The following is a 42,241-nucleotide window of genomic DNA, read 5'->3' on the forward strand; positions in this document are numbered from 1 at the left end:
GCTTCGGTCGAAATGGATTGGGTATTTTCACTTATTAACTACATAATGGAATTTCTTCATTTTTCTCAACTTCATTTTAATTCAGGCGAAGTTTGGGATAGAGTTCTATTTCCATCTCGACTAAACGAGCGGTAGTGAGGGCATGGAGAGATCTCTAGTTTGTTTTTATTTATTTATTCTTACGTATATGTGGGATTTCTCCACTTCGATTTCACTTCGGTCGAAATGGGGTGGGGTTTGATTTCTTTTTCGACTAATTTATAGCAAAAAAAGATTCTAGCTTTTAACTAGAATCTTTTTCTTTTATTATGCTCCAAGCCCATCAGCTTTCCTACGATTTTTATCGTTTTGTTTAATACCGTAGTATGCAATAGCTGCTAACATGAGAGCTGTTCCTATTATTGCAAGGGCAATCTTAGGACCATTTCCACCTGTTGATGGGTAGGTTGGTTTTTTGTTTACTACATTTAAAGTAAGTGTATCGTCTGTTCTAGTGAATCTAGAAGATTCATCTGTTGATGAAATATTGACCCTGCCATCTTCTACAGTGACTTCCCACTTAGTTGCGCTCATAACGTATCCGTCAGGAGCTTTTGTTTCTTCAAGTAGGTATTGGCCATCTTCTAGGCCGGCAAATTCTACTAGGCCAGTTACTCCATCAATAGGTTTTGATGTGATAGATTCTCCCTGAACATCGCCTTTTTCATCAACTTTATAAAGCTCAAATACTGCGCCATCAAGTTTTTCGACTCCATCTTCTCCAACTTTTTGAACTCTAAATTTGCCAGTGATTGGGGTGTTTTTAATGGTAGTGATTGGTGCTTCATCTTTTCCGGCTACTATACCATTGTCATACTTTTTGATATCTCCGTCAATATCAACAAAGAATTCATTTACAAATTCACCTTTTGCATCTGCTATAGGTTCGTTGTCTGTTAGTTGGTCAGTAACTTTATAATCTTTTGGAAGTGTTTCGTAGATCTTGTAGTGACCTGTTCCTAGGTTTTTAAGTTTGAAATTACCATTTTCATCAGTTGTAAATATAAATTTATCCTTTGCATCTTCTGTTTTATCAGGGTTTTGAATTCTTACATATTCCTTATATTTTACATCAGTATTGTTCTTATCACCTTGTTGGTCCCACCAGACTTCAAACTCAACATCTTTTAGTGGGTCTTTTGTATTGCTATCTACTTTTTCAAATTCTATCTCATTGGATTTGTTTACTAGTTTTAGAATAGCTGGTGAGCTTGTAGTTTCAGGGGTTATTTCAGCAGTAACATCATTATCAAGCTTTGGATTTTCACTAATAGTTGTTGTGCTTTCATCATTTACAACTACCTTCCAAGTATTGATAGTTCTTACATAGCCGTCTGGGGATTTGAACTCTCTTAGTTCATATTCTCCTACTGGTAGGTTTTCGTAGTTGACTGTTGAGCCATCTGTAAGGGCATCTCCGGAGTTTGTTGTAAATGTTCCGTCTGTCTTTACATATTGGCCTGATTCCATATCTTTTAATATGAATCTTGCACCAGTTAAGGCTATTCTCGATCCATCGACCTTATTAACTTGGAACTTACCTTCTACAGCTTCTTTGTTGACTATTTCAAGAGTTTCAGTATTTCCTGTCATGTCCTGGATATATTTGTCGCCAACTAAGACGTTTTTAATGTCTAGGCTGCCTCTTTCTACTGTAAACTCTGCTACTATTTGTCCACCTATTTTGACTTCTTCGTCATTATCTGTCTTTATTTGTTGATAACCTTTTGGGGCATATGTTTCTACTAGTTGGTATCTGCCAGGTTCAGTTGCTGAAAGGGCTATGATACCATCATCAAGGGTTTCAATATTTTCTAAAACTGTTTGTCTATAAGGCTGAAGATCGCCTTTATCATCATAGCTATCCCAAACTCTATCAAGTTTAAACTTAGCACCTGCTAAAGGTTTATTGTCCTTTCCTACCTTCTTAAACTTAATCTCATTTACTTTGTTGTAGATTGGATAGGCTTCATTTGAATCAAAGTTTTCTATAATTTCTTCGCCATACTTTTGGTTGGTCTTAAGATCTTTAACTTTACCATTTTCAACAGTAAAGGTCGATACAATAAATCTTTCAGCATATGGATAGCCTTCTGGTGGAACTGTTTCATAAACTGTGTATGAGCCATCTTCTAGGTTGTCAAATCCAAACTTACCATCTCTATCTGAAGATGTTAGTGAGTCTTTAACTTCCTCATCACCTTTATAGAGTACAAATTCTGCACCATATAGAGGGTTTTTACTAGCTCCATCTTGTTTTACAAAGTCTATTGATGGCTTCTTTTGGTTGATTACAGTAAAGCTTGGTGCTTCTGTATTTTTATTTTTGTTTTCTTCAGTGATTACTTCTTTCTCATAAAGAGCTGGAAGATCAAAATGATGAAGTATGGCATCAGTGTTGTTTGGTGTATCTATGGTTTTCCAATTATATCCAATTTGTGATTGTTGATATTTATCAACTATTTTAGCTGTAACTTTGACTATATATGACCAGTTTCCATCAAACCTACCCTCTCTACCATTATGTGGAAATTTGATAAAGGCGTTATTGGCTTGGTTATTTACTATGGTATTTGTAGCATTTTCGCTAATAGTTGATGATCCCATTGTAATATTGCCAGCATCAGAATTTTTTGCTTGAGTTCTATCTAGAAAGAATATAACCCTATCATCTATGCTTCTGCTATTCATTAGATCGCCAATATAAATTTTCTCATTTACTCCACTTATTTGCTTACTATCTCTACCGGGATTGACGTCAAAAAGCTCTACTTTTTCTAAATTTGCATTTGTTGCATTTAGTTCTAGCTTGGTTGGTTTATTAGTAGCTGATGAACCATCTACAAAATTTGGTTTTAGCATCAGATAATATGTTATAAGACTGTTTTCTGGATCTGTAGCCTCAACATAATCACGAGCATTCATATAGTTTGGGTTATTTGCAAATTCGTAGTTATAAGATTCTGATTTTGCATTTTTTTCTACTTTTAATACATCATTTGTAATGATCTTTGAAGGTTCCGCTGAATCTGCTTCTTCCACTAGACTTTCATTTTTCCAACTGATATATCCATCCTTATCTACAATTAATTTTAATTTACCTTCTTTCTTCCTATAGCCATCTGGAGCTTCAACTTCTTCTAGGTAGTAGGTCTTGCCTGCTTTTAGATTATCAAATTTGATATAACCGTTGCTAACAGTAGTTTCAATTCTATCTGGTTCAAATTTATTTTGATTTTCATCTAGGAGTCTAAATTTAGCTCCCTCCAGGTAATTACCATTAGAGTCTTTTTTGTAAAGTTCAAAACGAGAATTGTTCTTTTCGTTTGGAATCTCTGCGTTTATTGTATTATCAGATTGCGCTGATGATGTTACTTTTGTTATTGCACTTGTAAATTTGTAGCCCTCTGGAGCCTTAACTTCCTTTACATAGTAAGTTGTATCTAACTGAATATTCTCACTATTGAAAGTAGCATAACCATGTTCGTTGGAAGTAGCTTTATCTATAGGTTTGCCTGTAGCACTCGCATTGTCATATAGTTCGAATTCTGCGCCTTCAAGACCAAGATTTGTGTCCTTATCGTATTTTCTGATAGTAAGGTTGGCAGATTTTGGCTTTTCCTTTTCGTTTGTGATGGTAAGTGGGCCAGAGTCCTCTATGACCTTAAAAGTTGGAGAAATACTAGCAGTTTGTTGATTACCCCCTCCATCTTTTAATATCATAACTTGGTTCACAGGGTAAATATCAGTGTTTTTATTGATTTTATCAATATCCCTTATTGAAAACGTCCTACTGAATGTTTTTTCTTTTCCAACTTCTAAGCCTGTTATATCAATAGTTCCTTGCCTGGTTAAATCCCCTGTAATATCTGAACTATTTGGTTGCAGGCTTATACCATAGATATCCTTTTTAGGTTTGATTTTCATTGTATAAAGGAATACACCTTCATTATTCGTTTCTTTTATAGATGCCTTTAGAGATACATAAGTGTTATCAAAAGTCTGTTCCTTTGACGTTTCTATCTTGTAACCTCCACCTTGGCTTTGAACTTTTGTTTCACCCTGATCATCTACCACAACAGTCCAGGTTTTCTTATTTTCTTGATATCCTGGTAGTTGTTTTGTTTCCTTTAAGGTGTAAGTGCCTGGATATAGGGTTTCGAACTTTATTTTTCCATTTTCATCAGTTGTTTTGCTGACTTTGTAGTCAAACTCCTTACCTTTTTCACCAACTTCGCCTTCTGATGTTAGGGTAAATTCTACACCTTGAAGTTTATCTTTTGTTTCTTTATCTTCCTTAGTGAATTCAAATTCACTTGTAGTAATCTTAGGTTCTTCTGGTTTTTCGGTGTTTGTAATTTTTAGATCTAATTGATCTTTATCTTTTATTTCGTAATAACCATATTGATTCTTTTTTATAGTAAAGGTAGCTTTTTCTCCAAGGTTTAGGTCGGTGTCGTAATTACCGTCTGGCGCCTTGGTTTCTATTACTCTATAGTCACCGTCTACTAGGTCGTTCCAAACAAGTTTACCTTCGCTATTTGATCTTGTCCTAGATCTTGCAAGTTCTCTAAAGATAGATGTATCTGGTTTTCTATATTCAAGGACAAATTCTGCTCCTTCTAGTGCTTCGTCTGTCTTAAGGTCTACCTTGGTAAATTCTATACCTATTGGTTTTCCCTCATTCTTTTCGTTTTTAATATCAATTTTGCTATTGCCATTAGGATAATAAATCTTTTTATCTTGGATGATGTTATTTTCATCTACCCTAAAGCTTGCTACGGTTCTTCCTTCGTTTTCGCTATATTCTGGATATTTAGATATATCTTTTTCTACTACTTGGTAATTGCCTGGTGTAAGTTCCTTCCATGAGAATTTACCATCTTTGCCGGATATTTGGTCTTGGCCAGAAAGCGCTCTGCCATTTAGACTTAGTTCAAAGACTACACCATCCATGGCAAGACCTTTTTCATTTACTTTTCTAAATACTATTTCGTTTTTTTTATTTTTATAATTGAAAGTATAATGAGCTTGTTCTTTTCCGACTACTATAGCATCAGAAATCTCTTCTTTAAATTGATAACCCTTTGGTCCTTGGACTTCTTTTATATAGTAGGTGCCATAGTCAAGGCCATCAAATACTGCCACACCATTTTCATCTGTTACTAGGGTTTTGATTGGATCTTTATTTTTATCAAGTAATTGGAAATAGGCTCCAGGAAGTTTCTTTCCATCTTGGTCTTGGTCAATTTTATTTACTGTGACGCTGCCTTTTTTGGCTTTTCTCTTGGTATCACCTGTGATGGTGTTTTGGTAGGACCTGGTCTTGTCGTGGCCATAGTAGAAAAATTGGATTTCTTTGTCTTTGTCTACCTTATCCCAGTCTTTGCCTTCTGCTATACGGTTTTTTAGCCCTTGGGCATAGCTGTATTCGGCACTTGAGAAATAATTAGGGTTGTAGCCTCCACCATTTCTAAAGGATTCTGCGTAGTTTTCTCCAGCTAACCAGTAGTAGAGGTTATATTGGATGATCTTGTAGTAGGACTGTTCGTCAAGCTGGTATTCTTCTGCTAGCTCTTGGCCGTACCAATACATTCTTAGTAGGTACTCATATAGGCTTTCATAGAATTTATTATCGGTAGTCCCCTTATAAAGTGGGGATGACTTGGCCTCGTTTGCTGTAGCAAGGGCTGCTATGGCCCTACCATTTTTCGCCCAATCTTTTTCAGCTGTAGACCATTCTCCCTTGGTAATGGTTCCGTTAAATTTGTACTGTCTAGTTGGTTCTGGTTTACCTGGGTTTAGACAGAATACAATAACTCCTGTATCCTTAAAATTTGGATCATTGAATCTAGGGTTTTTCCTTGAGTCTTTTGGGATAAAGGCCTTCATTGTGTTGGCTTGGTCGTTTGAAAGAGCTACTTCATAGCCTGAGCCGTCCTTGTGTTCTTGGACCTTGTGTAGGTAGGCCAGGCCACTTGTGTCCTTCTCTGCCCCTTCTTCTCTTTGAAGCAAGCTTGGCTTGTAAGCAATGGATGCAGACTTGCCAGAGTCTAGGCTTAGGGTTGTAAACTCTTCTTTATTTGTAGCTTTGTCAGTAAAGGTGTAATTTACAATAGTTCCTGGTTTGTTGCCTATTTTTTCTTGTAGTGTTTCTTTCGCTACATTACCTAAGTCTGTAACATCATAGCCACCATTGTCATTTGGTACTAGGATTTGTACACTTGGTCCTGTTAGTCCTTGACCGTCAGTTTTTGCTGAGTAGGCATCTATACCTACAGTGTTTTTGTTGACAAGTCTCTCTGCTGGGAAAGTTTCAGAAATGGTCCATGTGATTTGACCATCTTCTTTGATATTTCCAAACATTGATACTCTATTTTTCATAATATCTGTATCGTCAATATTGTCGTTGTAGTCTAGAGACCTAAAACCATTGTATGGGAAGAGGTCTTGCCAGCCCTTTGGCTCTAAATATACCATTCTGGTATCTATTAGATTTATGCCATTTCTATATGGGTTGGCAGCTGAAGTATCTTTCCATTTAATTAGGAAAGGATACTTTTGTGATAATTCTTCAAAGTCTTTATCAAAGTCCTTCACAAGTTCATTTACATAGTTTTTGTCTGGAGAAATCTTTACACCAATAGCATAGTTTTGACGTTTCTTTGGTTCCTTGGCCACTACATAAATATTGTAGCCTTTTTCTGTAAGCTTGTTTTTTGGAATAGAGAAACTATAAATGTAATGTTCACCCTTTTTCTCTGTCATTGAACCAGAGTAGCTTGTAGTTCCACCTTCGCCATCTTCTACTACAACCCTATATTCTTCAAGGCTTTGACCTGCTGGTGCGTAAATAGAGAAGTTCAAGTTATCATATTCGTACTTATCTTTTTTGAACTCCGTGATGTCGTTACCTGAATTGTCTGTGCCAGGGATATTTATCTTCCAACCTACATAATCATTTCTAATTTCTTGGTCTGACAAATCATCAGTAGAGTTACTTCTAACTATTTCAAAAAGCTTGTCTTCGTTAGTAGCTCTGGTTAGGGTTTCTGTATAGTATTCTAATTCAGTCTTGAAATCTTCATTGGCAAAACCAGAGTCTTCAACACTTGGATCACCAGCTGCAAAGATGTGTGGGTTGAGCCCATCTAGGAAAGCTGCTGCCACTATTTCATCAATAGTGAAATCGCCGATTACTTTCTCTACTTCAACTTGCTTTTCTTTAAGTAGTGATTCTAGTTGGTCTTCTTTTATGTCATATGATTTTACATAAGATTGTAGGAAGGCAATGAAGTCTTCTGTTGATAGATTTTCTTCTGCTAATTTTTCTGCTAGAGCTTTCTCTTTAGTTTTATCAGTCTTAATAGTAGTTGTATCTTCTTGGCTATCATTTGCTATTTCATCATTTTTGTATAAATCTCTTAGGATGTTGACGAAGTCTTCGTTTGTAATGTTGTTTTTTTCTCTAATGCTTGCTAGTGATGCTTCCAATTCTTCTTCTGTGATTTGGCCGGCATCCTTTTTGGCAAATTCTTCTTTGATTAGAGCTTTAATTTCTTCTGTAGTTAAAGCATTTTCACTTGCTTGATCAAAATTTGTAGCTTCTTTGATATCTACATTAGCTACTTTGTATTTGTCTTCATTTAGCCCTCTTAATAGGGCTGATATAATTTCTTCAGCTTGGGCAGAATCTATATTTTCTGCTTTTGCTATATTTTGGATAGAAGCTTTGAAATCATCCCAGTTGATTTCTTCTTTATTATAACTTTCTAATACTGGAACTATTTGCTTTGTTGCATTTTCTAGATTTGTTGAAAGTTTATTATTTTCTTTTAAATTTGAAATATATGCATCTTTATTCAGTGCTATCGCTGATGATTTTTCTTTAGTAGGTTCTGTTTTTGAATTCTTGGATAAATCTTGGTCACTTTCGTCTGTCATGCTATCAATGGAGGATGGTGACTTGGCATTTTCTTTAGAAGATTGGTCGGTTTTTAAAGAATCTTTATCAGCTGCTTTTTTATCTTCTTTTAAGCTAAGAGGGTCAGGGTCTTCTTCATCTGACTCGGTTGGATTTGATTCTGTTTTTTCTTCTTTATAAGTAGGGTTTTTAATTACGGTTTTATTAAAGTTAAAAGACTTTGGATTAGTATTTGCTTTTACTTTGCTTGTAAATTCTATTCTTGCTATGTAACCTTGTGGGATCTGTAGATTTATTTCTTCTGCAAATGGCACGGTTTGACTAAAGTCCTTGTTTAACTCATAGCCTTTTTTCCCTGCTTGATAATAGTCTATTTTGATTTTACTGTCTTTTGTATCTTGGGTATCGTCTAATTTTATATTATAAGTAAATTCTTTGTTATCTTTTGGATTGATATAATCGCTCCATTGGATTTGTGCAGGAGTTTTATTAAATATTCCTGTTTGTTCTTCTTTATATTGACCCTTGTATAAATGAGTAGAATCTTCTACTTCTTCTAATAATTCTTCTGCTATATTACCATCCTGATCAATCGTAATTTCATTTTCTTCAGATTTTTTTAACTCAAGAGAAAATCTATCTTGATATTGCTTAGAAGCACCCTCATTTAAGGAAAAATCAATACTCATGTTTGGCGAAGTCTTATCAATATCAGCCAAAGCTTTATCACTTAATTGTGCACTTATGTAATAAACCACAGAATCTTTTGTATCACTAGCAATGGCAAATGTAGATAAATCTTCTGTAGAATCATTTTCTTCAGGTTCTTCTTTGCTGTATTTGATTTCACTTTCTTTGTTATCGTCTATAGCAGTGACTTTTTCTACTTTTAAATCAACCAAATCAGTGTTTTGATTTATAGAAAAATTTGCTACTTGTTTACCATTTAAATCTGCGTTTTCTGTTTTAACTAATATCCTATAGTCAATTTTCCCTGTCGATTTGGATAAATTTGCAGATTTCTCGATAGTAAATTCTTTTGTTTTATCGATGCTTACCTCTGATTTTAACGTTTCTGATTTCTGTTCTTTTTCCTTTTTATCTGGCAAATTATTATTTGCAGATGTTGCAAGCCCCATAATACTCCTTGAAGCTTGATAGGTGTTGGATTTTCTATCTTTCATTGCTATAGCAAATATTTCAGTTGGAAAAACTAAAACGAAAGCTAACGCAATTGATAAAATCTTCACCAAGTTGCTTTTAAGATTGCCTTTCATTGAAACCCCTTTCTTATACTTATAAATTTTTTTCATTATTTATTAATTAATTTGATATATATCTAAGCGATATTAAAATAGAAAATAATTCTTCATCTCTTTAATTAACTATACTCTCTAAAAACCTTTTGTAATCAAATAAAGTAGCTAAATAATATATAAAGTATTTTAAAATTTATGAATATTATTTTATCTTTTTAATTTTAATAATTAAATTAAAATTTAGTCATTATGATTTTTACTATATAATAGTAAAAAAATACTACTAGTAAAGCATCTTAATTATACTATACCAGTAGTATTTATGTAAATATTATGAGCATAAGAAATAAAGGGTAAAATTTTGCTAAATTTTAACAAATTATGAAATTATCAGCTTTCTTCAAGACTTTGATATAATTTAACAATTAATTTCCCCAATATATATAAAATGAGTATTTAGTTGAATTTAAATATTAAAAATTAATATATGCAAGTCCAGTATGGAAACTAGCTGAACTTGCTTGTGTCTATTTAAGTTTTATTATTTACAAATTTTTATTTAGTTTTTGATCTTTTATAGGTTTTATCATTTTGATAAATACCATAATACATTAAAGCTAATAGCATCAATGCAGTACCGCCAATAGCAAAAGCAATCTTTGGACCAGAGCCACCTGTTGATGGATAGGTCGGTTTATGATTTATGACTTTTACTTGACTAATTTTTTCATCATCCTTAGAATTTGTGATTATAAATTTTTCATTATCTTCATTGTCTGATGATATTGTAGCTATTCCATTTTCTACAATCACCGTCCAAATTGTTGACTCTATTATATAACCTTTAGGAGCCTTGCTCTCTTTTAGATAATATATGCCTTGTGGCAGATTATCAAAAGTTATTTGACCGCCAGATGTTGTTTTCACTTGCTTTTCATCTTTTAAAGTCAAGATTTTTTCTAAATCAGAATCTTCATAAATTGTAAATTCTGCTCCATCAAGCTTATTATCCGAATCATCAACTTTTAAGACTTCAAATCTACCATTCTTTGACTCTTCTTTAGTATTTTTAATTGTAAATGTTAGAAGTCCGTCTTCTTCTATACCATTGATCCCTTCTATGCTTACCTGACCTTCTGGATCAACTTTAACATTCCATTCTAAATTTTCGTTTTTATAACCAGTAGGAACTTTTGTTTCTTTTAATGTATAATTCTCATTAGCCTTTAGATTATCAAATATAATAGGATTTTCTTCTTCTGATGTTGTCTTAACAATATCTTTAGTTAAATCTCCACCACCTAAGGTAAATTCTGCACCTTGAAGTAGTTCATTTGTTTGTGAATCTACTTTTTTAATAGCGAACTTTGCTTTAACAGTTTTGCTGTTAACTATGGTTGTAGGATCTCCAAGGCTAAAGTTCTTAGCTTGTATATTTCCATTTTCGTCTATTTCAAATATATATTCTTCTGATCTATTATAACCAATTGGAGCTTGTTCTTTTAGGGTATAGATTTGATTTGTAGGTAAGTTAGTAAATGTAATTACATTATCATCAGATACAGATTGGTATTTACTATCATGATAGCTATTACCATTTTGATCATATAGTGTAAAGTAGGCATTTTTATCATCAGATTCTGGTAAATTCTCTCTAATTTCTACACCATATTTCCCGTTATCCGAGAATACTTTTTTAAACTTAATTTCAGATCTAGGTGTTTTTTTAACCTCATATGTTATAATATTTTGAACATCTGTAACAAGTTTATCAGTTGTAGTATCAAATGAATGATAAACTTTTATTTCAACATCCTTATCTAAAGTTTCATAAGATATATATTTTTCTTTGTTAGTTATATCTTTTGTATCAGGTATTGAAAAGAATATATCATTTACTTCTTTTTTATATGTTTTATGTCCACCATAAGGATTATCATTATATACTCTATTCTCACTAGCCGAACCATCTTCTTCTAAAATTTTTCCCTTACTGCTATTTTTATCATATACAGATGGATCAATCTCCTTAGACTTTCGTGATATCCTATACATATTTTCTGTATAAACGTCTATTATTCTAGCAATTACAGCTTGAGTAACATGATCTTTATATGCCTTTTCCCAATTTTCTTGTTCTATTAAATAGATAGCTCTTTTAATATCATAGTACATTTGAACATTGTCTCTATTTTTATAAGCATTTGGAAGCCCTTTAGGGAAAGCATATCTTGCAAACAATTCTGGACTAGGATTGACTATAGCTTTTTGATAATATTTACCCCCTGTTTGGAAAGGATTAGGGATGCCTAGATTTATACAGTAAGCAGTCATTTTTTCATCATCAAATATCATTCTTCCATCAGTATATGTTAAATCTTTGTATATTTTATCTTCGTATTCAAAATTTAAACTGTTATTATCTGATGGAGTTTCAGGCATTTCATAATTAGTTGAAATATAATATGGATTTGATAAATTATCTATAGTACCATTATTTTTTGTACTCCACTTAAATGAAAATTCAGTATCAACATTAGGTTTTACATCCTTAGCTTTAACTTTAATTATATATGAATCTTTATTGCTATCAGTTGTATAAGTAGATCTAAGAGTAATATTTGACTTATTATCATCAAAATTAACACTATTTTTATCAGTTATATTTTCAAGCTCACCTAGCTTTGTTAAAATAGTAGATTTTTTAAGAGCATCCTTATATTTTTCTGTATCACCATATGGAATTTTATAAATACTAACATCGTCAATTTTCCCATTTTTAGCCATATTTATAGTTATATCAGAATCATTACTAATTTGACTAATAACTTCTGGCCTTAACCATATATAATAACTTAAATCAGCATTCTTATAATCGGCTATAGCTTTTTCATAAGTATTTACAAAATCATTTGACTTAACAAAAGAATATCTTATATTATCACCAATATCCTTAGAAATATGTGTGCCAATTGCTTGTGACTCTGTCCATTTATCAGTAATATATAAGGACTTTACAACTCCATTACTATCTTCAGAAGGATTATTATTACTTTCTGGATAAACTTTTAATCCAGGCAAATACTGTCTTGGCCCATTTTGTGGAATAATTTTAAACCCAACCGTAATAGGATTATTATCAGTAACCATAAAATCATACATTTGTTTTATAGGAACAGAAGTATCAGCTGATATATTTTTTTCAAAAGTATATCTTATTTTATACTCACTTAATTTTTTAGCTCTAGCTACTAAATTGTTATTTTCGTCATAGAGATCATTAATTTTATTTTTAGCAAGCCCAATATTATTAGTAGACTCTATATCAAAATATCTTCCAGATGGAATATTACCGCCAGGAATAGTTAAAGTATTCATATTAGAGATCAATAAGAATTTTTTGTTTTTAAATCCATCTGTAACAGCAAATACATCTCCAGTAGTTTTTCCCTTCTTGGATTTTTCTATAAGTTTTTTGATGGCATCAGCATTTTTAGTATATATTTTATCTGCATCTGCATCAGTGAGGCCATACTTTTCTTCCAAATCATACATATAATTTTGGAAGTTTTCTATTGTAAGATCTTTTTCTTTTAATTTTTTTTCTACTAATTTATCAACCTTAGTTTCTTTTACAGAATTTATATTAATATATAATCTCTTTGTTAAATCTTTTAAGTTTATATTAGAAACTTTATATGACTTTTCATCAAGACCTGATATTAAGCTTTTGATTATATCTTCAAATTCTGATTTTTCTAATCTTTGTGTTGATGTTACCTTTTTGATTTGCTCTACAAAATTTTCCCAATCTATTTCCCCATCATTATAATCTTGTAGGGAATCTGATATCTTATTGATACTATCTTCTAAACTTTCATCTAGTTTGTCTTCTTTTTTGTATATCGTTAATAAGCTATCTTTGTTAAGTTCTATAGCTGATGTAGATTTTTCATTTTTTGGATTCCTAGAAAAATCACGGTCAGTTTGACTTGATATGATATTAATGGAAGATTTTAACTTTGATCCTTTTTTAGAAAAATTATCATGAAAAGAATCTTCTTTTTTACTTTTTGGATTCCCAGAAAAATTATGGTCAGTTTGGCCTGTTATGATATTATTGGATGTATTTGACCTTGATTTATTTTTGGAAAAATTATTAGATATTTTATCTTGATTTTCTCTATTTTCTCCCGCTTCATAATTCGGATTTATGATTTGTGTATTGTTATAGTCAAAAGTTTTTGAATTTGTATTTTCTTTTACTATTGTGCTTACTTCCACTTTTGCTATTTGTCCTTGCGGAATTGTTAATTTAATACTTTTACTAAATGGTAATTCCTGGCTGAAATCTTTATTAAGTACAAATCCTTTATCCGTTGCTTGATAAAAATCTATTTTTATCTTGCTTTCATCTGTAGTTTGACTATCATCTAGGTTAAAGTCATATGTAAATGGTTTTGAATCTGATGAAAGAATATAATCTGACCAGGTGATAGTAGCTGGTTCGTAACCGAATACTTTTTTATTTTTATCTTTATATAATCCTTTTACTAAAGATATATTATTATCATCTTGCAATCTGAGTACTTGTTCATTTAAATTATCTACTGATTGAGCTTCTAGAGAATATCTACTTTCATAAATAGGATTATCATTTTCTGTAAAAACCATATCTAAGGCAAGGATTGGGGATTCCTTTTCTAGACTTTGTATCTTTTTTTGATCTAATTGTGCACTTAAGTAATAAACTACCCCTACTTCAGGATTTTCTGTTGTAATAGCTAAACTATCAATATTTTTATCTGAATCTAATAATCCATTAGGATCTGCTTTTTCATATTCTATTTCTGCTTCATTATTATTTTTATCTAGACCCGTCACCCTATCTAATTTCAATTCTTTGAAGTCTGTATTGCTAGCTGTAGCAAAACTTGCTATTAGTTTTTCTGTTTTGTCTATTGGAGTTGTTTTGCTTTTTACAGCTATTCTGTAATCTATTTTACCTGTGGCTTTAGATAAGTTCGCAGATTTTTCTATTCTATAGTCTATTGTTTCATCTACTGTAACTTCACTTTTGAATAGACTGGTCTCTGACGGACTGTCTGTTCTTTCTGATTCTTCATCTTCCATTACTGATGGTTCATGATTATAATTTTTTGGTGTTTGGCTCGATGCAAATACATTTACTGGAAAAGCCATAACAATAGCTAAGCTTAATGCCAATAGCTTAACCATAAATTCTTTAATATGATTTCTTTTCATAAATCTCCCCTTTGATTTATTCTTTTATTTTATTTATTATAATTCTAATTTATCATTGTTTTCAATTATACTACTAATTACATATGAATTGTAGAGATTTATCATACTTTTAGGTATATTAGCTCAAAAAACCAATATATTTTAATTTATTAATCTAAATATTTAATTTTTAAATATTAGGTATAATTTATTTTGCTTTAAAAGAATACTGTCAACATTTTATCACAATGCAGCAAAAATGTCTAGTGAAATACTAGGTATATATTAAAAAAATATTTTTATCTGATTAAATATAATAAAAAATAAGATAATATAATGAATTATAATATGATATTTTGTATTCAAAGATAATTAATTTATTGTGTACAATAAAAAACTCTAAAGTGGACACTTTAGAGTTTTGTTTAGGATTTTCTTGATATTATTTTTTTATTTAAAATGGTAATAGCTGCAATAGCTAATATAAGTATAATGAGCCAAAGCCGCATTCCTTCCACACCAGTCTTAACATTAGAGGAAGAATTTTTATTATTTCTATCTGTCTTATCAATTGGTTTATTTGGATCTTCTGGATATTCAGGCTCTTTCTTACCATCAGTATTGTCAGGATCTTTTGGTTTTATAATACTACCATCTTTTCTATGCCTATGTGGATCATGATTTTTAAATACAATGTTAGTTACCTTCCCCTTATCAGAAGTTTTTTTATCATAATTACTATCATCATAAGCATAAGTGCTTATCGTAAGTCCATTCTTATTTTCTTGAACAAGATAAACTAGCCTATAAACTGTTCTATCATACCTGACCCATCTATTATCTTCTTCTATATCTTCATTATTTTGATACACTAAATATTCATATTTGCCAACCTTATCAAATTCTGGGATAAAGTTAAATTTTAAGTCACCTATACCATAAAATTCATCTACGCCCTTATGAAGTGGTGCATTATTTATAGGATCAATTTTTATATCCGATCTATGAGGCGAATTATTCCATTTTTCATCTTCATAAAACCAATCCACCCCAATAGGTACTGCCTGATTAATAGCATATGAATCTATAAATGGAAATAAGACAATTATAGATGTTAATATTAATTTGTATACTTTTCTAAATGATTTCATTAATTATCTCCATTCAGGTCTTAGTACACCTAGTATTATCGTTCTACCATTGGTAGTCGCTTTCTCACAGGTAGATAAGGCTATGATTTTATCCTCTCTTATATCTATATCTCTTTCTTGGAGCTTATTTTTTCTTGCGTGGTCGATTAAATTTTGTCTTTGTACTAAAGATTGTGTAGTCTTAGGATTAAATATTATTTGATCATATGCATCAATTTTGCTTACCATAAAGATCTCTATACGATAAGTTTTATCTGGTAAAAAAAGTGTTCCATATTTATGCTTATCAAAATATTTCTTATCTTCAAATAGAACTACATCTCCAAACATCCCACCACGTTCCATATGATGACCATATAAAAGTGAATAAGGATCGGTAAAGTCTCTGTTATTCCTATAGTCAAGAAATATAGACCCACTTAAGGCAAACTTCTTGTATACATCCTTGTTGATATATTCCATATTGTCCTCACCTTGGACAATTGGATGATCGATATTTGTATCATCAATTGTAACCCAGGCAACGACATCTTCATTTATCTTCATCAAATCCCAAAGAGTAGGATTCTCTCCATTTTCAGAAATTTGTGGCTTGAATTTGAGAAGCTCATCTCCTGCAAATCCTCCACGAAATAACATATAAGAATTCCAAAGGGAGTATCCTGCAAAAAGTATAACTAGTATGAGTAGCAATGCTACTATTCGATCTAAAATTTTCTCGCCAATACGCGATATATTAGCTAATACTTGCAAATACTGATCTCCTTTCAAATTATATATGTAAATTCACCCCAAAGGGGTGATAGAGTTATATTATGCTAATTCTTCTTCTTTTTTGTTGTTTTTAAAGTAGATAAAGAATATTACTCCTGCTGCTGCAATTGCTAGTACAAATGGTGCAATGTTTTCAATAAGACCAGTTGGGATGTCACCTTTTCTTGTATTTGTCCAAGTAATCTCCCCGTTATCTGCAACTGTAAATGTAACACTAGCACCTTCTTTTGTAACATCTGCATTTTCTAATTTTCCATCATTATAAGATACTTTAGCTTTATAACCTTGTTTGTCTTGAGTATCTTTTTCAGTAATTGTAATTTTATCTCCACTAGCTAATCCAGTAATTTCAAATGATCCACCATTTCCAATTTGACCTGCTGATACTGCATTTTCGCCTGACTTAATTGGAGTATTTCCATTTAATCTTACGGATGTATTTTTCTTTCCTTCAGCTTGAGCTAAAGCAATTGTAAATTCAAATGTATCAGATAGATCAGCTTGGTTACCATCTATTTTTTTTGTTACTTTCAATGATTTTTGAGATAATTCGTTAGTAAATTTAAGTGGTGCTTTTTCTCCATTTAAAGAAACAATATAGTAAGCAATTTTTCTTCCTGTACCGTTATCACTTGTAACAAATACATCTACATCATATACTTTTTCATCATCTTTCATACCTGAAATACCAGAAGCTTTTTCACTAACTTTATATCTATAAACACCAGGTTGTGCTTTATCTACCGCTTCTTGATTTACTGTAAGTTGTTCACTACCAGTTGTTTCTCCAGCTTCTAACTCTATATTTCCATCACCTATACCAATTAGTGGATCTGCACTTGTACGAGATTGGTAGCCAGAATAAGCTGGTGCATCTGCTGCTTTTATTTCATATTTAAATGTACCACCACCAAAATATCCACCTGTTACTTCTTTTTCAATAGATGGTGCTTCTGTTAGCGCATTAGAACTACCCTCTGTATTTATTGAACCTGTTTGTGCTGCAAATGCATTACCAACAAATCCACCTAATGTTAATGTTGCTGCTAGTACAACGCCTGTTACTTTTTTAAAAATGTTATTTAAATTCATTTACTTTTCTCCTATTTTATATTATTAAAAATTACTTCTTCTATAAAGGGCAAATACTTTTCCCTTTATTTCTTTTCTAGTTACTGAACCAAAATATCTGCTATCTTTAGCTCCTCTTCTCATATCTCCTAGGGCAAATATTTCATCTTCTTTAAGTTTTATAGGAAACTTTATGTCTGTACTAGTTTCTTCATACTGACCTGTTGGATAAAATATCTGATCTTCTGCTTGATATGATCCGTTTATTATCAGCTGTCCTTCTTCGGAGATATCTACTACATCTCCACCACTTGCTACTATTCGTAGCGCATAGTCCGCATCATTTTTACCTACCACTACTACATCGCCGACATAATAATTATGGTCGAGCCTGTAGTACATCAACAAGTCACTTGGTACCATTTTTGGAAACATGTCGTCATTATAGACTACAAAAAATCCAAATATGAAAGTGAACAACAACCACAATACTAAGATGATTAATAATAATTTCTTAAAAAAACTTCTAATTGCATTTTTATTTGAGACATTAACTCGCTTTTGCCTGATAATTTTATTTATTTCAGTAAAATCTAAATTAGCTTGCGAGGTTTTACTATCCGCTTGAGTAAATTTGATTTTTTTACTCATTGCTATTCTCTCTTAATCGTCTTAGTTCTTTGTCTTTTTCATCAAGTATTGATTCATACTTAATTTTTTGATTATTAAAAGCTTGTAAGTAAAGGTCTGAAAGCTGCTGGATTTTCACCAATGCATCGCTTTCAGATACCCCTCCAAAAGTTTGCTTTTTAAACTTCAAATCTTTTAAAAATTTTTCAATATTTTCTAATTCATCCATCAATACCCCCTGCTAATTTAATTTTTTTATATAATCTATATGCAAAAGCCATGCTAGCTAGGGCAAGCATTAGTGCCATAGGGGCTATGTTATCGATTATTCCTGTAGGTGGCGGTAGAGGTTGACTTTCAAATATCACTTCTACATTCTCTTCTATACTATCAAGACTTAATGTATTACTATTATAAATATCACCCTTGTACTTATACTTCACGTATCGATTAGATTTTGATTCTATCTTTATATTTGTACTTCCATAAGGTATTTCGACATCAATAGTATTACCATTATCTACTTCGTATTCATCAGAATAGTTAGTATCTTCCAATGTGTAAGAGACAATGAATTTCTTATCCTCATCAGAGATATCATCGCCTGTGACATCATTTCTAATAGTCACTTTGTATTTGTCTCTCTCCCATATACCATAGAGAATATTTGGCATGTTTTCATCAGTTATCATTACTTCTTGATCAGGCTTGAAAATTTTTCCTTTAGTTGGATCTTCTGTTGTGTACCAGCCTAGGAAATGAAAACCTGTAGTGTTTGTAGCTCTTGGCTGTGGTAGCGTAATAGTATCGTTATTTCTCAAATCTTCAGGTGGTCTATTATCATTTATACCATTTGGTAAATCTGATGGTTTATTTCTAGTTTCATATACTATATCGTCTAATTGACTACCATTAGGAGAGATTTCTTTAAGGGTAAGTGTTGTAACCCTGTATTTGTTAAAGACTGGCTTAAACATAATGTTACCTATTACATTTACTATATCACCTGGTCGATAGATTTTATTTAGCATATTTGAATCTGTTACGCTAGTAAATTCTGAATTTTTATCTATAACCCAACCTTCAAAAACCTGGTCTTTTGGGACTTTTAATTTCATCCCAGTTGGATTGTTTGCATATGGAGGAAATTTGTAATCACCATCAATATATGGTGGTATTACTATGGCCTCTGCGTTGTTTACGTAGTCGTTTGGATCTGTGTAGATATAGTCGGTGCCGTCTTCTTGAGGAGCCTTGTACTTGACTCTATAGATTTGCGATAGAGGTCTAAATTCGTCTCCCACTGGGGCTAACCAAACAGGATATAAAAATAAATCGCTATAAACAGGATCACTGAAGTTATATTCTGTCAGTGTTCCGTTGATATATGCATACCACCTAAGCTCTGACCCTGGGGTTTGTTGGGCAACGGGAGGTTTGTCAGCGCTAAGCTTAGTCTTATCGACAGCATCTCCCCTTTTTACTTTTAGTTCAATAACACCTGCTTCGGGGTTATTTCTCTGCTTATAAGCTCTAACTGTATATATTGGTTCTTCCCATTTGGCGTATAGTTTTAAGTTATTGTCGGGCATGGTCATTGATTTTAGATCTAATGGATTGCCTGCACCGTTGGCATTTTCAAACCATCCAGCAAAAATTTGTCCTTCGCTATTTTTTGTTTGACCTATTATATAATTTTCTGGGGCATATTGGGCTAAGGAGGAATCATATAGAACGTTACTTCTTATGATATCAGGTCCATTACCATTAGTAGAAAAAGTTAGATCGTGTCTATTTCTCTGATAGTAAACCCACACCTCATTTTGTTCAGATGTCTTACCATCGGCGTGCTTTGTACTTGGTCTGGCGAAGTTGTTTCCTGGTCTTTCTACATATTTGTAGGTATAGCCTGGTATGGATTCACCACCAGTATAGCCTTGGAATGATGAGCTTAATTGAGATGTTTTGGCATCAAGCCTGATTAGCTGATTGGTCTCAACATCAATGATTCTAACATTCCACTCATTGCTTCCTTCACGCCATGCTAATAGATTGTAGTTGTTTTTTGGCATCCTTGGAGGACTGGTCACAATTTGACCAGCTATACCATTTTCCTTAAAAGTATAACCTGAAGGCAATTTTCTTAGAGCTTCCTCAAAATAAGGCTTGGTATCTGCTCCCCATTTTAATTCTACTTTTACAACGTCAATCTCATAGAAAACATATGACTCAAAAATTCTAAATGTGAATCTATCCCTATCATAGTAGAGATTAATCTCTGTGGAGTCATCGCCTCTTATGATTTTTCGCTCATCAGCTCTGGCGAAATGTATCTTTTCATTATTCATTATAGTAGAAGATAGCTTATAAGAGCTTGAATCAGCATTCGTATATGTTCCTGCATTAGCAGTTCTTGTTTCAGATTTATATAGGGAGTAGCCACTATCATCAGCATTTTCCATAAAATGGTTGATCGTATATTTAACTACCCTAGGAGTCCAGACAGCATAAAGGGTCATGTCTTTAGTGATAGGGGTGTTGGAATTGAATTGCCTTCCGTTTGGTGAAGACGACCAGTACTTAAAGTCATAGCCTGGCCTAACTGGTTTTGTCAAATCGCTTAAACTCAATTTGTCTCCACTATATACGACTTGCTTATTTACATGGGTTCCTCCTTGGGAATCAAAGGTAACTGTCAGAGCTTTTTTAAATACTGCATATAGGTCAAGTCTAACGAAATTGTCTGCGCCCTGTACACTTTGGATATAGTCCTTTGTGATTGGGGTGTTAAAGTCAAAAGCTTGGCTTCCTTCTGGCTCGAGAGCCCAGTGTGAGAATACAGTTCCACTTTCTCCTGGGATTACTGGTACATCTTCTGTTGTAACTTTATCACCTAGTGGTATTTCCTTAGTAGAGAGGACTTGATCCACATAGCTAATAGTTCCATCGCTATTTTCAACCTCTTTTCTATCTATGAAGTCGATATAGGCTACATCTGGATATTTTCCCTTAAGGTATATGATTTTAGGAGATGATTCTGTAACAGTGACCGGAGTTTCAAAATCGAATTTATCTCCAAAAGTATCTGTCTCTATATCATAATAATGCCAGCCTTCAAACTTACCCTTGTAGCTAAAGATAGGTAGTTCTGGTTCAATTAGCTTTTCACCATTTCTAACGGTTTGGATGTCCCATACTTCTCTGTCGCCATCTTTATTCCTATTTAAAAAAACAAATTTTATAGAATTAGCTTCAGGATCTGTCACCGCATAAATAGAAAAGCTTTCAGCCTTAAACGTTACAGTGTCATTTATCTTTTTATCTACCGTAACTTTTTCTTCATGGGCAAATTCATCTTCCTTATGGTAAACTTCTACTTCCTTAGCTTTTCTTATTTTTTGATTGGTGATTTGGACGTTAATATTATTTTGAGATGTAACTTTATATTCGTTATCATCCTCATCAAAGATTTTAATATCATAAGCAGCAAGTACTTCTTTGCCATCTATTTTTATTTCTACTGGATATGCTTTAACTTTGGTACTTGCTGGCAATTGGCCTGATACTTTTATTTTTGTATTATCATTTGTCTTATCTGTATAAGATTGATCTGTGTATATTTCAGCCAATAATTGTTGATAACTAAGTTTATTAGTATTTTCTACATTAGCATTATTTGTATCAGAAGGTTTTTCAGCATAGACTTTGTCTTTGTACTTATCATTTTTAGATGCTATGAATTCTTTTCTCAAGCTTTCTATTATTAGATCTGATTTTTCATCTTCTTTTTTATTAGATGTCGTTTCCTTTTTAGTAAAGTTTTCTAACAACTCTTTTGTTTTATCAACACTTTCTTTTTCCTCTAAAGAATTACCTTTATCTAAGCTTTCTACTTCCTTTACTATAGATGAGACCTGCTTATTTTTAGTCTCTGATTCTTCTTTAGGATCAAGCTTCTCTTCATTTACTTTAATTTCCTTAGTAATAGCAAATTCATTTACTTTACTTTCAAGTCTTATTAAATTAGCTTGTTTTATAAAGTCATCTCTTGCTTTAAATTTTTTTCCTTTTTTATTTTTGTCATAAAGGAAAATTGAATTAATATCTTTTAATTCGCTTGATTTTATCTCTATTTTATATACATCCGAGTCTTTCTTATCATACTTTGTATCATCACCATAAAATATTTCAAATCCAAAGGCTAATACATTTTCCTCTTTAGGATCGTTTATTGGATTTTTTAGCTTATATGCCTTAATATAAGAGCTTTCTGGCATAGGGCCTGTGATCTTTATATCAACATCTGCATCGCTAAGTGCTTTATAAGACCCATCTTCATATAAATTTGCACTTAAAGATTTATTTATTATCTTTTCATGTTCTTCTGTATTTATAACATCTTTTTTTTCTTCTACTTCTTGTGCTTCTTCTGTTTTCACTTCAGGTTCTTTTTCTTTAGAATCAGACATTGTCTCTTGCTCGCCATTATCTTTTGACTCCTTTATCTCGGGCTTAGCAAGTTCTGAGTTAGTGGAGTCTATCGGCAATTCTTCATTGTTTTCTTCGTTACTTTCTTCTTCTATGATGCTTGGAATATTATCTACTTGGTCACTAGCATAAGCTTTGCTAGCTGCAAGTGGAGTAATAGTTGAAGATATAAAAATAGAAAGAGCCATAATTGCAGACATTAACTTATATCTCAAATGTAGCAGTCCCCCTTTCTTAATTAAGTTATGATTTTTATTTTATTATTTGAATCATTATTAGATTAAAGTTTAACTAAATTTAACCACATTTTATACATATTTCAATCCTTATCATCAACTTTTTACATTGATTTTACTTAACAAAATATTGAGACATCCCCATTTAAAAGTTAAAACATTTACACTAGTATTCCACTAGGAATTACCAGATTTTTGTTCGTTCTTATATCATAATTACCCAAATTATTAAGTTATTCTTGTTATTATCAAAAAACATAGCAAATTCAATAAAGATTAGCAAAATTCTTTATATAGTCTTAATCTTCCAGTAAGCTATGATTAAGCAATATTTAAAAAGTATATTCACATATTTTCCCTCTCCTTTATATTTTTTACCATTTTATAAAAGTTTAATAAAATATGAGGTATTTTTTGCAAATATAGTAAATTCCAACTATATTTTTACTCGGTCAACAGGAAAATAATAAGAAAAATAAAAATCCACCCTCTTCGAATAAATCGGAGTGAAGAAAGTTATTTCATATACTTTATATCTTTCCGCTCACTTTATTTTATCGAAATGGGTGGTCGATCTTACTTAGTTGACTCTATATTCACTTTTAATCTTTTTATAAATCTTATAAGGGTCAGGATAAATAATATTATTCCTAATACTGCAAATACTAAAGTAGCAACTCTAGTCATTCTTACCATCTTATCTGTTTTTGCTAAGCTATTTTGTTCATTCTCACTTTGCGGCAATTCTTTACCTGGTATAGCAAATTCCTCTGCTATAGCACCTTCATCTCTATAGCAATTTACTAAAAGTCTATTTGGTCTTGGTGGCATAAAAGGACTACAGGTCATAAGAGTTATGATATCTGCATCTCCTCTTGGAGCTAACTTGTCCCAATCATAAGGATCAATTACTTCCTTATCATGAACTACATAGCGCATGGTTTGTTCTGCTCTTTCTACATACACATAGTCACCCTCTTTTAATTGATTTATATATAGGAAGTATGTATCAGTCCACCAGCCTCTATGACCTGCTATTACTGATCTTGTTCCAGCTCCGCCAACTGGTATAGATGACCCATCCACTTGTGCTACCCCTCTTGATATATGGTCTAGGGTCGCATCTAGATACAAAGGCAAGTACTTATCTAGTTTTGGAATAGAAAGATAGGCAAACGGAACATTTGTTTTGGTAAATTTTGCATATCTTGTTTGATAGTCCTCTGTTGTAAATGGATCTGATACTGTTATATCACTATCTCTTACAGTTTGATTGTATTCTTTTGCATTGGCATTTTCCTCTTCTACTTCTGCTTTATCTCTTTGATTTTGAAGTTTTTCGAATTTTTTTTGTGATTGCCTTGCAGAATAATCATTTATTGTTCTTCTTGTAAGTGGAATAGTTATAAAAAGCAATCCTACTAGGATAAGTAAGTATCCAATAGTACTACTTTTTGTAAGTTTTAATCGATTCTTCAATGGTGTTTACCTCATTTCTAAGAGAGCTTCTTCTTCTATGTTCTTTAATAACAAATATTATAAGCAGAGCCACCAATGGTAACATTATCAAAAATAATTGGAAAAAGTCGTATTTCTGACTCTTTGTATTGGCTACTCCATCGTCTATAGCTGCTTGATAAGGGATTCTATGGCCTCTTACTAGAAGCCTATGAGAATTAATCATATAAGGTGTACAAGTTAAAAGAGTTGCATAATCATGACCTTCTTCTACTAATACCGGCTGAAAATCAGATGGATCTACAACTTGTATCTTATCCACTTGATATGCAAGTGTATCCTCAATATTGTGTATATAAAATACATCACCTTCTACAAGTTGATCAAGATTTCTAAAGAGTTTAGCATTAGGAAGTCCTCTATGCCCCGTAATAACTGTATGAGTATTATTACCTCCAATTGGTAAGGATGTACCTTCAAGGTGGCCACATCCTTTTTCTAAAACTTCATCACTAGTTCCAGCATATATTGGTAAATCTTGACCAATCTTAGGTATCTCAACGTGACCTAACATTTCATTTATTTCAAGCATTCTAGCATATTCAGCTCGTCCTTCCTTTTCTTTTTGCGTGAAGGGATCAGCAAGCCTAGCTGGGTCTAATGTACGGTTATAAGCGCGAGCAAGATCCATACGTTTAGCAATTTCTTCCTTATTTGTACTATCACTTTCTTTCTTAAACTCGACAACCTCTCCCTCAGACTCTATCTCATAATACTTTTGACTTATTAATGGATAAGCAAAAATTATAAGTCCTGTGATAAAGATTAAAAAAAATGGTAAGTTTTTCTTAATTCTATCTTTTCTATTCATTCATATCTCCGCTTGAATCTTTATCTGAGGTATTTCTCATTTGCTCAAACATGTCTGTGCCAGTTGAATTTGATCTGCTAGTATTAGATCTGCCGTTCATAAACATATTTTTTAGATTTTCTTGTTCTTTACGTATTTCTTCAAGTCTAGCATAGTAATCTTTGTTTTCTCTTCTAAGCTTGATAAGTCTAATTATAAGTACCAAGATTAAGAAAAGAGCTACAAAAAATAGTATTCTAAATATCCAATTTGCTTTATTTGTTCTAATCAATTCTTCATCCACAGCAGGTACGTATGGTACTCTGTGCCCCCTTACTAAAAGTCTATGTGTGTTAATCATTAACGGTGTACAAGTTAAAAGTGTAACATAATCATGACCTGGAGATACTAATAAATCATTGAAGTTCGATGGTTCTACTACTTTTATTTGATCAACTTGGTAGGCCATGACTCCTTCGATATTGTGTACGTAAAACTTATCTCCAATTTCTAATTCTCTAAGATTGGTAAAAAGCGTAGCCTCAGGGAGACCTGAGTGAGCAGTAAGAACTGAATGTGTACTATTACCTCCTACCGGAAGAGATGTGCCCTCCAAATGGCCTACACCCTTTTGTAAAATATCTTCGCTAGTACCTGCATAGATAGGTAGGTCTTGGTTAATCCTCGGTATTTCAACATGTCCTATCATCTCAGCAACTTCTAACATACGAGCGTATTCCTTACGTCCCTCTTCTTGTTTTTTTCTGGTGTAAGGATCATCTGCTATATCACCTGTTAGTGACTCATTGTAGGCATGGGCTAGGTCAATACGCCTTTTAATTTCTTCTGTTGAAAGTTGATCTGTACCTGATTTAAAAGTATCTAATTGATTACCAGAATCAACACGATAATATATACGGTTAATTGCTGGGTACAGCATAACAGCCAAACCAATTAGAAATATAAATCTCCAAATCCACTTTGACGCTTTTGATTGAGGCTTTTTTTTCTTTTTGACCTTTTTTTTAGAATCTGACTTATTCAGATTTTCTTTTGTATTTTGTTTTTTCTTTTTAAAAGCCATATACCCTCTCTATTAGCTATCATTTTAAAAAGGGTCTCACAATAGAGACCCTTTTTATGTTAATTTGTAATTGTCCTTAGCTTAATTCTTGTAATAAGACTTAGGCTAAATTTCTTTGAGTCTTTTCTGATTTTCTTACTAGATGACTTCCGCCTATTATCATTATTAGTCCTAATACTACAAGTATTATTATTCTAATATCACCTGTTTTTACAAGTGGTCCTCTTGGAATACCTGGTTTATTTTTTGGTACATAATATCTTGTTGATGGAGGTGTTGATGATGGCGGTACAGAACTTCTTGTAGTTGGTGGTGTTGATGATGGTGTTTTTGGTGGGATGTTTGATCCTGGAGGTGTTGCATTTGGATTACGCTTATTTACTATAAACTTTGCTTCAGCTGTTTCTGACTTTTCTGAAATAGTAAATTTTACTGGATTTACATCTAACACATATCCTTCTGGAGCTGCTGTTTCTCTTAGATAGTAATCCCCATAAGGTAAATCTTTTACTTTAAACTCGCCATTTGAACCAGACTTAATAGTAAGCCTCTTGCCATCAACTTCATAAGGAGTTGCCTCTCCTTTTTTATCTACAGAATAAACAGCAAAAAGTGCCCCTTCAAGTCTCTTAGGTGTCTTGCTATTATCCACCTTTACGAAGTTCTGTGAGCCTTTTTTCTTATTTTTTGAATCTGGTGGAACTAGTTTAGGATTCTTTGGAAGATTTTCCATAGTAAATGTAGGTTTGACTCTGCTAAGTCTCTCAGATTCCTTACCCTGATTATCTCTTATATTGTAATCTTCTAGAGGTTCGTTCTCCTTAAAGTAATACTCACCTTCTGGTAGTCCCTCTACTACTATTTCACCATTACCATCTGTATATAATTGGAAAACTTGTTCTGACTCTGCTGCTGATTCATTAAATTCATACTTACCGGCATCACCAATTAATCCTACTCTTTGATCTTCGGTAGTTACTGTTTTATCAGCATCATTATCAATAACTTTTTTTCTATATAACTCAAAACCTACTCTATCTAAAGGATCCTTTGTTTGAGAATCGATCTTTTTAAGCTTGAGTTCATTTTTTTCTTTGTAGTTTTTAACTTCTAAAACTTTATCTTTTTCTGTCTTATAAAGAACATCATCTGAGCTTACATAACCATCTAGTGGCTCTACTTCTCTAAATACATAGCTATTTGCAGGAGCTAATTCTGGCAATTTATCTAATATGATGTTACCATCTTTATTTGTTTTAAATACATGATCAATATTTTTATCTGAAACGTAACTTCCATCTTCATTTATACCAACTGGAGTGTATGTATCCCCAGATTTTACATAAAGTCTAAAGCCAACTCCTTCTAGGTCATCACCTGTTTTACCATCTATTTTGTGAAGATGTAGCTTGGTCTCTTTTGGTCTATAGTTAGCAACCTCTACTTCCTTTCCGTTAAATTTATTATAGCTAACATCTGTATTAGCATCTCTTATTTCAAAACCTTCTAATGTTTCAATTTCTCTAAAGGTATATTCACCACTTTCAAGGTTATTGACTTCTATTCTACCATTAGCATCAGTTACTAATTCTTGGATTGCTCCCTGTTCATTCTCAGTAAAGTTATAAATGCCTTCTTTTGTTTTGGTAAAATTTAAAACTTTGCCGTCTTTATTGAGAAGATTAAACTTTACACCCTCTAGATCAATTGTCTTTTGATCATTTTCTTTATCATATCCTATTTTATGAAGTCTTAGTGATTGTGGTTTTCTTTCTGTTAGTTTTGGAATAATTTCATTGACATCAATATCTCCCTCATAAGTCATTTGAGCGAAAGTGTTTATACTATATTGATGATTTTTAATAGATTCTTCAGTTTCTTTGAAAAGATAAGCACCAGGTTCTAGACCGGTTAGATTTATAATATCATAAGATGAACCACTTGAATCTTGATTTAAGTTAGATTTAACGAGAGTTCCTTCCCCTAGTTCTTTTGTAATTTCATCCATAGATAAAGAATCATATTTTTTTGCTATTTCTAAAAGTTCCTCTTTTTTGAATTCTTTATCAGATAACTTAAAATATGCTAGCTCTCTTTGCTTACTAGTTTTATTATCCTCACCTTGTCTAGGAATTTTTATTGTTAAATTCCCATTATTTGTGATATCTTCTGTACTAGCAGCCATTGATATAGGCATTAGTAGAACTTGTAAAAGCATAAAAATGCTCAGAAATCCTGCTAGTATTCTTGGTTTTTTCTTGCCTAACATAGTTAACTCCTCTTAATTTTTTCTGTTTTATGTATTTAAAATAATTTTAAATAGACTTATTCAGCTATATTATATCTTAAAAGTAGGGAATATACAATTACCTACTGCTCACATTTAGATAATTTTATAATAAAAATTAAGATTTCTAAAATCTATTTCCATAAGCATAAGTACTTGACTTTTCGAAGTTTTACTAACCTTATTTAAACACAATGATAATTTATATTTGATTCTCCTATTAAATAAGTATTATAATTAAATACAAGAAAGGAGATTTTATGGTAAAATATGATCCAAAAAGCTCAGATCCAGCTGAGTTTATTAATAATGAAGAAATTTTAGAAACAATTGACTATGGTAGAGCTAACGCTCACAATAGAGCATTGATTATAGATATATTAGAAAAGGCAAAAAAGGCAAAAGGTCTATCACACAAAGAAGCTTTTGTACTACTATCATGTGCGGAAGATGATTTGAACAAAGAAATTTTAAAAACCGCAAAAGAGCTTAAGCTTAAATTCTATGCTAATCGTATAGTACTATTTGCTCCCCTATATCTCTCAAATTACTGTGTAAACGGGTGTACATATTGCCCTTACCACGGACAAAACAAGCACATACCTCGCAAAAAGCTTACACAAGATGAAATACGTGAACAAGTAATAGCTCTTCAAGATATGGGACATAAGAGACTTGCCCTAGAAACTGGCGAAGATCCTATCAACAACCCAATAGAATACATTTTAGAATCTATTGATACAATCTATAATATTCATCACAAAAATGGTTCTATAAGAAGAGTAAATGTAAATATTGCTGCAACTACAATAGAAAACTATAAAAAGCTTCACGATGCAGAAATAGGAACATACATACTCTTCCAGGAAACATACAATAAAGAAAAATATGAAAACTTGCATGCTTACGGACCAAAATCAGACTATAACTACCACACAACAGCTCACGATAGAGCTATGGAAGGTGGCATAGACGATCTAGGATTAGGAGTACTATATGGTCTAGACTCTTACGAATACGAATTTATAGGTCAATTGATGCACGCAGAGCACCTAGAGGCTAAGTATAATGTTGGACCACATACAATATCCGTTCCACGTATACAACCTGCTGATGATATAGATCCTAATGAGTTTGACAATTCCCTATCTGATGATATGTTTGAGAAATTAGTTGCTTGCATACGAATTGCAGCTCCTTATACAGGAATGATAGTCTCAACTCGTGAAAGTGAAAAGGTTAGAGGAAAACTACTTGAACTAGGTATCAGTCAAATATCCGGAGGTTCAAAAACTGCTGTTGGTGGCTATACAGAAAATGTAACAAAGGGTAGTGATCAATTTGAATTATCAGATAATAGAACATTAGATGAAGTAGTTGATTGGCTAATAGAGAAAAATCATATACCTTCATTCTGTACTGCTTGCTACAGAAAGGGTCGAACAGGTGAAGTATTTATGGGTATGGTTAAAAAACAAGGCATTGGTAATATTTGTCATCCTAATGCTTTAACAACTTTGGAAGAATATGCAATAGACTATGCTAGTCCAAAAACAAAATCTGATATAGAAAATCTTATAGATAAAGAAATAAATAATATCCCAAGCAAAGATGTTCAAGAAGAAACAAGGAAAAACCTTATTGCTGTAAAAAACGGCCAAAGAGATCTGTATATATGAGAGCATCACAAGGAGAAAGAGTTCATATAGCCATATTCGGTAACACAAATTCTGGTAAATCCACTCTTTTAAATTACCTAACGGGAGAAGATACCGCCATAGTATCGAAAACTCATGGTACAACAACAGATCCTATAAAAAAAGCCATGGAAATCCATGGCCTAGGACCTGTTCTTTTTATAGATACAGCTGGTATAAATGACAAAACAAATCTTTCAAATGAGCGTGTAGAAAAGTCTATAAAAGTTATAGATAAAGCCGATATATTTTTATATCTTCTAAGTACTGATGATGATCTAAGCTTTATAGAAAGTTTAAAAAAAGAAAATAAACCAATTATATATGTGGCTCCTAAACAAGACTTAGATGAGGGAGTTAAAATCTTAGAAAAATTTAAGGATCTTAAACCTATCCCAATAGATAGGAGAAGTAATGATAAATATAAATTATTTGATATAATCAGAGATATTTATCAAGAAAAAGAAGATAATAAAAAACCATCCATAACAGGAAACTTAGTAGATAAAGGCGATACTGTAGTGCTCGTTATGCCACAGGATAAGGCAGCCCCTAAAGATAGACTTATAAAGCCACAAGTTATGACTATAAGGGAACTTATAGATAAAAATGCAACTTGCATTTCAACAAGCTTAGAAAACTTTGAAAATTGTATAAAAAGTTTAAAAAATCCACCAGATTTGATAATAACCGATTCCAAAGTTTTTTTAGATGTTTATAAATTAAAGCCAGAAGAAAGTAGACTAACTAGCTTTTCAGTATTAATGAGTGGATTTAAGGGTGATGTAAGCTACTTTATGGAATCTGTAAAAGTTCTAGATCATGAGATTGACAATATCCTAATAGCAGAAGTCTGTACTCATCCACCTATAGAAGAAGACATAGGAACTGTAAAGATCCCCAAAATGTTAAAATCAAAATATCCAGATGTAAATATAGACTTTGCTAGAGGAGAAGATTTCCCAGATATAGAAAAATATGATCTAATAATAGAATGCGGCTCATGTATGTTTAATAGAGCAAGTGTCATTTCCAGGGTAAAAAAATGCAAAGAAAAAGCTATCCCAATGACAAATTATGGAATAACTATAGCGTATTTAAAGGGGATATTAGACAAAATAGACTACCAAGTTTAACTTGGAAGTCTATTTTTTTCAGTAATTACTTAAACAAAAGATTTCTTGACCTATTTTCTTAGATGTAAATTCAATAAATTGTATTCATTACAAACTAAAATACCAAATTTTTTTGTCTTGTTATAACATCTCCCTTATCCGTAACAATCTTATATCCAGATTTATCCACTCTAAGACTTAGACAAGCTTTACATTCTGCTGCTTCATCTCCTGTACAGATCTTATTGTCATATAGTTGATATTGTTTCCTATACATGCTTGGAGATAAATTTGGCATTAGAACATTTGCTCCTGCTTTAAGTCCCATTTCACGGCCTAAGGGATTAATTGTACCTAGAGCTGTTGTTGCTGGGATTAAAGCATAAGGAAATAGAATTCTAAGTACCGATACTAATCTCAAGGTTTTTGTAAATGATCCATCGTTAAAATCTTTAAATGGCGTATCCACACTTCTTAGGTAAGGACCAATTCCTATCATATCCGGCTCTAGCTCTTGTAGAAACCTAAGATCTGCTATAAGGTTTTCTGTAGTTTGGTAAGGACTATCTACCATAAATCCTCCACCTACTTGATAACCTATTTCCTTTAATTGCCATAAAGCCTCTCTCCTATGATCAAAGCTCATAAAAGAGGGATGAAGTTTGCTATAATGTTCTCTATCCGATGTTTCTTCACGAAGTAAGTATCTATCAGCACCGGCATCATAAAATCTTTTATATGAATCATAAGATTTCTCACCTAAGGAAAGAGTTATTGCAGTATCAGAATGATTTTCCTTTACCTTCTCAACTATTTCTACAATCATATCATCAGTATAATATGTATCCTCACCACTTTGCATAACATAGGTTCTAAATCCTAATTTATAACCAATATCTGCACAATCTATGATTTCTTGTGGTGATAGCCTATACCTTTCTACATTTTTATTAGACTTTCTTATTCCACAATAAAAGCAATCATTTTTGCAGAAATTAGAGAACTCTATTAGTCCTCTTATATAAACATCATCTCCATATATGTTTCGACGTATTGAATCCGCTTTATTTGCAAGAGCCTCGTTCATAGACTCATTTTCTATCCAATTTTTCAAAGTTTGGTCTGAATAGTATTCAGTATTCTTTAAGCTTTCCATGATTATATTATAACAATCAAGATGATTACTTGTCTAATATTTCCAAGTGAAGTAGTAATAATTATTTTTTAAAATTTATAAATTTTAAAAAAATAGAAAGATACTATATAGATTTCTCCGCTCACTATGCTCGGTTAAAATGGATAGATGTTAATGTTTGAATAAGATTAAGGATTTCTAAACTCTATTCGTCCGTTCGATATAAATAGATACTAAGAAATTATAAGCATAGAAAAACTGGACTTTTATGTCCAGTTTTCGATTGATTATTTATATTTTTTAACTTTAAAACCCCTTAAAATAAGCAGAAATTGATCCTTACTTTAAAAGATCATTCTATGGAGGATTTTCCCTTAGCTGGACTAGTCTGCTTAATACATTCCAGGCATGCCTGCTGGCATTTCTGGTTCTTCTTCTGGAATGTCTGCTACTGCTGCTTCTGTTGTAAGTATCATTCCTGATACACTGACTGCATTTTGTAGAGCGCTTCTTGTTACTTTTGTTGGTTCTACTATACCTGCGTCAAACATATTTACATATTGATCATTATAAGCATCGTAACCTTCGTCTTTGCCAGATTCTTTTACGTTTTGAACTATTACTGATCCGTCCATTCCTGCATTTTCTACTATTTGACGTAATGGTGCTTCTAGGGCCTTCTCTATGATTGTTGCACCTGTTTTTTCGTCCCCTTCAAGACTATCTTTTAGATCTGTTACTTTTTCGATAGCTCCTATAAGAACTACTCCACCACCTGCAACTATACCTTCTTCTACAGCTGCTCTTGTAGCTGATAGAGCATCTTCAATTCTGTATTTCTTCTCTTGCATTTCTGTTTCTGTTGCTGCACCTACGTTGATTACTGCAACTCCACCTGCAAGTTTTGCTACTCTTTCTTGAAGTTTTTCTATTTCATATGAGCTTTCTTCTGATTCAATTTGTTGACGGATTAGGCTTACTCTTTCTTCTAGAGCATTCTTATCACCTTTTCCTTCTACTAATGTTGTATTGTCTTTATCAACTTTAGCTTTTTTAGCTGATCCTAGCATAGAGATTTCTGTATCTTTAAGATCCATATTTAGGTCTTCTGATACTACTGTTGCTCCTGTAAGGATTGCTATATCTTCAAGCATTGCCTTACGTCTATCACCATAACCTGGTGCCTTTACTGCTACAACATTAAATGTTCCTCTTAACTTATTTAGGATAAGTGTTGTTAGTGCTTCTCCTTCTACATCATCAGCTATGATTAATAAAGGACGAGATTCTTGAACTATTTGTTCTAATAGCGGTAATAGATCTTGGATATTTGAAATTTTCTTATCTGTTAATAAGATATATGGATCATCTAATTCTGCAACCATTTTTTCATCATCTGTTGCCATATATGGTGATAGATATCCTTTATCAAATTGCATACCTTCTACTACATCTAGGTAAGTATCAGTTGTTCTAGATTCTTCAACTGTGATAACTCCATCATTGCCTACTTTTTCCATAGCATCAGCAATAAATTTACCAATTTCTGGATCTGCAGATGATATTGTGCCTACGTTTTCTATGGCTTGTTTATCTACTATATCTTTAGAGTTTTCCTTAATGTAGTCAACTGTAGTATCAGTTGCTTTTTTTAGTCCTTTGTTTAAAACAATTGGATTTGCTCCAGCTGCTAAATTTTTAAGTCCTTCTTTGATGATTGCTTGAGCTAACACTGTAGCTGTTGTTGTACCATCACCTGCTACGTCATTTGTCTTGGTAGCAACTTCTTTTACAAGTTGAGCTCCCATATTTTCAAATCTATCTTCAAGCTCGATTTCTTGAGCAATTGTTACTCCATCATTTGTAATTGTTGGTGCGCCATAGGATTTATCAAGAACTACATTACGTCCTTTTGGTCCAAGAGTAACTTTTACAGCATTTGCTAATTTATCAATGCCACGTTCTAAACCATCACGTGCTTCTTTACCATAATTAATTTCTTTAGCCATTATAGTTTATCCTTTCTAATAATATTATTATTTTACAACTGCTAATATATCTACATATTTAACAACTATATAATCTGTATCATCAAGCTTAACTTCTGTTCCTGCATATTGAGAATAAATTACCTTATCTCCTACAGAAAGAGAATCTTTTTTCTTTTCATCATTTAAAATATCTTCACTTATAGATACAACTTCTGCATATACTGGTTTTTCTTGTGCAGATTCTGGAAGAACTATTCCTGATTGTGTTGTTTTTTCAGCTTCAGCTTTTTTGATTACTACTCTATCTCCGATAGGTTTTAATTCCATTTATTTATCTCCTTAAGTATTGTTTTAGCACTCAAGTATGCTAATTGCTAATTACATTTATAGTGTACTACCATTGATAAAAAAATCAAATAATTTTATATAATTATTATTATGGATATAATATAAGTAATATAGAAGGAGAATGCTATGTATAAGAAACCAAGTGATAAAGAACTAAGAGAAAAACTCACAAACTTAGAATATGAAGTTACCCAACATGCAGCTACTGAAAGGCCTTTCTCTTCAAAATTAGATGATTTTTATGAAGAAGGAATATATGTGGATAAGGTCTCTGGAGAGCCTTTATTTTCCTCAATTGATAAATATGATGCAGGGTGTGGTTGGCCATCATTTACCAAAGCTATTGACGGAATAGAAATTAGTGAAAATGAAGACGTATCACATGGTATGGTGAGAACTGAAGTTAGAAGCAAGTATGCTAATTCTCATCTGGGTCATGTATTTAATGATGGCCCTAGTGATTTGGGTGGACTTAGATATTGTATAAATGGAGCTTCTTTAAGATTTATCCCTAAAAATAAGCTTGATGAAGAAGGATATGGAGAGTATTTGAGTTTATTTGAAGAATAAAAAATATTTTTTAAGCCTACAATAAAAAAGAACTTTTGTAAAATCATATAAGTTTACAAAAGTTCTTTTTTATTTTAATACTTACTAGCTCCCGAACTAGTTGCTACTACTATACTATCATTTTCGAATCTTATTCCTATTACATCCATCACTTCATTTTCTATTTCTTTTGTTCTTTTATCTATGAAAGTTATTTTCATCCTATTGTCATCTTTTTTATCTATACCTATAACAGTTGTCGGTTTGAAATAATTTGCCCCAAATTTATTCCAAAATTCTTCTTTAGAATAAATTCTATTTTTATCTGACGCATATAAATTCATTATTTCTTTTTCATTGTATAAGTCTTTTGATAAATATAGCTCGGGGGTTTCATAACCTACGCTTATTAACTCTGGATCTTCGCTTTTCTTACCTTCTTCTATGGATTTTCTGTGAAGTTCATAGTAGTTATTTTCGTTATTATAAACCGTATAATATATATTATTTGGGCTTACTATTCCATCTGTTAAAAGTCCTTTGACACTATCTATATCAGTTACCTCAAGTGTTTCTAGATTAATTAAGCCTATAGTTCTTTTTTCTTTTTCTTCGCCGTTTTGATTATAAAAGCTATGTATAAAATATATATCCCCACCATTATAGCCTATAGGGAAAATTTCTTCTCCACTTCCAAACTCATGTAGAGTCTTTATATCTTCTCCATTGATTTTTATAAGCTTATACTTATGATTTTTACTATCTCCCGTTACAAAGACATTGTTTGCATTATTTATATCATAAGCAAATTGATTTAACTCTGGGTTTATGATATCACTAGTATTGCCATTAGGATTAAATTTCACTAATTTTTTATCTATGGGATCGTAGTATATTTGAACCTTATTAGTATCTATAGGATCTCCTGTTAAAGTCGCATTTGGAGTATCACTAGAACAAGCTACAAGGAAAAATATAAAAAATCCCAATAATATCTTAAACTTTTTCATAAATATATTATACTATGAAAAACAAAAAAAGAACCACTTTTAAGCGGTTCTAATTTTTAGGTTATTAAAGTTCGATGTCGATTGACTCTAATTTGTTGTCAGTATTTAGATAATAAAGTTTATTTCCTGAAATTTTCATACCTCTAACCTGAGTGTCAAGAACAGTTTTTCCACTTGTCATATTTATAATCTTGACTGGACGAGATAAATTATCTTTGACTTCTTTACTCTCATAGTAGAAAATATTATTTCCTATGATTTCTTGAGAGCCTTGTTCTGCCCATAAAAATGGGAATTTTTGATCATTGACATAAATATTGTCATTATCTGCTTTATATATTTTCCAAACTGGATTTCCGTTTTCAAATCTTTTTTGACCAAACAAGTATTGGAGATCAAAGTTTTTTTCCAATAATTTCGCTTCTTGGTCAGTTCCTTTTGATAAGTCTAGTTTATATAAGTCAAAATTGTAGGCATTTTGATCACTATTATCACCAGGCTTGGTAAATTGTAATTCACCATCAATTACTACAGCACCCCCTGTTATACCATCTGATGTTGCATCAAAATCATGAACTTCACCTGTAGCTAAATCTACATAGCCAATGGCAGATTCTTCTGTATCTAATGTTGGTGTACCATTGATTTCTGCCTTTGAGTTTTGTTCATGATAACCATAAATTTTATCACCAATCATACCCAATGGACGGAAATCATCAACTGCAGGAAACTCAAATAAGGTTTCTATACTTTTATCATTCATTCTGACAATTGATACTGAATCATAAATATCATTTTTAGATTTTACAAAAACATTATTTGTATATTTTACATAATCATAATGATTTGAATCTGTGCCTGTTAAAGCTTTTCCATTTTCATCGACTAGTTCTCCATTTTCATTTACGCTTGTAAATGGACCGAATTGATTAAAAAACAAATCATCTTCACTTACTTCTTTATTCGTATTTTCCTCATCTTTTTCTTCTTCTACTTTGTTTTCTTCTTTTTTCTTATCTTCCTCATTTTGATCAGTAGAATCTTCTTTTTCTTTATTTTGAGCAGTCTCTTCCCTATTTTCTTGGTTATCTTCTGCTTTTTTTACATCTATTACTTGGGTATCATTAGTTTCTACTGACTCTGTTTTTTCTGTATCATCTTTAGCTGGTGGTGGGGTTGGGGAATTGTTATTGCCGCATCCTACCAAGCCAAATGTTAGTAGTAACACTGCTAAGTTCTTCTTTTTCATATTTTTCTCCTTAATTTGATCTAAGTGCATCTATAGCTGATAGTTTTGTAGCTCGTCTTGCTGGGAGGTATCCTGCCAATACTCCTACTAAAGCTGAAAAACCTACACCTACTAAGGCTAGCCATACAGGAATTATAATTATCTTACTTGTATCTATACCCATATCATTCATGCCAGCAAATGCGCCATTAATAATCTTTCCAGCTAATAAAGATATCAATAGTCCTAATATTCCTCCGAAAAAACCTATAAAACCAGATTCTATTAAGAACATGGTCTGGATATCAGATACACTTGCTCCTATTACTTTCATTACCCCAATTTCCTTTTGTCTCTCATAAATACTCATAAGCATTGTATTAATTATTCCAATTGCGGATACTATAAAGGCGATTGAACCAATACCTCCAAGTATTAGCATAATATTGCGAGTGGAATCTTCTACTTCTTTGCTAGCTTCAGCCATAGAATTTGTCTGATAGCCTAACTCTCTTATAGCTTTTTCTGTTACTGCTACATTTTTTGTGTCATCTACTATTACTTGCAAGTTATCAAATTTTATCTTATCATTGGGTTCTTCTATCGGGTTGCCTTTTTCATCAAAATTTTGATTTAAACTTGGTGATGCTAATTTTTTATCTTCTTCTTTTAACTTTTTATAGGTACTTTCAGATATATAAGAGCCCCATCCATCTAGAAATGAGGAATTACTTAGCTTACCTGCTAATTCTATAGGCACATCTATTGATTTTGGCTTATTCTTATCCTCTTTAGAAACTGTATTTTCTGGATTTTGAATGTTTTCTTCATTACCAAAGTTGACACCATCATCTTCACTTTCATCTTGCCAACCTAATCGTAAAAAATATTTATGTGCTTGGTAGTCAAAATCGTCTACAGGCTCCATAGACATTCCTTCACTCATAGGTGTAATTTTATTAGCAGATACATTTGAACTTAATAAGACCTTGTCATCATCACTTGGACTTGGAACGCTACCCCATTCTAAATCGTCTTGACTTATTAGAGATAGAATATCATCTGGAATTACATTTATAGAACCTTCCATACCATAATCTTCAGTATCAGCTATCTTAAAATCTACATATATATTCTTACTTGGCACAACAGCTTTGACGTGGTCTACTCTTTTTAATTCATTTATAATCCTATCATCAATATTAAGATTGTCTTTACCAGATCCATCCATAACATTAATAGTAGTAAGCCCTTGGAAAGATCCTATCATCTCTTTTTGACTATTAGAGATTCCTTGAGCAAAGGCTAACATTAAAATTATAGAAGTAGATCCTATCACTACTGACAAGATAGTAAGGATAGTCCTAGATTTACGACGCCAAAGATTCCTAAGTGCCATTATAAATCTATCATATATCCTCATCGTCTATGATTAACTCCTCATCTTTTTTATTTTTTTTTCGTTTTTTTATTAGTAGACCTATTAAAACAATGATTACAAGAAGACCAATCCAGAAAAATGGTGATTTTAGCACTCCTCCATTGTTTTCTGCTGGCATATTATTATCTGCGCCTCCATCTACTGGAATCATTTCTCCTGTTTCTGGGTCAACAGTAGTGCCTTCTTCTCCTCCAGCATCCATAGATGTTGCTTCTGCTTTAAATTCTTGAGTTTGATTATGAACATTGCCTGCGGAATCCTCATAGGTTAAGAGAATTCTTCCTTTAACTGGTCCTTCCTCTTCTGGTGTCACGTTGAAAGTGAAATTCTCTGTAGTTCCTGAGTTAAAATTACCTATAAATTTTCTGTCATTATCTATGCTAAATCCCATACCAACGACATCGCACATAAAGGTATTTAGATTATCTTTTCCTGTATTATAGATATTTACAGAAACTTGATTTGGACTTCCTACTATAAGATCATCGTGTTTAACTTCTCCTAACGTTACATTGGCCCTTTGAACAACAGGTATTCCTATGGATTCCTTTGTTTGGTATTGGTTTCCCATATAATCTTCATATTCTAAGGTAAGTCCTATAACATAGTTGCCTGCAACAGCATTTGGATTAACACTCATAGAAATATTTCTATCTGCAGTATTCCATGGATATAGAGCTGCTACATAAAATGAATTGGATGTGTTATTTGGAGTAAATACTGACCCATCACTTACCATAGCATTATTTTCTCCACTGGATTGAGGTTGAGATGCTAATTGCTGATCTATAGTAACTTTTAAATTATATATGGTATTTTTTGCATTGGTATTATAAAGACTAAATGATAAGTTAAAATCACCACCTGCCTCTACAGTTTGGGGACTAAGACTGTAATTTGAAAGTATAAGCTTAGGTTGATTTTTCATTTGCACTGCTTGTTGATCATTATCTTGAACTTGTTCGTTTGAAGCTTGGTCATTCTCTTTTTGACCATTAATTTGTTGGTAGTAAGTCATCTTCTAAAACCTCATCAATTGTTAAATTCTTATGTATTGTTTGTATCTTTCCATCTCTCATAAATAGAGTCCTGTCTGCAAATTCTGTCATCTCATCATCGTGAGTTACCATTATAAAAGTCTGATTATTTTCACGTGTAATATCTTTTATAAGTTGCATTACTTCAAAACTCGTCTTAGTATCAAGATTTCCTGTAGGTTCATCAGCAAAAATTATCTTTGGAGTACCTACAAAAGCCCTAGCTATTGAAACTCTCTGTTGCTGTCCACCTGATAACTCATTAGGTTTATTATTCATCCTATTAGCAAGACCAACTTCTTTTAAAATCTTATAGGCCTCTTCTTTTCTTTCATCTACGCCTATACCCTTAAATGTAAGTGGAAGGGATACATTCTCCCAGGCAGTAAGATAGGGTAATAGGTTATAGGATTGGAAGACAAAGCCTATGTTTAGGTTTCTAAATTTGGTTATTTTTGTTTCTTTTAGTTCATTTAAAGTGATATTGCCATATTTTATAGACCCACGAGTAGGGTACTCTAGTCCTGCCAGTAAATTTAATAGAGTGGACTTTCCAGATCCACTAGTTCCAAGCAGAGCAATAAATTCACCCTTTTCAATATCAAGATTGATACCATCTAAGGCTTTTATTATATTTCCTCCTACTTTATAATATTTTTTTAAATCACGAACTTCTATAAGCGCCATGAATACTCCTTATTTTAGCTATTACAATATACTTAAAAGCATAAGGTGTTACGTTATTCGCCATACACTTTTGAGAAAATTATATCATCTTTATATTAGCAAAGCAATAAAACTTATATAATATATATTTTTAAGGAAAATTAATAATTGTTTTAAAAAAAGCTCTAAAGGAGCTTCTAATTTACTTTATATATTTAATTTCATCTGTATTAAAGTTCCAAAATACTTCCTGGAATTCTCCCTCATAAATTTTAAATATCTTATCCATAGACCAACTCATCCCATTCATCTTTTTGAATTCATCATAGTTTATCCATGACAGATGACCTTCTCTGTTTTCTGGCACAAGATCTCCAGTAAAGGTACTCGTTTCATACAAAAGCCCTACATCTTTTTTGCCATTACTTATCCAAGTAATGAATCCGCAAAATTTAAGATTACTGATATCTAACCCTGTTTCTTCTTTAGCTTCTCTTATAGCTGCATCTATGAGTGTTTCATCTTCTTCTACCTTTCCACCTGGAAAAGTAAGACCTTCCCATCCTTCTTTCTTGACCTTATCTAGAACTACTACTTCATTTGTAGATTCATTTTTTATTTTTATCATGTTCATAAGTCTGGTTTTCATATTATTTCCTTTACTAGTTCTTATATCTTAAACTTATAAATATTTTATCTTTATTTAAAAATTTATCGACTTTTAGGCATTAAAACCTGCTAACAAAAGTCAAGGAGAAAAGCAAATTAATTTTACTTTTCTCCTTGTTATTTCGAGTTTAAATTTGAGCACAACAAATAAGCCGGTTACATCGGCTTGTTCAACTATTGCATTCTTGATTCTAAGCTACTTTTAATACCTTCTTTTCTTGTTTTGATGCCATAACTTTTGCATAGTATATTCTTAAGAATTTATTTAATCCTGCAAATTTACAAATCTTCTTAGCCTTTCCATCTTTTTCTTTTTTTATCATATACAGATATATATCGTTTTCAGTATCTTTTGCGCTCATCATGCATTTCATAGCTTGATAACCTACTTTTCTTAGTATTGCATTGCCCCTTTTTGTTATTTTTCTCTGGTCTGCTTTAAAGTTCCCTGACTCATATGGTGGTGAATCTATTCCTACAAATGATATTAAACTTTTTTTGTTTTTAAATTTTGATAAGTCTCCAAATTCTGCTGTAATTTGTACTGCTAATTTATCTGATATTCCTGAGAATTTCTTTGCTTCTTGATATTCTTCTAAGGGCTCGGCAATTTCTATCATTTGTGATAAAATAGTATGTAGAATTTGATTTATATGTTTTATCAATTCTATTCCTTCTTGTATATTCATCTTTATATATGAGCTATTAGAAGGTTGAGTTGAGATACTTTCCTCTGCGAGCTTGTATATGGATTTAGCTTTATAAGCATTAGGATGGTATCTCTTTTCTTTTGCCCAGTTTTTAAAATCTTCTATGAATTTTTCTTCTGGTTTTTCTAATACTAAATTTTTATGCCACCA

At 32.1% G+C, this 42,241-nt stretch carries 25 protein-coding genes; 3 read left to right on the forward strand and 22 right to left on the reverse strand.

Annotated features, from left to right (window positions below):
* Positions 1-306: 306 nt before the first annotated feature.
* The 12 genes from J2Z39_RS08035 to J2Z39_RS08090 all read right to left on the reverse strand — a co-directional run bounded on the left by J2Z39_RS08035 (position 307) and on the right by J2Z39_RS08090 (position 28,477).
* Positions 307-9,240, reverse strand: coding sequence for a SpaA isopeptide-forming pilin-related protein (locus J2Z39_RS08035; protein WP_209814701.1), 8,934 nt, complete (start codon positions 9,238-9,240; stop codon positions 307-309).
* Positions 9,241-9,777: 537 nt separating this feature from the next.
* Positions 9,778-14,487, reverse strand: coding sequence for an MSCRAMM family protein (locus J2Z39_RS08040; protein ID WP_209814703.1), 4,710 nt, complete (start codon positions 14,485-14,487; stop codon positions 9,778-9,780).
* Positions 14,488-14,891: 404 nt separating this feature from the next.
* Complete coding sequence (locus J2Z39_RS08045; protein ID WP_209814705.1) at positions 14,892-15,617, reverse strand: Spy0128 family protein; 726 nt, start codon at positions 15,615-15,617, stop codon at positions 14,892-14,894.
* 3 nt (positions 15,618-15,620) lie between these two features.
* Positions 15,621-16,370 carry a class B sortase gene (gene srtB, locus J2Z39_RS08050; RefSeq protein WP_209814708.1) on the reverse strand — a complete coding sequence of 250 codons (750 nt, stop codon included), beginning with the start codon at positions 16,368-16,370 and terminating at the stop codon, positions 15,621-15,623.
* A 60-nt stretch (positions 16,371-16,430) separates the two neighbouring features.
* Entirely contained in the window at positions 16,431-17,483 is a 1,053-nt protein-coding gene (locus J2Z39_RS08055; RefSeq protein WP_209814710.1) for a DUF7601 domain-containing protein, read from the reverse strand.
* Between the two features lie 24 nt (positions 17,484-17,507).
* On the reverse strand, positions 17,508-18,113 hold the full coding sequence (gene lepB, locus J2Z39_RS08060; RefSeq protein WP_117521864.1) for a signal peptidase I: 606 nt from the start codon (positions 18,111-18,113) through the stop codon (positions 17,508-17,510).
* Positions 18,106-18,321 (reverse strand): hypothetical protein, encoded by a 216-nt coding sequence (locus J2Z39_RS08065; protein ID WP_117521865.1) that lies wholly within the window; start codon positions 18,319-18,321, stop codon positions 18,106-18,108. The genes lepB and J2Z39_RS08065 overlap by 8 nt, the downstream gene beginning before the upstream one ends.
* Positions 18,314-22,795: an InlB B-repeat-containing protein gene (locus J2Z39_RS08070; protein WP_209814712.1), complete on the reverse strand. Its 4,482-nt coding sequence runs from the start codon at positions 22,793-22,795 to the stop codon at positions 18,314-18,316. Before J2Z39_RS08070 ends, J2Z39_RS08065 begins: the two co-directional genes overlap by 8 nt.
* Positions 22,796-23,392: 597 nt before the next feature.
* A complete protein-coding gene (locus tag J2Z39_RS08075) occupies positions 23,393-24,295 on the reverse strand; it encodes a class C sortase (RefSeq protein ID WP_117521867.1) in 903 nt (300 codons plus the stop codon).
* Positions 24,264-25,145 carry a class C sortase gene (locus tag J2Z39_RS08080; protein WP_117521868.1) on the reverse strand — a complete coding sequence of 294 codons (882 nt, stop codon included), beginning with the start codon at positions 25,143-25,145 and terminating at the stop codon, positions 24,264-24,266. The genes J2Z39_RS08075 and J2Z39_RS08080 overlap by 32 nt, the downstream gene beginning before the upstream one ends.
* Positions 25,138-26,208: a class C sortase gene (locus J2Z39_RS08085; protein WP_209814714.1), complete on the reverse strand. Its 1,071-nt coding sequence runs from the start codon at positions 26,206-26,208 to the stop codon at positions 25,138-25,140. The genes J2Z39_RS08080 and J2Z39_RS08085 overlap by 8 nt, the downstream gene beginning before the upstream one ends.
* A gap of 100 nt (positions 26,209-26,308) precedes the next feature.
* On the reverse strand, positions 26,309-28,477 hold the full coding sequence (locus J2Z39_RS08090; protein ID WP_209814716.1) for an MSCRAMM family protein: 2,169 nt from the start codon (positions 28,475-28,477) through the stop codon (positions 26,309-26,311).
* A 278-nt stretch (positions 28,478-28,755) separates the two neighbouring features.
* Between J2Z39_RS08090 and hydG the strand changes: the two genes are divergently transcribed.
* A complete protein-coding gene (gene hydG, locus J2Z39_RS08095) occupies positions 28,756-30,174 on the forward strand; it encodes a [FeFe] hydrogenase H-cluster radical SAM maturase HydG (protein ID WP_209814718.1) in 1,419 nt (472 codons plus the stop codon).
* The gene (gene hydF, locus J2Z39_RS08100) at positions 30,171-31,328 is read left to right on the forward strand and encodes a [FeFe] hydrogenase H-cluster maturation GTPase HydF (protein WP_209814720.1); all 1,158 of its coding nucleotides are present in this window, start codon (positions 30,171-30,173) and stop codon (positions 31,326-31,328) included. Before hydG ends, hydF begins: the two co-directional genes overlap by 4 nt.
* Before the next feature lie 94 nt (positions 31,329-31,422).
* On the opposite strand, the gene hydE is transcribed toward hydF, so the two are convergent.
* The 3 genes from hydE to J2Z39_RS08115 all read right to left on the reverse strand — a co-directional run bounded on the left by hydE (position 31,423) and on the right by J2Z39_RS08115 (position 34,760).
* A complete protein-coding gene (gene hydE / locus J2Z39_RS08105; RefSeq protein WP_117521873.1) occupies positions 31,423-32,463 on the reverse strand; it encodes a [FeFe] hydrogenase H-cluster radical SAM maturase HydE in 1,041 nt (346 codons plus the stop codon).
* 371 nt (positions 32,464-32,834) lie between these two features.
* On the reverse strand, positions 32,835-34,451 hold the full coding sequence (gene groL / locus J2Z39_RS08110) for a chaperonin GroEL (protein WP_117521874.1): 1,617 nt from the start codon (positions 34,449-34,451) through the stop codon (positions 32,835-32,837).
* A 27-nt stretch (positions 34,452-34,478) separates the two neighbouring features.
* The gene (locus J2Z39_RS08115; RefSeq protein WP_209814722.1) at positions 34,479-34,760 is read right to left on the reverse strand and encodes a co-chaperone GroES; all 282 of its coding nucleotides are present in this window, start codon (positions 34,758-34,760) and stop codon (positions 34,479-34,481) included.
* A 147-nt stretch (positions 34,761-34,907) separates the two neighbouring features.
* Here J2Z39_RS08115 and msrB point away from each other — a divergent pair, with 147 nt between their 5' ends.
* Complete coding sequence (gene msrB, locus J2Z39_RS08120; protein ID WP_209814724.1) at positions 34,908-35,351, forward strand: peptide-methionine (R)-S-oxide reductase MsrB; 444 nt, start codon at positions 34,908-34,910, stop codon at positions 35,349-35,351.
* A gap of 74 nt (positions 35,352-35,425) precedes the next feature.
* Here the strand turns inward: msrB and J2Z39_RS08125 are convergent, their stop codons facing one another.
* The 7 genes from J2Z39_RS08125 to J2Z39_RS08155 form a co-directional block, all read right to left on the reverse strand.
* Positions 35,426-36,340, reverse strand: coding sequence for a hypothetical protein (locus J2Z39_RS08125; protein ID WP_117521877.1), 915 nt, complete (start codon positions 36,338-36,340; stop codon positions 35,426-35,428).
* Between the two features lie 64 nt (positions 36,341-36,404).
* Positions 36,405-37,589, reverse strand: coding sequence for a hypothetical protein (locus J2Z39_RS08130; protein ID WP_209814726.1), 1,185 nt, complete (start codon positions 37,587-37,589; stop codon positions 36,405-36,407).
* A 10-nt stretch (positions 37,590-37,599) separates the two neighbouring features.
* On the reverse strand, positions 37,600-38,991 hold the full coding sequence (locus J2Z39_RS08135) for an ABC transporter permease (protein WP_209814727.1): 1,392 nt from the start codon (positions 38,989-38,991) through the stop codon (positions 37,600-37,602).
* The gene (locus J2Z39_RS08140; RefSeq protein ID WP_117521881.1) at positions 38,978-40,027 is read right to left on the reverse strand and encodes a COG1361 S-layer family protein; all 1,050 of its coding nucleotides are present in this window, start codon (positions 40,025-40,027) and stop codon (positions 38,978-38,980) included. Before J2Z39_RS08140 ends, J2Z39_RS08135 begins: the two co-directional genes overlap by 14 nt.
* Positions 40,005-40,733: an ABC transporter ATP-binding protein gene (locus J2Z39_RS08145; RefSeq protein WP_117521882.1), complete on the reverse strand. Its 729-nt coding sequence runs from the start codon at positions 40,731-40,733 to the stop codon at positions 40,005-40,007. Before J2Z39_RS08145 ends, J2Z39_RS08140 begins: the two co-directional genes overlap by 23 nt.
* Before the next feature lie 181 nt (positions 40,734-40,914).
* The gene (locus J2Z39_RS08150) at positions 40,915-41,361 is read right to left on the reverse strand and encodes an 8-oxo-dGTP diphosphatase (RefSeq protein ID WP_209814728.1); all 447 of its coding nucleotides are present in this window, start codon (positions 41,359-41,361) and stop codon (positions 40,915-40,917) included.
* A gap of 211 nt (positions 41,362-41,572) precedes the next feature.
* The coding region (locus J2Z39_RS08155; protein WP_209814729.1) for a transposase at positions 41,573-42,241 on the reverse strand (669 nt) is incomplete at its 5' end.

The organism is Anaerococcus nagyae, assembly GCF_017874535.1.
GTDB lineage: Bacteria > Bacillota > Clostridia > Tissierellales > Peptoniphilaceae > Anaerococcus > Anaerococcus nagyae.

Excerpts from the sequence above, each read along its gene's own strand:
- J2Z39_RS08035 (WP_209814701.1), bottom strand. The coding sequence starts at position 9,240 with ATGAAAGGCAATCTTAAAAGCAACTTGGTGAAGATTTTATCAATTGCG.
- J2Z39_RS08040 (WP_209814703.1), bottom strand. The coding sequence starts at position 14,487 with ATGAAAAGAAATCATATTAAAGAATTTATGGTTAAGCTATTGGCATTA.
- J2Z39_RS08045 (WP_209814705.1), bottom strand. The coding sequence starts at position 15,617 with ATGAAATCATTTAGAAAAGTATACAAATTAATATTAACATCTATAATT.
- J2Z39_RS08055 (WP_209814710.1), bottom strand. The coding sequence starts at position 17,483 with ATGAATTTAAATAACATTTTTAAAAAAGTAACAGGCGTTGTACTAGCA.
- lepB (WP_117521864.1), bottom strand. The coding sequence starts at position 18,113 with ATGAGTAAAAAAATCAAATTTACTCAAGCGGATAGTAAAACCTCGCAA.
- J2Z39_RS08065 (WP_117521865.1), bottom strand. The coding sequence starts at position 18,321 with ATGGATGAATTAGAAAATATTGAAAAATTTTTAAAAGATTTGAAGTTT.
- J2Z39_RS08080 (WP_117521868.1), bottom strand. The coding sequence starts at position 25,145 with ATGAATAGAAAAGATAGAATTAAGAAAAACTTACCATTTTTTTTAATC.
- J2Z39_RS08085 (WP_209814714.1), bottom strand. The coding sequence starts at position 26,208 with ATGGCTTTTAAAAAGAAAAAACAAAATACAAAAGAAAATCTGAATAAG.
- J2Z39_RS08090 (WP_209814716.1), bottom strand. The coding sequence starts at position 28,477 with ATGTTAGGCAAGAAAAAACCAAGAATACTAGCAGGATTTCTGAGCATT.
- hydG (WP_209814718.1), top strand. The coding sequence starts at position 28,756 with ATGGTAAAATATGATCCAAAAAGCTCAGATCCAGCTGAGTTTATTAAT.
- hydF (WP_209814720.1), top strand. The coding sequence starts at position 30,171 with ATGAGAGCATCACAAGGAGAAAGAGTTCATATAGCCATATTCGGTAAC.
- hydE (WP_117521873.1), bottom strand. The coding sequence starts at position 32,463 with ATGGAAAGCTTAAAGAATACTGAATACTATTCAGACCAAACTTTGAAA.
- groL (WP_117521874.1), bottom strand. The coding sequence starts at position 34,451 with ATGGCTAAAGAAATTAATTATGGTAAAGAAGCACGTGATGGTTTAGAA.
- J2Z39_RS08115 (WP_209814722.1), bottom strand. The coding sequence starts at position 34,760 with ATGGAATTAAAACCTATCGGAGATAGAGTAGTAATCAAAAAAGCTGAA.
- msrB (WP_209814724.1), top strand. The coding sequence starts at position 34,908 with ATGTATAAGAAACCAAGTGATAAAGAACTAAGAGAAAAACTCACAAAC.
- J2Z39_RS08125 (WP_117521877.1), bottom strand. The coding sequence starts at position 36,340 with ATGAAAAAGTTTAAGATATTATTGGGATTTTTTATATTTTTCCTTGTA.
- J2Z39_RS08130 (WP_209814726.1), bottom strand. The coding sequence starts at position 37,589 with ATGAAAAAGAAGAACTTAGCAGTGTTACTACTAACATTTGGCTTGGTA.
- J2Z39_RS08135 (WP_209814727.1), bottom strand. The coding sequence starts at position 38,991 with ATGAGGATATATGATAGATTTATAATGGCACTTAGGAATCTTTGGCGT.
- J2Z39_RS08140 (WP_117521881.1), bottom strand. The coding sequence starts at position 40,027 with ATGACTTACTACCAACAAATTAATGGTCAAAAAGAGAATGACCAAGCT.
- J2Z39_RS08145 (WP_117521882.1), bottom strand. The coding sequence starts at position 40,733 with ATGGCGCTTATAGAAGTTCGTGATTTAAAAAAATATTATAAAGTAGGA.
- J2Z39_RS08150 (WP_209814728.1), bottom strand. The coding sequence starts at position 41,361 with ATGAAAACCAGACTTATGAACATGATAAAAATAAAAAATGAATCTACA.